Here is a 55,647-nt window from a genome sequence, read left to right on the forward strand (position 1 = left end):
CAGACGACGGCAAGTCCACCTTCTGCGTGCCGATGGCATCCGTCATCCACGGCTTCATCTACAACAAGGACGCCTTCGACCAGCTGAAGATCGCAGTGCCGAAGACGAACGAAGAATTCTACGCCGCGCTCGACAAGATCAAGGCTGACGGTACGTTCATCCCGCTTGCCATGGGCACCAAGGATCTCTGGGAAGCCGCAACGATGGGCTACCAGAACATCGGCCCGAACTACTGGAAGGGCGAGGAAGGCCGCAAGGCGCTGATCGAAGGCAAGCAGAAGCTGACCGATCCGGAATGGGTCAAGCCCTACGAAGAACTGGCCAAGTGGAAGCCTTATCTCGGCGACGGTTTCGAAGCCCAGACCTACGCCGATAGCCAGAACCTCTTCACGCTCGGCCGCGCGGCGATCTTCCCTGCCGGTTCATGGGAAATTGCGCTGTTCACCAGCCAGGCCCAGTTCAAGATGGGCGCTTTCCCGCCGCCGGTGCTGAAGGCTGGCGAAACCGGCTACATCTCCGACCATCCGGATATCGGCGTTGGCTTGAACACCAAGAGCAAGCATCCGGAAGAAGCCAAGAAGTTCCTCACCTGGGTTGCTTCGCCGGAATTCGCCGAGATCTACGCCAATTCTCTTCCGGGCTTCTTCAGCCTAAATTCGTCGCCGGTGAAGATGGCAGATCCGATGGCGCAGGAATTCGTTTCCTGGCGTGAAAAATACAAGCCGACGGTCCGCTCGACCTATCAGATCCTGTCGCGCGGCACCCCGAACCTCGAAAACGAGACCTGGGTCGAATCGGCCAACGTCATCAACGGCACCGATACCCCGGCCGTTGCCGCCGAAAAGCTCCAGAAGGGCCTCGACAGCTGGTACAAGCCAGGTAAGTGACAAGCTTACCCTCCCCTTGATGGGGAGGGTCGGCGCGACGGGCCGGGGTGGGGTGATCCTTGTGCGTGTGGTGTCACCCCCACCTGCAGCTTCGCTGCGACCTCCCCCTTCAAGGGGGAGGTATCGTGATCATGCTGCGCCAGCGCAAGCACCGAGAAAACAGGCAAAGCCATGAGCGACATCCACCCTTCATCTGCCCTGCAGCCGGCATCGATCAAGCGCCCGTTCCGCTGGCATATCGTCGTCTTCATGGCGCCGGCGCTGCTGGTCTACACGGCGATCATGATCCTTCCGCTGATCGAGACGCTGCGGCTTTCGTTCTACAACACTGTCGATGGTGCCCAGTCCTTCGTCGGCTTTGCAAACTACCAGGTCCTGTTCGGCGACGTGCGCTGGGCGCGCGATTTCTGGAATGCGCTCACCAACAACCTGATCTTCTTCGCCATCCACATGTGCGTGCAGAACCCGATCGGCATTGCGCTCGCAGCACTCCTGTCGCTGCCGAAACTGCGTTTCGCCGCCTTTTACCGCACCGCGATCTTCCTCCCGACGCTTCTCTCCTTCGTCATCGTCGGCTTTATCTGGAAGCTCATCCTCTCACCGATCTGGGGCGTTGCGCCCTGGCTGATGAGCCTTGCCGGTGCCAAATGGCTGTTTGCGCCCTGGCTCGGTCAGTCCGGGCCGGCGCTGATCGCGGTTTCCCTGATTTCGGTCTGGCAATATGTCGGCATACCCATGATGCTGATCTATGCGGCGTTGCTCAGCATCCCGGAAGAGGTGGTCGAAGCTGCCGAATGCGATGGCATTACCGGCTGGAGCCAGTTCTGGAAGATCAAGCTGCCGCTCATTCTGCCGGCGATCGGCATCATCTCGATCCTGACCTTCGTCGGAAATTTCAACGCCTTCGATCTGGTCTACACGGTGCAGGGCGCGCTTGCGGGCCCTGATATGTCGACGGATATTCTCGGCACGCTTCTCTACCGCACCTTCTTCGGTTTCCAGCTGCAACTCGGAGATCGCTCCATGGGGGCAACGATCGCAGCGGTGATGTTCGTCATCATTCTCGCCGGCGTCTCGTTTTACCTTTTTGCCATCCAGCGGCGCATGCGCCGCTACCAGTTCTAGAGGGCGTCCAGACATGTCCAACAAGGCACGCTCTTCACCGATCCGCTCAAGCCTCGTGCATCTGGCTTTGATCGCCTACACGCTGATTGCGCTGTTTCCGGTCTTTCTCACCATCATCAACTCGTTCAAGGATCGCAATTCGATCTTCCGCAATCCGATGCAGGTTCCCACACCGTCGAGCTTCAGCCTGATCGGCTACCAGACGGTTCTCGGCCAGGCGGATTTCATCGGCTATTTCCAAAACAGCATGATCGTCACGGTCGTCTCGATCGCTCTCGTGCTGCTGTTCGGCGCGATGGCGGCCTTTGCGCTGTCCGAGTATCGCTTCCGCGGCAATACGCTTCTTGGGCTCTATATGGCGATCGGCATCATGATCCCGATCAGGCTCGGCACGGTCGCGATCCTGCAGGGCATGGTCGCGTCGGGCCTCGTCAACACGCTCACCGCGTTGATCCTCGTCTACACGGCGCAAGGCATCCCGCTTGCGATCTTCATCCTGTCCGAATTCATGCGCTCGGTCTCCGACGACCTCAAGAATGCCGGGCGCATCGATGGTCTATCGGAATATGCGATCTTCTTTCGCCTGGTCCTGCCGCTGATCAGGCCGGCCATGGCAACGGTTGCCGTCTTCACCATGATCCCGATCTGGAACGATCTCTGGTTCCCGCTGATCCTTGCACCCTCTGAGGCCACCAAGACGGTGACGCTCGGATCGCAGATCTTCATCGGCCAGTTCGTCACCAACTGGAACGCGGTGCTGGCAGCCCTGTCGCTCGCCATCCTGCCGATCCTCGTCCTTTACGTCATCTTCTCGCGGCAACTGATCCGCGGCATCACGTCTGGAGCCGTCAAGTGAGTTCAACCGAAAAGCCGATCCGCGTTCTTGTCGCAGGCCTCGGCAATATGGGCCGCAGCCATGCGCTGGCCTATCACAACAACCCGGGCTTCGAGATCGTCGGTCTCGTCAACCGCTCGAAGCCGACGCTCGATCCGGCCCTTGCCGGTTACGAGATCCACGCCGATTTCCTGACAGCCCTTGCCGAGTTGAAACCGGACCTCTGCGCCATCTGCACCTATTCGGATAGCCATGCGGACTATGCAGTTGCCGCCTTCGAAGCCGGTTGTGACGTGTTCGTCGAAAAGCCGCTGGCAACCACGGTTGCCGATGCCGAGCGCGTCGTTTCCGCCGCCAAGGCCGCGGGCAAGAAACTGGTGATCGGCTATATCCTGCGCCACCATCCGTCCTGGATCCGCCTGATTGCCGAAGCCCGCAAGCTCGGCCCGCCCTATGTGTTCCGCATGAACCTCAACCAGCAATCGTCAGGCCCCACCTGGGATGTCCACAAGGCGCTGATGCAGACGACGCCGCCGATCGTTGATTGCGGCGTTCATTATGTCGATGTCATGTGCCAGATCACCGATGCCAAGCCGGTGGAAGTGCGCGGCATGGGTCTGCGCCTTTCCGATGAAATTGCGCCCGACATGTATAATTACGGCCACCTTCAGGTGATCTTCGATGACAAGTCGGTCGGCTGGTACGAGGCGGGCTGGGGGCCGATGATCTCCGAAACTGCGTTCTTCGTGAAGGACGTGATGTCGCCGAAAGGCTCGGTCTCCATCGTAATGGACCCCAATGCCAAGTCCGACGATATCGACACGCATACCAAAACCTCCGTCATCCGCCTTCACAGCGCCGAGACGGGCCCGGACGGCAGGTTCATCAGGCCCGACGAGGATATGACGATGGCGGGCGAGCCCGGCCATCAGGAGCTTTGCGATTTTGAGCAGGCCTATATGCTGAAGGCGATCCGCGAGGATATCGATCTGACCAGGCACATGGATGATGCGGTCCAGTCGCTGCGCATCTGCCTTGCGGCGGATGAAAGCGCAAGGACCGGCAAGCCAATCTATCTCTGAAAGCAACGCAAGCAAGACAGCCGGGCGGACAAACGTCCGCGATTGCACCAAACGACAGAAGTGGGAATACGCTCGTGGGTTCGCTGCAACTGAAATCCATCCGAAAGGCCTTCGGCGATCATGAAGTGCTGAAGGGCATCGACCTCGAGGTTCAGGATGGCGAGTTCGTCATCTTCGTGGGTCCATCCGGCTGCGGCAAGTCCACGCTGCTGCGGGTCATTGCAGGCCTTGAAGATGCGTCATCGGGCTCGATCCGGATCGACGACCAAGAAATGGCAACCACCCCGCCCGCCAAGCGCGGCATCGCCATGGTCTTCCAGTCCTACGCGCTCTACCCGCATCTGACGGTGAAGGACAATATGGGCCTCGGACTGAAACAGGCAGGAACGGACAAGGCCGAGATCGAGACGCGGGTGTCGAATGCCTCGTCGCTCCTATCGCTCGATCCCTATCTCGCCCGTCGTCCGGCGGAACTGTCCGGCGGCCAGCGCCAGCGCGTCGCGATCGGCCGTGCCATCGTGCGTGAACCGAAACTCTTCCTGTTTGACGAGCCGCTGTCCAACCTCGACGCGGCGCTGCGCGTGCAGACCCGGCTCGAGATCGCCCGCCTGCACCGGCGCCTCAAGGCAACGATGATCTACGTCACCCACGACCAGGTCGAGGCGATGACGCTCGCCGACAAGATCGTCGTCCTCAGCGCCGGCGCGATCGAGCAGGTGGGGTCTCCGATGGAGCTCTACAACAAGCCCGCCAACGTCTTCGTCGCCGGTTTCATCGGCTCGCCGCAGATGAACTTTATCCCGGGCGAGACGCTTTCCGAAAGCGGCATCAAGACCATCGGCATCCGGCCGGAGCATATCGCTCTGTCGCGAGAAAGCGGCGACTGGAAGGCCAAGGTAGTCCATGCCGAGCACCTCGGCGCCGATACCATCCTCTATCTCGAAACCGAGACGGCGGGCCTCATCACGGTCCGTCTGTTCGGCGAGCATCGCTATGGTCCAGACGACATCGTCTTTGCCACACCGGATAAGGCCTCGCTGCACCGGTTCGACGAAAACGACAAGGCGATCGGTTAACCTTTAAATCGGCCGTAACCAGTTCCGTGTTCCACTACCTCCAATGCGGGAAAGCGAACCTTTGCGCTCCTTCCGCGTTATGGGGATGGAGGAAACGGCAATGACGGTAATTTTAATTCTGATTGCAGCGATCGCCACTCTCGCAGGGACCGGCGCCCTGGTGGTTCGCCAGATCGCGGATGCTCGCCGCCAGCAGTACCAGGACGAGGTTCTGGCCTCAGATCTCGGCTATCTGCGCGAAGTCGAGCGCACCAAGAAGCGCTTCCGGCACGCGGCCCACAAAACCCGCAAACTCGCCGCCCGCCGCACCCGGATCCATCAGACGAAAGCTGCGCACAGCACAGCCGCGTACTTCGCGAATTAAGCCTTGGTGTCACAAGGTAGGCTTTGCGATGGAGGTCGCTAGCTGACAGTACGTGCAAACTGGCTCGCGAACTTGACGTTGTATGCGTGGAGATCGCCTTCGGGCGTGATCACCAACTCGGTGATGTTGGCGCGCTGGAAGGTGTCGTCAGCGGTTCGATCGTTGATCTTCAGACTTACGGTCAGCGCGCCGTCGATTGTATCGATCAGCTTGTAATCGTAAGCGATTTTTTCGCCGAAGCAGATGATCTTGCTGCCCTCGACTATCAACACCGAATTTGAGTCTTCCACGTCCGTCCACCGGCCCTGCATTTCTGCAGGAAATGGTGCATCACGTTCGAGCCGATCCATCACTGACCTTTCGATGCAAGTTGGTGCCGTCGTTTCACTCGACGATGGGTGCAGCAATCGTGAAGAGACCGAGTGTGTAAGCGCACCGGGGTATCAAAAACCTTCGGCGGCTTTCAATACTTCATTCTGAGATTGTTCAATCAAAGGAAAAGATTTGGTGGAGCTAAGCGGGATCGAACCGCTGACCTCTTGCATGCCATGCAAGCGCTCTCCCAGCTGAGCTATAGCCCCATCAGGGTGGTCCGGGTTTTTCCGGTCCTTGGGAACTCCGAAGCAGCGATGCTGACCGGAGTGGCGGCTTATTACGTCCGGTTTTCGGAGAGTGCAAGCCTGTTTTTCAAAGCCCGGCAATTTTTCTTCAAATTACCGGGCTTTAGTTCAATAAATCAATTCTCGTCGTCGTCGCCGCCGACGCCCACGATGCCGGTCACGTCGTCGTCTTCATCGTCTTCGTCGGCTTCGAGGAACGTGTTGTCGTCATCGTCGCCGATATCGACGTCATCGTCGTCGCCCAGATCCGGGATGTCGTCGCCGGTTGCCGCATCGTCGGTGTCGTCGGCTGCGACGGGCTCGACAGTTGGGTTCTCGACATCGACTTCCTCGACGTCTTCTTCTTCCGCCTGCTCCAGCTTTGCAGCGGCGCTGTTTTCGGCGAAGAACGACAACGGCCAGGATTTGCCGCTATAGGGGGAAACGACGGGATCGCGGTTCAGATCGTAAAACTTCTTGCCGGTATCCGGGTCGGTGCGCTTGGTTCCGAGTTCCGCTTTAGCCACTATCAAAGCCTCATGAGATGGCCGAACAGGTCGGCGAAGCCGCATAAAGCGGCAATCAATGGGTGAAAAATCTAAGCCGGTCCCCATAAGGCCTGACGGGCTCCATGTCAAAGACTAACTTTTCCTGAATTCCTTGGCAGGCAGGCTAATGACCCGCCTTTTGCTTTGTGATAACGACGGCGGAAATCAAAGGCATACGAGCAAGGACCGATCATGTCGCATGGGATTGCCCTCAAACCGGCAAAGTCGAGAAGATCGACAAACCTCACCGGGACCGTCCGCATCCCGGGCGACAAGTCCATCTCTCATCGTTCCTTCATGTTCGGTGGGCTGGCTGCCGGCGAGACGCGGATCACCGGCCTGTTGGAAGGCGAAGACGTCATCAATACCGGCAGGGCCATGCGTGCCATGGGTGCGAAGATCGAAAAGGTCGGCGCTGAGTGGATCATCCAGGGCACCGGCAACGGCGCGCTGCTGGCACCACAGGCGCCTCTCGATTTCGGCAATGCCGGCACCGGCTGCCGCCTGACGATGGGTCTGGTCGGCGTCTACGATTTCGAGTCCACCTTTATCGGCGATGCCTCGCTGTCCAAGCGGCCGATGGGCCGGGTGCTCGATCCATTGCGCGAGATGGGGGTTCAGGTGACCTCGATGGACGGCGACAGGCTGCCCGTCACGCTGCGCGGCCCACGCACGCCCAACCCCATCGTCTACCGCGTGCCGATGGCCTCGGCGCAGGTCAAGTCCGCAGTACTGCTTGCCGGCCTCAACACGCCTGGCGTCACCACCGTGATCGAACCGGTGATGACGCGCGACCACACCGAAAAGATGCTGCAGGGTTTTGGCGCTGATCTGACCGTCGAAACCGATGCGCACGGCGTCCGCACGATCCGGCTGGAAGGTCGCGGCGCTCTCAAGGGGCAGGTGATCGACGTTCCCGGCGATCCGTCCTCGACCGCGTTCCCGCTTGTGGCTGCGATCCTGGTGCCGGGATCGGACGTGACCATCATGAACGTCCTGATGAACCCCACCCGCACCGGTCTTATCCTGACGCTGCAGGAAATGGGCGCGGATATCGAGGTGATGAATGCCCGCAGCGCCGGTGGCGAGGATGTGGCCGACCTGCGCGTCCGCGGCTCCGACCTCAAGGGCGTCACTGTTCCCGCCGATCGTGCACCATCGATGATCGACGAATATCCCGTCCTCGCGGTCGCCGCAGCCTTTGCCGAGGGAACGACGACGATGCTCGGTCTCGAGGAGCTGCGCGTCAAGGAGTCCGACCGTCTCTCGGCCGTTGCCGAAGGTTTGAAGTTGAACGGCGTCGATTGCGATGAAGGCAAGGAAACGCTTGTGGTGCGCGGGCGTCCAGGCGGCAAGGGCTACGGCAATGCGTCCGGCGCTGCTGTCGTCACCTATCTCGATCACCGCATCGCCATGAGCTTCCTCGTTCTCGGTCTCGCATCGGAGCATGAGGTCACGGTCGACGACGCCTCGATCATCGCCACCAGCTTTCCGGAGTTCATGGATCTGATGACCGGTCTCGGCGCGCAGATCGAGAACCACATCGACGGAAAGATCTGAGGCCCACGCCAATGTACCAGCCGCCGCATTTCCGCGAAGACGATCTCGGCACCCAGCATGCGCTGATCCGCGCCTATCCGCTGGGCATGCTGATCACATCTGGAAATTCCGGCCTGCTGGCCAATCCGGTGCCGTTCCACCTCGATGGAGAAGCGGCAGAAAAAGGCGTGCTGCGGCTGCATCTTGCCCGGGCGAACAGCCAGTGGAAAGACATCCGCGATGGCGCGAGCGTTCTTGCTGTATTCCAGGGTGCTGACAGCTACGTGACACCGTCCTGGTACAAGACCAAGCAGGAGACAGGTAAGGTCGTGCCCACCTGGAACTACGCCATCGTTCAGGCCCGCGGTCCGGCCCGCATCGTCGAAGATGCCGGCTGGCTGCTTGCCCAGATCGAGGCAATCACCAGCCAGCATGAGAACAGCCGGCCCATGCCCTGGTCCGTCAACGATGCGCCAGACGATTTCATTTCCGCCCAGTTGAAGGGTATCGTCGGTGTCGAGATCGAGATCTCGGCGATCGAAGGAAAGTGGAAGGTCAGTCAGAACCGCCCGGTCGGCGATCGTGAAGGCGTTGCCTCTGGCCTTGATGATATGCCCGGTCAGAACGCAATGGCCGATCTTGTACGCCGCTACGGAGCTTCCCGCCTGACATGAATCCTGCAGACAACACTACGCCACTGGTGATCGCAATCGATGGCCCTGCCGCAGCCGGCAAGGGAACCCTGTCGCGCCAGATCGCCGAAACCTACGGCTTCCAGCATCTCGATACGGGCCTCACCTACCGCGCAGCGGCCAAGGCGCTGCTCGACCGGGGTCTGCCCCTCAACGACGAGGCCGTTGCCGAGACGATGGCGCGCGACGTTGAACTTGCAGGTCTCGACCGCGAAATTCTCTCGGCCCATGCGATTGGCGAAGCGGCCTCGAAGATCGCCGTCATGCCCGCCGTGCGCCGGGCGCTGGTGGAAGCGCAGCAGGCGTTTTCGAAGCGCAAGCCCGGAACGGTGCTCGATGGTCGCGATATCGGCACCGTCGTCTGCCCCGATGCACCGGTGAAACTATACGTCACCGCATCGCCTGAAGTGCGCGCCAGACGCCGTTACGACGAGATCGTTGGCCGCGGCGATGCCGCAGATTTCGACGAGATTTTTGCCGATGTGCGAAAGCGCGACGAGCGCGACATGGGGCGTGCCGACAGCCCTTTGAAGCCTGCGCAAGACGCGCACTTGCTTGATACGTCAGAAATGGGTATAGAGGCCGCGTTTCAGGCCGCGAAGGCGATTATCGACGCCGCCCTGAAAGGATGATGACCGACCGGATAACCGGCGTCGCATTCGAGCCCGATATCTTAGTCCTTGCGCCGGATTGCCTCTGAACATGACGAGGCGGGCTTGGATTTCGGGTGTGATCAACACGAACCCACGGCGCAATGTGTCCTTGATTGGACACGACCAGGAGATTTCATGGCAGTAACTAACCCGTCGCGGGAGGACTTCGCAGCCCTTCTCGAAGAATCCTTCGCAACCAATGATCTGGCCGAGGGCTACGTTACCAAAGGTCTGGTAACGGCGATCGAAAAGGACATGGCCGTTGTTGACGTCGGCCTCAAGGTCGAAGGTCGCATCGCGCTGAAGGAATTCGGCGTCAAGGGCAAAGACGGTTCGCTGAAGGTCGGCGACGAAGTCGAAGTCTATGTCGAGCGCATCGAAAACGCGCTTGGCGAAGCAGTTCTGTCGCGCGAGAAGGCTCGCCGCGAAGAGAGCTGGGTCAAGCTCGAAGTCAAGTTCGAAGCTGGCGAACGCGTTGAAGGCGTTATCTTCAACCAGGTCAAGGGCGGCTTCACGGTCGATCTCGACGGCGCTGTTGCCTTCCTTCCGCGCAGCCAGGTCGACATCCGTCCGATCCGCGACGTGACCCCGCTGATGCACAACCCGCAGCCCTTCGAAATCCTCAAGATGGACAAGCGTCGCGGCAACATCGTTGTTTCGCGTCGTACGGTTCTCGAAGAGTCCCGTGCAGAACAGCGCTCGGAAATCGTTCAGAACCTTGAAGAAGGTCAGGTTGTTGACGGCGTCGTCAAGAACATCACCGATTACGGTGCGTTCGTTGACCTCGGCGGCATCGATGGCCTGCTGCACGTGACCGACATGGCATGGCGCCGCGTCAACCATCCGTCGGAAATCCTGTCCATTGGCCAGCAGGTCAAGGTTCAGATCATCCGCATCAACCAGGAAACCCACCGCATCTCGCTCGGCATGAAGCAGCTCGAGTCGGATCCGTGGGATGGCATCGCTGCCAAGTACCCGGTTGGCAAGAAGATCTCCGGTACCGTCACGAACATCACGGACTACGGCGCATTCGTCGAGCTGGAGCCAGGCATTGAAGGCCTGATCCACATCTCGGAAATGTCCTGGACCAAGAAGAACGTACATCCCGGCAAGATCCTTTCGACCACGCAGGACGTCGACGTTGTCGTTCTCGAAGTCGATCCGTCGAAGCGCCGCATCTCGCTCGGTCTCAAGCAGACCCTCGAGAACCCATGGCAGGCATTTGCGTTCAGCCATCCGGCCGGCACTGAAGTCGAAGGCGAAGTCAAGAACAAGACCGAATTCGGCCTGTTCATCGGCCTCGACGGCGACGTTGACGGCATGGTTCACCTCTCCGACCTCGACTGGAACCGTCCAGGCGAACAGGTCATCGAGGAGTTCAACAAGGGCGACGTCGTCAAGGCTGTCGTTCTGGATGTGGACGTCGAGAAGGAGCGTATCTCGCTCGGCATCAAGCAGCTTGGCAAGGATGCTGTCGGCGAAGCCGCAACATCCGGCGAACTGCGCAAGAACGCTGTCGTTTCGTGCGAAGTCATCGCCGTCAACGACGGTGGTGTTGAAGTGAAGCTTGTTGCTCACGAAGACATCACGTCCTTCATCCGCCGCAACGACCTGGCACGCGATCGCGACGATCAGCGTCCGGAGCGTTTCTCGGTTGGTCAGGTTTTTGACGCCCGCGTCACGAACTTCTCCAAGAAGGATCGCAAGGTCATGCTGTCGATCAAGGCTCTCGAGATCGCTGAAGAAAAGGAAGCAGTTGCACAGTTCGGTTCGTCCGACAGCGGCGCTTCGCTCGGCGACATCCTCGGCGCGGCTCTGAAGAACCGCGGCAGCGAGTAATCGTTGTAGCTTGAAATGCGAAAGCCGCCGGATCGAAAGATCCGGCGGCTTTTTTCATGCCCGCTTTTTGGGGTCGCACCGTGGACTGTCGGCTCAGGCCCACCCTGCCATGCGCCAATAGAGTTCGTTCGGACGGCGATCGTCGGCGCTGGCATCCGGGGATGCGGCCTCCTCGCTGCCGGGATTGTCGTCGTCGGAAGGTTCGTTCCCGTCATCAGGGTGATCGAAAGCCTGGCCCTGGCTATGGTCGCCTTCGCCATCCTCGTCGATTGCCGTCACCGGCTGAGTCTTGCGGTTTTCGCGCCGCGGCTCGTCGTCCGCCATTGGGTAGGGGACAAACGGCAGGCCAATCGCCTCGCGCTGGACGAGCGGCAGCGGCACCGGCATCGGCTCGATGTCAGGCTCTGGCGCCGCCTCCGGGGCTCCGCTGGCTTTTGCGGCCGTGGTGTGACGTTCGTTTGCAATGCGCAGCAGATCGTCCTCGGCATGGGTTATCCCGGCCGTATGCATTGCGTCTATGTCCGGAGCACCCGCGGCAGGTTGACCCTGTCCGCCGGTATGTGCCACCGCCCCACTGCCGCCTCCGCCAAACAGGTTCTTGAAAAGCGCCGCTGTCGAATTGTCGACCGGAGCTCCTGTCGCCAGCAGCGCCGCCTGAAGCGCGCTTGGTGCTATCGCTGACACCAGTTGTGCCAGATTGCTTGGCCATTCCACAGCGGGTTTCGCTACCGGCGCCGGTTCGGCATCGCCGATCGGGATCTTCATGTCGGTGTCGAAGGCATCGATAACCGCTGCGACCAGAGCCCCGGTATTCGTCACGGTCGCGATGCCCGGCACGGCGGTTTGCGGCAGGGCTCCCGGCAAGACTTGCGGCATCGGCTTCGCATCTGCGGCTGCGATCGACACGCCTTGCGCAGGCACCGGGCTCGCGTCCGGCTTGACCGGAACGGCATTTGGGACGGCGGGAGACGGCATGGCGGTTTTGGATTGAAGGTCGGCGGTTGCTGTCGAGAGACCTTCTGTTCGCACAGGCATCGGCCGCGCAAGAATCGCCTCGCGGGTCGGCTCTTCCTGCAGATCAACGAGCGGCGGCAGCAGTTGGGGTTTCTGAAGCTCCGTACCGGGAACCTTTGTGTCAGGAGCCGCGCTGGCTGACCCGCTCGTGGGTGGCGAGAACGGAGCGATAGCTGGTGCCGCTGCACTGGGAGCCGGCGGCGCTGCACTGGGAGCCGGCGGCGTTGCACTGGGAGCCGGCGGCGTTGCACCGGGAGCCGGCGGCGTTGCACCGGGAGCTGGTGACGTCACCGACTGCGATTTTGCTCCGATATCAGGCAGAGCGGCGGGGGATGGCCTTGGGTTCTCTGTACTTGCTGTGTCCGGAGAAGAACCGGGCAGAGGAACTGCCGGCGATGCGGGGCTGGGCGTCGAGGGCTGGAGCGCTGAGGGAGCGGCCGATGATGGGCCGGGCAACGTAGGGCCGGGCAAGGAGGGGCCAGACTGGGCAACTGCCGGCGGGACGCCGGGCCGCGTCGCAGGGGAGGGTGTCGCGCCGTCTTTTGGAAGGCTGGCGATTTCATTCTGTCGATAGGAGCTGACCGCTGCATTCTCCGCCTGATCGCTATCCGCTACCAGCGCTGCTTCGAGCGACAGGATCAGTCGTGCTGCATCGAGACCTGCAGGGTTCTTGAGAATTTCAGCCAGCAGCGACACGGACATGCCCTTGACCAACTGGCTCAGCGTCTTCTCAAGCGCTGCAACCTCGTCCGCACTCATGGACTGCACGGCGACAGTCAGGCGCTCTGCATAGTCTGCCAGCAGCTCGCCGTCGTTGCGCGGTATCTGCAGGATTTGGCCGATCGTTTCGGCGAAGATGGATGACCCGTAGGCAAGCTGCAACTGTCCGGAAAGCGACAGAAGGTTCAGGCGACCACCTGCAATCAGTCCATCGTTCGCGGACATCTCAGGGTCTGGTCCTGCGGATGCAGCGATCGGACGCGTTGCCGCAACCGTACGGACCGGAGAGAGTGGGTCGGCCTGCATGCTTTGCGTAGCACTGACAGGAGTCAGCATGGCGCGCTTCCATCTGTCGCGTGTGAAAGGAAGGGACAACTCGGCCGCACACGACCGTACGCGCAAGGAGCACGCCGAAACTGCGCCGCCATCTCATGGCGCACGATTTGCCGATCAGCAATTTTAAGCGCGCTATGGTTAAATCATCGCTAATCGCCGGATTACACGGGCCGATGATCAGCTATGCGCAAAAATGTCGGTCTCACCCCAGCCGAGCAGATCGAGCTTGGCTCGGGTCGGCAGGAACTCGAAACACGCCGTCGCGTGTTCGATACGCTCGTCGCGGAGAAGGCGCTCGGTCAGCTTGTCGCGGAGCGTATGGAGGTGAAGCACGTCGGACGCCGCATATTCGAGCTGGGCCTGCGACAGGGTTTCGGCAGCCCAGTCGGTCTGCTGCTGCGCCTTCGAGATATCGACGTCCAGCAACTCTCTCAGATTGTCCTTGAGGCCGTGTCGATCCGTATAGGTCCGCACGAGCCGCGATGCGACCTTGGTGCAGAAGACAGACGTGGTCGTAACCCCGAACGTGTGAAACAGAACCGCAATATCGAAGCGTCCGTAGTGAAAGATTTTCTGTCGGGCGGGATCGGCAAGCAGTGCGACGAGATTGGGAGCTTGCTTCTGCCCGGCTGCGATCCGGATGACGTCCGCGGTTCCGTCGCCTGGTGAGAGCTGCACGACACAAAGCCTGTCGCGGCGCGGGACGAGGCCAAGCGTTTCCGTATCGATTGCGATCGCGCCTGTGTAGCGCGCAGCGTCAGAGGCTGGAATATCTTCTTGATGGTACCGTATCGACGTCTTCATGCGTGTCTCCGCTGTCAGGCTCTATGCGGGATAACCTAGAGGAAAGCTCCGGCGGAAGCACGCGGCCGCACCGTCTTATCCCGGACAATGGCTATCGCTTGGCGACGACTAAGCACGAACGCGTGAGCAATTGCCCAGCAATGCAGCAAACGCATTGCTGCATTGCAGCAGAGCCTCTTGGCGCACCGGAAAGATATGGCTAGAAGTTTGGTCATCGAACGACGCACCTCCTCCTCCCAGTGTCGTTCGATACGGATCAGCAACACCCTCCTCCTCCCAGTTGTTGATCAAGTTTAAAGCCTGGCGCATCCTCCTCCCGCGCCAGGCTTTTCTCGTTTTATGCCCCCCGAAAATCTTCTGCACGACTGACGCTGCCTCCGCAGAACGCCTTGCTGCAGAATAAGAAAAAGCCAGCGCATCGCTGCACTGGCTTTTCCGGCATCGCGTTCGATCGTGACGTCAGCCCAGAGCTTCTATCGCCTTCATCACGTCGTCGTCGATCTTGAGACCGTGCTGGATGCTTTCGGCGCGAAGACCGCGGCCGCGCCGGCCGGGCAGGCGGACACCGTCCTGCTTTGCCATTTCGCTCGCCAATGCCGCAAAGCGTTCTGCCGCGCCGCCACCCGTCGTGGCATCCGGATCGATGACGATCAGCGACTGGCCAAGCGCCGGCGGAGGCCCGGTCTCATCGAACAGCGAGCTTGCCTGGTAGGAGTAATGCGCCCCGCCGATGCCGGCCGCCATCACTTCGACCATGAGTGCAAGCGCTGCCCCCTTGGCGCCCCCGGATGGCGCCATCGTTCCCTTGATCGCGGCAAATGCGTCGGTTGTCGGATTGCCGTCGGTGTCGAACGCCCAGTCGTCGGGAATACTGGTGCCCTTCTGGGTCGCTTCCATCACCTTGCCGCGGGCAACCTTGGAAAGTGCTAGATCGATGACCAGCGGCTCGTCACCGGCTATAGGCGCCGCAAAAGCGATCGGATTGGTGCCGAACAGCGGCACCTTGCCACCCCAGGGGGCCATGGAGGCGGGCGCGTTGGCAAACATCATCGCAACCAGCCCCTGCTCGGCAAAGCGCTCCACGGTCAACGCCATGACGCCTGCATGGTGCGAACGGTTGATGGCGGCAAAGGTGATGCCCTGTTCGCGCGCAATCGCTGGAAGTTCCAAGACAGCGAGATCGAGCGCCGGATAGGCAAAGCCAAAGTTCGCGTCGATCGCAAGAACTGCGGGCCTTGGCCTGATCGCCTCAGGCCGAGCAGTGCCATCCACTTTGCCGGTTCGCACCTGTTTGACATAGGCCGGGATGCGGCGAAGCCCGTGACCGGACTGGCCGGCGGCTTCCGCCTGCACCAGGGCGCGGGCAACCGAGCGTGCGGTGCTATCAAGCACGCCGTTGGCTTCGAAAACGCCGCTCACCAGCGTTTCGGCTTCTTCAAGGGTAATCTGCATGGACAAGCTGTTCCGGGAGCGAGTGTTAAGGAGGGCAACCGAACCCGAAAGCACGGCTACTTGCACTCTACCGACTGAGTGACGAGGCTTGCAACACCTGCCGGTGCGATCGGAACAGGTGATGCGCGCCGAACGGCTGAGACGACGTAGTCGTCGATACGCGTATCTCCAGACGATCTGGCAACGGACACGCGCCCGATATTGCCAGCGCTATCGAAATTGAAGCTGATCGTCACGATCCCCTTCTGGTTGGACGGGCAGCGGCGGGCATTACGGGCTATCTTCGTGCGCACGCGGGTCATCCAGGTGGACGGTGACATCGTCGAGGCCACCGATCCGCTCGAGGTCTGCGCAGCGGCAGTGCGCTCCGACGGCTTTGCCTGAACCTTTGCCTGCGCCTTTTCCTTCTGCGCCTGCGGCTGACGCCGTGGCTTTTCTACCTTCTGGACCGGCTTCGGTGGTGGTGGACGAGTGACCGGCAGCGGGACTTCCACGTTCTCCAACGCTGCGGTGACCTTCTGCTCGATCGGATCGACAGGCTCGGGCGGCGGCGTTTCGACGATCTCCGGCGGCGGGGGCGTTTCCTCCGGCAGCGGCGTCTCGATCACGGGTTCCGGCGGCGGTTCGGGTGTCTCCTCAGCCACTTCCGGTGGCGGTTCGACCGGTGGCGGCTCCTCGATGGGTTCGACCTCTTCGACCGGCTCGGTCTGCTGGGTCTCGACCAGTTGCCGGTCTTCGGTGTCGGTAGCGATCTGCTCTTCTTCCGGGATCGCCGCCTCCGGCTCCGGCGCAAGCTCGATCATGATGGCGGCCTGCGGACCGTTGTCGGCAAGTTCCTCCGGCTCTTGCCTCATCAGAAGCGCTGCGGCGGCAATGTGGACCGTGAGCACAAGGATAGCGGCAGATCCCCACAGCGCGATCTCGCCGATCCTGCTCGCATATCCTCTGCGCTGCATGGCAAGGCTCATGGCGCGCCTCCGGTGGCCGGCGAAGCGGCTGGCGCAGGCGCTGCCGGTGCGGCGGGTGTAGACGCTGGCGCCTGTTGGGCACCCGACGCGGCCTCCAACCCGACCAGCGCAATCTTCAGGTAGCCGGAATCGCGCAGCAGGTTCATCACTTCCATGAACTGCCCGTAATCGACGGCCTTGTCGGCCCGCAGGAAGATCCGCGTATCCTTGTTGCCTTCGGTCTGACGGTCGAGATTTGCGGCAAACTGTTCGCGCGCGACCGGATCGTTGCCGATATTGAGCGACAGGTCGTCCTTGACCGTCACGTAGAGAGGCTCGTCCGGTCGTTCTGCGGGCTTGGCGCTGGAGGCGGGCAGATCGACATTGACGTCGACCGTCGACAGCGGCGCGGCCACCATGAAAATGATCAGGAGCACCAGCATGACGTCGATAAACGGCGTCACGTTGATCTCGTGATTTTCGGGAAGTTCATCGCCGTGATGTTCGCGAATTCCGCCTGCCATGGGTTTATTCCCCCGCGACCAGAGACATCGACGCAGGCCTGCGTCCGCCTGGCGGCACCTTGCGGAAATCGAGATCGCGGCTGACCAGTCGCTCGACACCGGCCGCGGCATCAGCCAGCAGCTGGCGATAGCCGGTGACCGAGCGGGCGAAGGCGTTGTAGATGATGACAGCAGGAATTGCCGCGACCAGACCAAGGGCGGTCGCAAGCAGCGCCTCGGCGATGCCGGGCGCCACGACCGCAAGGTTGGTCGTGTTAGACTGCGAAATGCCGATGAAGGAATTCATGATGCCCCAGACCGTGCCGAACAGTCCGACAAACGGACCAACCGAGCCGATCGAGGCGAGAATGCCCGTGCCGCGCGCCATGCGCCGTCCGGAATAGGCTTCGATGCGCGACAGAACCGAAGACACGCGCTCCTTGACGCCACCGGTTTCCGCGTAATCAAGAGCTGCTTCGGAAAGCTCCACCTCTTCCGTCGCGGCACGCAGCATCAGGGCCGCAGGCCCGCCGCGACGGCCCGTCGTCTCAAGCGCTTCCGGCAGCGTATGCGCGCCTTGGATGATTTTCAGGACACGCTTTGCGCGGGTACGGGCGCCCATCAGCTCCAGCGTCTTTGCGATCCAGATCGTCCATGTCAGTAGGGACGCGATGGCAAGGCCGATCATCACGGCCTTCACCACCCAGTCGGCCGCCATGAACATGCCCCAGGGCGAAAGATTGTGAGGAATATCGGCGCGTGCTTCGGGGGAAGGTGCACCCGTTGCAGCCGGAGCCTGCTCGATTGGCGTCACGGAGGGAGCAGCAGGTTCTGCCGGGGTTGCGTCTTGAACGGGTGGCGGGGTCTGCTGTGTCGTAGGAGCAGCGCTTGGAGGAGCAAGGGCCGGCGCCGTCTGTTGTGCCGGACCAGGCGCTTCCGGTGCAGGCGCCTCGACCTGCGCGACCGCATTTGTCGTCATCAGCATCAAGGCCGCAATCGTTGTCACGAGGGGACCGGGCCCGGCAACGCGCAACTGCTTCCTGTAGAGGTGAGACTTCGGGACAACGGACATGGCAGCGATACTCCGACTGGTCGCCGGAAGGCTCAGGTGGCCCAACGGCTCGATATCATTCAGCCGGTCCGAAAACTGAGGGCGGCGGCTTGCCGCTATGCGATAATAAACATGAGTGTGGTTGGCAACTATAATCGGGAGAGTATCGCTTAAATTTGACCGCTTCCGTCATGATTTTGTCCGCATGGCCATGCTGCCAGCTGCAGCCTGTCTCCCAAAGCTCCGCAAACGAAAAAACCGCCGGAGATTTCTCTCCGGCGGTTGATGGTTTCGGCAGCTCTAAACTTACAGCGTGCGCGTAATGTGCTCCACGCGGAAGCACTCGATCGTGTCGCCTGCGCGGATATCTTCGTAGTTTTCGAACGCCATACCGCATTCCTGACCCATCGGCACTTCGCCGACTTCGTCCTTGAAGCGCTTGAGCGTCTTGAGCTTGCCTTCGTGAATGACAACGTTGTCGCGCAGCAGTCGGACGCCTGCACCACGCTCGACCTTGCCTTCGACGACGCGGCAACCTGCAACCTTGCCTGTCTTCGTGATGTTGAACACCTCGAGGATCTCGGCATTGCCAAGGAAGGTCTCGCGACGTTCTGGCGAAAGCAGACCCGACATCGCTGCCTTCACGTCATCCACCAGATCGTAGATGATGTTGTAGTAGCGGATCTCGGTGCCGGCACGATCGGCCGCTATGCGCGCCTGTGCGTTGGCACGGACGTTGAAGCCGATGATCGCTGCTTCGGAGGATTCGGCAAGCGCCAGATCCGACTCGGTGATAGCACCTGCGCCCGAATGGACGATGCGGGCGCGGACTTCGTCGGTGCCAAGCTTGTCGAGAGCGCCGATGATGGCTTCGACAGAACCCTGAACGTCGCCCTTGATGAGCAGCGGGAATTCCTTGTAGCCGGTATTCTGCAGCTTGCTCATCATCTGTTCGAGCGAACCGCGCTGACCGGACTGGCGAGCAACCGCCTTGTCGCGGGCAAGCCGCTGGCGATATTCGGAAATCTCGCGGGCGCGGCTCTCGTTTTCAACGACGGCAAACTTGTCGCCGGCAGCAGGGGTGCTAGAAAGGCCGAGCACTTCGACCGGCATGGCCGGGCCGGCTTCCTTCACGTGAACACCCTTGTCGGTGACGAGCGCGCGGACGCGGCCCCACTGATCGCCGGCAACGATGATCTGGCCAGGCTTCAGCGTGCCCTTCTGGACGAGCACGGTTGCAACCGCACCGCGGCCACGGTCGAGCTGAGCTTCGATAACGATGCCTTCTGCCGTACGGACCGGATCTGCCTTGAGGTCGAGAATTTCGGCCTGCAGCAGAACTGCCTCGAGCAGCTTGTCGAGATTTGTCTTGTTCTTGGCCGAAACTTCGACGTCGAGAACTTCACCGCCCAGCGATTCCACGAACACTTCGTGCTGCAGCAGCTGCTGGCGCACCTTGTCCGGGTTGGCTTCGTGCTTGTCGATCTTGTTGATCGCCACGATGATCGGAACACCGGCAGCCTTTGCGTGGCTGATGGATTCGATCGTCTGCGGCATCACGCTGTCGTCGGCTGCAACCACGAGGATCGCGATGTCAGTCGCCTGGGCACCACGGGCACGCATGGCCGTAAAGGCGGCGTGGCCGGGGGTGTCGATGAAGGTGATCTTCTGGCCGTTCTGTTCGACCTGATAGGCACCGATATGCTGGGTGATGCCACCGGCTTCACCCGAAACTACGTTGGCCTGGCGGATCGCGTCGAGAAGCGAGGTCTTGCCGTGGTCGACGTGACCCATGATCGTCACGACCGGAGGACGCGACACCATTTCGCCGGCGTCGTCCATCTGGTTGAAGATACCTTCTTCAACGTCCGATTCCGAAACGCGCTTGACTGTGTGGCCGAATTCACCGGCAATGATTTCAGCGAGATCGGCGTCGATGACGTCGCCGGCCTTCATCATCTGGCCTTCCTTCATCAGGTACTTGATAACGTCGACGGCACGTTCTGACATGCGCTGCGACAGTTCCTGAATGGTGATGGTTTCAGGCAGGATGACCTCGCGCATAACCTTTTCGCGGGTTTCCTGCATTTGGCTGCGGCGGAACTTTTCCTGCCGGCGGCGCATGGCAGCCATCGAACGACCACGGCCGGTGCCGTCATCATCAGTGCTGGCAGCGGTGATCGTCAGCTTGCCCTGGCGACGGCCTTCTTCGACCTTCGGGCGTGTCGGTGGCTTGGCAGGAACGGGCGCTGCAACGCGGCCGCGACCTGGAATGGTCCGGGCAGGTGCGCGATCCTCTTCCTCGTCGTTGCGGCGACCACGTCCGATGACGGGGGCGGCAACAGGTGCGGCTCCCGGTGTCGGGCGAGCCGAGTTACGGTTGTCCTGGGTATTGGCGTTGCGATCTGCAGCGGCTGGCGCTGGCGCAACCGGTGCCGGACGCAGAGCTTCCTCGGCGGCGCGTGCCTTGGCTTCTTCGGCCAGACGTGCTGCTTCGGCTGCTTCTTCGACCTTGCGGCGCTCGTCTTCTACCTTACGGCGCGCATCATCCTCGACGCGCTGCTTGGCTTCGACCACATCGCGCGCCTGGGCTTCGACGAGTGCTCGACGGCGTGCATCCATCTCGCTTGCGGACAGGTCGTGCAGGACAGCACCACCCGAACGCTGCGGCTGGCGCTGCGGCTGTGACGGCTGCTGCGGACGCTGGCCCTGATGCGACGAGGGACGCTGACCCTGCGATGACGAAGGGCGCTGGCCCTGCGAAGAACCGGGGCGGTATCCCTGCGATGAAGGCTGCTGGACGCGCGGCTGCGGCGGGCTAGGCTGGCTGACGGGTGCAGCAGGGGCGGGGGTTGCAGGTGCGGCGGCGGCCACAGGGGCGGCTGGTGCCGGCGCTGCAGGGGTTGCCGGCTGCGGGCGTGGCGCTACAGGAGCGGCTGCCTCGACTGGCCGAGGGGCCGGTGCTGCGATCGGTGTAATTGGCTTTTCGTCGAGCGGACGGGTCGGACGGCGCTTGACCGTCTCGACGACGACCGCCTTGGTCCGGCCGCGACCCATGTCCTGGCGCACAGTACCCTGGGTCACACCCGATGGTTTCAGGGTAAGGGTCTTCTTCACGCCCAGTGTCTTGTCGTCGTTGTTATCAGTCATTCCGTTCCTGTTCCTTCGGACAGGAACAGATGGAAGCCATCAGTGCCTGTCGTTCAATTCGTACATATCGATGTGCGTCCGGCAAAAACCGGTAACCGCGTCATTGTTTCGGCATGTCAGCGACACCTTTTGTCTGGGACAGACCGCCCTTGCGGTACTGTTCAAGTAGGTTTGCGCGTTTCACTACACCTTCACCCGCCTGTCCCGCAAGCGCGCAGGCATGGATAAAAGCATTCTGGCCCATCACTTCGTCCAGTTCGGCCCCCGTGAAGAGCAAAAAGGATGGAATTTCTTCCTCGGCATTCGAGCCGAATTTGAAGGCCTTGCGGGCCTGATCGATCTTCCGGATACCGTCTGCCGCAGCGTCTGAGGCATGAAAGACGGCAATCGCGCCGCCGGAGCGAACTGCGGCATCGACCTTCGTCGCGCCCGAAATAAACTGGCTCGCCTTGCGGGCCATGTTCATCATGCCGATCAGATCGGCCGCGAGCAGTCTGTCGACCGTCGCACCCAGATCGGCATCCGCCTTTGCGTCGGTCTTCAACGCGCGGGCGAAGGATTTCTTCTGGACCGCCCGGTCGATCAACGCCCGTTCGGCCTTTACCCAGCAGCCCCGCCCGGGAAGGCGACGCTTGAGATCGGGAACAACCTGGCCATCAGGCCCGGCCACGAAGCGGATCAGCGTTTCCGGTGATCCGGCTTCACGGGTGACGATGCAGGTACGGTCATTCACGATAAGCTCGTCGTCTGCATCGTCGTCTGGTTCATTGCCAATCGGGATCATTCCCGCTCGGCGGCAGGCGCCTCCTCGGCGTCTTCGGCCTCTGGTGCTTCTTCGGTGGCAAGATCAGCCTCGGTGATCCAGCCAGCCAGCAGGCGGGCCTGCACGACCATGTTTTCAGCTTCGGTGCGCGAAACTTCGAACTTCGAAAACAGACCTTCGAACTTCTTGGTCTCGCCGTCCTTGCGCTCGCTCCAACCGACAAGATCATCGGCCGCGCAGCCGGCAAAATCCTCGATCGTCTTGATGCCGTCTTCGCCAAGCGCGACCAGCATCTGACCGGTCAGGCCTTCGATCTGCTTCAGCTCGTCGGCAACACCGAGTGCGACGCGCTTTGCATCGTTTTCAGACTCGATCCGCTCAAGATATTCGCGGGCACGGGTCTGGATCTCGGTCGCGGTATCTTCGTCGAAACCGTCGATGGAGGAGATTTCGTCGAGCTCGACATAGGCAAGCTCTTCAACCGCGGCAAAGCCTTCGGACGCCAGCACCTGGCCAACCATCTCGTCGACATCGAGCGCGTCCATAAACAGGTTGGTGCGCTCGTTGAATTCCTTCTGGCGGCGCTCCGATTCCTCGGCTTCCGTCATGATGTCGATATCCCAGCCGGTCAGCTGCGATGCAAGGCGCACGTTCTGGCCACGACGACCGATCGCCAGCGACAGCTGTTCGTCCGGAACCACGACTTCGATCCGCTCGCTGTCCTCGTCGAGAACAACCTTGGAGACCTCAGCCGGCTGCAGCGCGTTGACGATGAACGATGCCGGATCCTGGCTCCACGGAATGATGTCGATCTTTTCGCCCTGCAGTTCGCCGACGACGGCCTGAACGCGCGAACCGCGCATACCGACGCAGGCGCCGACCGGATCGATCGACGAGTCGTTGGAAACGACAGCGATCTTGGCGCGCGAGCCCGGATCGCGGGCAACGGACTTGATCTGGATGATGCCGTCGTAGATTTCAGGCACTTCCATGGTGAACAGCTTCACCATGAACTGCGGATGGGTACGCGACAGGAAAATCTGCGGGCCACGCTGTTCGCGGCGCACGTCGTAGACATAGGCTCGAACGCGGTCACCGTAGCGCATGTTTTCGCGCGGGATCATCTCGTCACGGCGAATGATGCCTTCGCCACGACCGAGGTCGACGATGACGTTGCCATATTCGACGCGCTTGACGGTGCCATTGACGATTTCGCCGACGCGGTCCTTGAACTCGTCGAACTGACGGTCACGTTCCGCTTCGCGCACCTTCTGGACGATAACCTGCTTGGCAGACTGGGCAGCGATACGACCGAAATCCATCGGCGGCAGCGGATCGGCGATGAAGTCGCCGATCTTGGCGTCAACGTTGCGATCGAGCGCCAGCGTCAGCGGGATCTGCGTGCCGTAATCCTCGGCGACGTCGACCACTTCCAGCAGACGCTGGAGACGGATCTCGCCGGTCTTGGAATTGATGTCGGCACGGATGTTGGTTTCCGAACCATAGCGCGAGCGGGCGGCCTTCTGGATGGCGTCGGCCATCGCAGCCAGCACGATTTCGCGGTCGATGACCTTTTCGCGGGCTACTGCATCTGCGATCTGCAGAAGTTCAAGCCGGTTTGCGCTCACTGCCATTGTCGTTGGTCTCCGTAAGTCGAGCTATGTGCGACCTTCTCAAAGGAAGGCGTGCTGTCGGTTATTCTTCGTCAGTGTCTTCGTCGGTTTCGTCGTTCTGATTGGCGGCCTGCTGCTTGGCCGCCTTGTCAGCCCGCAACGCGTCGCGGATCAGTTCGTCGGTGAGGACAAGCTTTCCTTCGGACAGCGCCGTAAACGGAATGAGCAAATGCTGTGTCTCGCCATCGGCGACCTGATCGCGGTCGATCGTGAAGCCCTCGGACGTGACGTCGGTGATCTTGCCGCGAAAACGCTTGCGATTGTCGACCAGGATCGACGTCTCGCATTTCACGATATGGCCGTTCCAGCGCTCGAAATCGGACTTGCGCACCATCGGGCGATCGATGCCGGGCGACGATACTTCGAGATGATACTCGCGATCGATCGGATCTTCCACATCGAGAACGGGCGAGATCGCCATCGAGACGGCTTCACAGCCCTCGACATCCATCGTGCCATCGTTGCGTTCGGCCATGATCTGCAGCGTCGCGCCATTCTGATTGAGCATCCGGACGCGCACGAGGCGGAAGTCCATGGATGTCAGAACGGGCTCGATGATCTCGGCCACTCTGAGTTCAAGCCCGGTCTCGACGATCAGGCGCGGTTCGCTGTCGGCTTGTGGCATGCGCCCTCCGAATTCGTGCTCCCTGTCCGGTTTCCGGACGAGGGGGAGAAAAGCGATCGCCTAACAAAAAAGAGCGGGTCCGGGAGGGCCCACTCTTCATCGGACGATCAAGAATATGGCCTGCATATACGCTTTCACACCGGCGATTGCAAGACCGCCGCAAGACTCGTCGCATTCGCTCCGGTCCGTGATGGGGTTGGTGACGGCAGATCTCCATCATCAGGCATTTTAGGACATGACGCGGGTGGAATTTGTGGTCTTCAGGTCTATAACCCTTTGGTGACAGTGCCATGATGGGAGGAAGAGACTTGCCCGATCGGATTTCGACGCTGGCGCCGTTTCGGCTGCCGACGTTCCGAATGATCTGGATTGCCAGCATCGCGTCGAATTTCGGTGGGTTGATCCAGGCCGTCGGTGCCGCCTGGATGATGACGGCGATCGCCAGTTCGCAGGACATGGTGGCGCTGGTGCAGGCGTCCAACGCGTTGCCGATCATGCTGTTTTCGCTTGTCGCCGGGGCATTGGCCGACAATTACAATCGCCGAAGCCTAATGCTGACGGCGCAGGTCTTCATGCTGACCGTGTCGATTGCGCTGACGGTGTTTGCCTATCTCGGCCTGCTGACGCCGTGGCTTCTTTTGATGTTCACCTTCCTGATTGGCTGCGGCACGGCGCTCAATAACCCGTCCTGGCAGGCCTCGGTCGGCGATATCGTACCACGCGAAATCCTGCCGACCGCAGTGACGCTGAACAGCGTCGGCTTCAACATCACCCGCAGCGTCGGCCCGGCGATCGGCGGCGCGATCGTCGCAGCAGCAGGGGCTGCCGCCGCCTTCGCGGTCAACGCGATGAGCTATTTCGCCATCATCTACGCACTGGTTCGCTGGAAACCGCAGCGTGCCGACGATTCGCTTCCGCGTGAAACTTTGCTGCGGGCGCTGTCTGCCGGCCTTGGCTACGTCGCGATGTCGCCGAACATTCTGAATGTGCTGCTGCGCGGCCTGCTGTTCGGTCTGACCGCAAGCGCTATTCTGGCCCTTCTGCCGATCGTCGCCCGCGATCTCGTGTCCGGTGGCCCGTTCACCTACGGCATCATGCTGGGCGCTTTCGGCATCGGCGCCGTCGCCGGTGCCATTGCCAATGCGAGGCTCAGGGAAAAGTTTTCGAGCGAGTGGATCGTCCGGTTCGCGTTCGTGGGCTTTGCCGCAAGCTCCGCCGTCATCGGCGCAAGCACGAATACGACGGTGACGGTGATCGCCCTCCTGTTCCCCGGCGCCTGCTGGGTTCTCGCGCTATCGCTGTTCAACACCACCGTCCAGCTCTCCACCCCGCGCTGGGTCGTGGGGCGGGCCCTGTCCTTCTACCAGACGGCAACCTTCGGCGGCATTGCTGCGGGCAGCTGGATGTGGGGTCTACTTTCCGAAAACTTTGGCGCATCGGTTGCACTGTCCATCGCGAGCTTGGCCATGCTCGTCGGCGCTCTCGTCGGATGGCGCATGCCGCTGCCACAGTTCGGCGATGTCAATCTCGATCCGCTCAACCGCTTCAACGCGCCACTTCTGAGCCTCGCGCTGCAGCCACGCAGCGGGCCGATCGTACTGCAGATCGACTACCTCATCGGCGAGGCCGATATCCCCGAATTCCTGACCCTGATGGCACGCCGCCGCCGGGTGCGCATCCGCGATGGTGCAAGGCAGTGGGCCTTGATGCGCGATCTCGAACATCCCGACGTCTGGACGGAGACCTATCATACCGCCACCTGGGCGGACTACGTGCGCCACAATCAGCGGCGCATGCAGATGGATGCGGAAATCTGGGACGCGATCCGCAAGCTGCATCAGGGTGAAGAAGAACCGAAGGTTCATCGCATGATCGAGCGTCAGACGATCCCGCCGCCCTCCGACATCATGCACAAGCCGCATATCGACCTTCACCACTAAGGCGAAGGCTGTGGTCCGTTACTTGAGCCAAGTTTTCAGCGATGCATCCGGATAGCAGGTCGGAGTCAGGCCATTCTTGGCCTGCCAGTCGCCAAGCGCCCGGCGGGTTTTGAAACCCGGCAGACCGTCCACGTTGCCGACATCATACCCCTTGGCCACCAACGCCTTCTGCATGGCAAGCACGTCGGAGCGAAGCATCTTGCCGACGTCACCCCATGAGCCCTCAAAGGCGCCGGCACCATGGGCGATACGATCGGCCAGATTGCCGATGAACAGCGCATAGAGGTCGGAGTTGTTGTATTCCTTCAGCACGTAGAAATTTGGCGTGACGACGAATTCCGGTCCGTTGCGGCCGGCAGGTACCAGCATCATGCCGGATGCCTTGAGATCGGCGGAAGGAAAAGGCTTGCCCGACACGCGGGTGATCCCGGTCGCCGCCCAGGCGGAGATCGGCTTGGCCAGATCCGGGCCTTCCTGGGCGCAGGAAACCTTGGCAGGAATGGAAACCTCGAAACCCCAGTCACGCCCGCGCTGCCAGCCTTCCTTCTGAAGATAGTGGGCGATCGATGCCAGCGCGTCGGGCACGGAATTCCAGATATCCGGATGCCCATCCTTGTCGAAATCGACGGCGTATTTCAGGTAGCTGGTCGGCATGAACTGCGGCTGGCCGAGAGCGCCCGCCCACGATCCCTTCATCGTCGCCGCATCCACGTCGCCGCGCTCGATCATCGTCAGCGCCGCGATCAGCTCCTCGCGGAACATCGGCTTGCGGGTGGACATGAAGGCCTTGGTCGCCAGAACCTCGATCGCTGAATAGGGAAGCCGCGCCTTGCCGAAACCGGACTCGCGACCCCAGATGGCGACGACGACTTCGCCTGGAACGCCATAGGCAGCCTCGATCCGCTTCAGCGTTGCGGCATGCGTCGACGCAAGGCCGCGGCCGGTCGCCGCCAGTCCCTGCAGCCGCTTTTCGGAGAAATAGGCGCCCGGAGAAGAGAACTCCGCCTGGCTCTGATCCTGGCTTTTCGGCGGCTTTGATCCCGGCGGCACCAGATCAGGCAGGCTCCAGTTGAGCGAGATCCCGCTGAATGCGGTCTTCAGCGTCCGCTCAGAAATGCCGGCCTTGCGGGCTTCCGGCCCAAGATCGCTGGCGATCCATCGCTGGAACTGCTTTTCCACATCGGGCTTGTTCTGGGCCATGACGGGTAGGGGGAGCAGGCAAAGGATGGCGCCAAAGGCGATGAGTGTCTTGCGCATGTTCTCTCCTCAGATCGCCGTTCGTGCCCGAAGTGCCGCCGTCAGCGTGCCTTCGTCGAGATAGTCGAGCTCGCCGCCGACAGGAACGCCATGCGCCAGCCGGGTGATCTTGACATCGATGCCGGCCAACTGGTCGGTTATATAGTGTGCTGTGGTTTGTCCCTCGACCGTGGCGTTGACGGCGATGATGATTTCCTTGACCACGCCTTCGCTGACCCGGTCGATCAGTCCGCGGATGTTGAGGTCATCGGGTCCGACGCCATCGAGCGGCGAAAGCGTGCCGCCCAGCACGTGATAGGCCGCGTTCATCGCGCCTGCGCGCTCCAGAGCCCAGAGATCGGAGACATCTTCGCAGACGATCAGCGTCGACTGGTCGCGGCGGATGTCGGTGCAGACGGTGCAAGGATCGGACGTATCGACATTGCCGCAGCGCGAACAGATCTTCACCTTGTCATAGGCCTCGCCCATCGCGTTCGACAGCGGACCGAGCAGCTGGTCTTTCTTCTTGATGAGATGCAACGCCGCCCGGCGGGCCGAACGGGGCCCGAGACCCGGTACTTTCGCCAGAAGCTGGATGAGTTTTTCGATTTCGGGGCCGGTGACTCGCTTTGCCATGGTTCTCCTTTAGCCCATATGCAGGGGAAACGGAATCGACGAAGGACCAGCCGAATGAAACTTCTTAGCCTCTGCCTTGGTCATCCGGAAAAGCTTCCGGGCAAGAGCTACAAGACCGGCATCAACAAGATGCCGATGAAATCTCCGGTCATGATCGACGTGGAAGGCCTGGTCGGCGATGCCGTCTGCAACACGAAATATCATGGTGGCCCGGAGCAGGCGATCCTGCTCGAAGGCAGTCTCACGCTCGACTGGTGGCAGTCGGAACTCGGCCGCGATCTGCCGGATGGCACGTTTGGCGAAAACCTCGTCATCGAAGGGCTCGACAACCGCGACGTGGCCGCCGGTGACTGTTTCCGCATCGGTGCCGAGCTTGTGCTGCAGGCGACATCCGCCCGCACGCCCTGTGCGACGCTTGCCGCCAAGATGGGCGACCCGACATTCGTCAAAGCCTACAGGACGGCTGCTCGCCCCGGCATCTACTGCCGGGTGCTGACGCCGGGTTTCGCATCGGCGGGCGATGCCGTCGAATACAGTGCGTACCAGGGAACGAGGGTTTCCATTCCGGAACTGCTGGCTAAATTCGGCAAGCGTCTGGGGGATGATGACCGGCAGCGGTTTTTATCCGCACCCATCCATGCCGATATGCGAGAGGCAATCGAAGCCGGAAAACCCGCCAAATTCTAGCGAAAAGGCGGGTCTTGCCGACAGGCGGTTCCTAGAGGGAACGCCGATCTCGTCTTAGAACGGCAGCTTCATGCCGGGCGGAATCGGCAGTCCGGCGGTCAGTTCCTTGGTCTTTTCAGCGGTGATTTCCTCGGCCCGGTCCTTGGCCAGCTTGTGGGCCGCAATGATCAGGTCTTCGAGGATCTCGGATTCGTCTTCCTTGAACAGGGACGGATCGATCTTAAGACCCAGCATGTCGCCTTTGCCGTTCATCCGGATGGTGACGAGGCCACCACCGGCCGTGCCTTCGACTTCCAGAGCGGCGATATCCGCCTGCATCTTTTCCATCTTGGCCTGCATTTCCTTGACCTTGCCCATCATGCCCATGATGTCGCGCATCGGGATCTCCTCTTCCTGATTTTTAAAGTTCGATGTCGTCGCCCGGCAGGATATCGCCCTCGGCGCTTTCCACCACGGCTGGCGGCGGCAATTCGTCTGCGTCGATTTCGTCCTCGCTCACGCGGATCCGGACGTCGGTGATCTTTGCGCCGGGAAACTGCGACAGGATCGCTGCGACATCCGGGTCGGAGCGCGCATCGGTCAGCCGCGCTTCGCGCGCCGTTCCCTCTGCCTCGACCAATGTCGGCGAACCGTCTTCCTTGCTGAGGGAGACGATCCAGTGGATGCCGGTCCATTCCTTCAGCTTGACGCCGAGTTCACCCGGCAGCGTCGTTGGTCCGCCGTCGGTCAGTCGCATATCGAGCCGGCCCGGTTCGATCTTCACCAGCCGCACGAAATTGCGCACGAGCGCCTTCAGCTTCGCGTCGCGATTCTTGGAGCAGAGATCGACGATGTCGGCCAGCGAGCGCACCGCAACGCTGGGCTCGGGCTTCTCCTCGACACGGCCGACCGGCATCTCGCGCGGGTTGTCGTTCGGCACGGCTTTCAGCATCGCGGTCGGTCCGCCTGACGGCATCCGCTGCGATTGCATATCGATCCCGCGGGCATTAAGCGGCGGCTGCGATGACGACGTCTGGCCTGCGCCATTGCCGCCGCCGTTCCCATTGGGCGCGCCGCGCTGGCCATCGCCACCGGAAAGGTCGGCAAGCCGCCGCGCCGCGTCTTCCGGCGAGGGAAGGTGGGCGGCATGAGTGAGGCGGATCAGCACCATTTCGGCGGCACCGGCGGGGCGGGAAGAGTTCTCCGCTTCCGGAATGCCCTTGAGCAGCATCTGCCAGATCCGCGACAGGGTGCTGACGGCGATCGTCTCGGAAAATTCGCGACCGCGCACACGCTCCACTTCGCTCAGCGAAGGATCGTCCGCCGCTTCCGGGATATATTTGAAGCGTGTGACGAGATGGGTGAAGTCTGCAAGGTCGGTCAGAACCACGACAGGGTTGGCGCCGGCCTCGTATTGGGCGGTAAATTCAGAAAGGGCAGCCGTCACGTCGCCCTGCACGATCTGTTCGAACAGATCGACGATGCGGGCGCGGTCGGCAAGCCCCAGCATGCCGCGCACGGTATCGGCCACCACATGGCCTGCGCCATGGGCAATCGCCTGGTCGAGAAGGGACAGTCCGTCGCGAGCCGAGCCTTCGGCCGCGCGCGCGATCATCGACAGCGCCTCGGTCTCGGCCGGAATACCTTCCTTTTCCAGGATGGTCGTGAACAGGCCGACCAGATCGGCAGCGCTGATCCGGCGGAGGTCAAAGCGCTGGCAGCGTGACAGGACGGTAATCGGCACCTTGCGGATTTCGGTCGTCGCGAAGATGAATTTCACATGCTCCGGCGGCTCTTCGAGCGTCTTCAGCAGGCCGTTAAAAGCCTGCGTGGAGAGCATGTGCACTTCGTCGATGATGTAGACTTTGTAGCGCGCCGAGACAGGACGATAGCGCACCTGCTCGATGATCTCTCTGATGTCATCGATGCCGGTATGCGAGGCCGCGTCCATCTCGATCACGTCGACATGCCGGCCTTCCATGATCGCCTGGCAGTGCTCGCCGGGGATCCGCAGATCGATCGTCGGGCGGTCGATCTCGGCGGTCTTGTAATTGAGAGCGCGCGCCAGAATGCGGGCAGTCGTCGTTTTGCCGACACCGCGTACACCGGTCAGCATATAGGCCTGCGCAATGCGGCCAGTCTCGAAGGCGTTGGTGAGAGTTCTCACCATCGGCTCCTGGCCGACCATCAGGTCGGAAAAATCCTTGGGACGGTATTTGCGGGCGAGAACCCGGTAGCCACTGCCGGAAGGCGTGGGCGCAGTCGGGTTGCTGGAATATGTCGGCCCGTCGTCGCTCATGAAAATCCTGCCAGCCTGTACGGGCCATTCCGGCCGTCAGAGACTGAGCGCGCCGGATGCTGACCAAGATGAGAGGGTGGGAGGCTGGCACGGCGACCCGTGCCTGGCTCGTTAGGGCTGCTTCCTTCCGGACCTGACCCGGTTGGCGAGTGGCTCGTCCACCACCAACCTCCCACCGCTCATATCGTCAATAACGCTTCCAAATGCAAGCCAAGCCTGTAAAAAACTACGACCAGATAAAAACATTAGGAGGAATGCTTGAGCGAGTTCGAACTGGACGGGCGCATTGCGCGGGACTCCGATCTCATCGCCACCCTCGATCTCTGCCAGCTGCGGATCCAGAATGACAGCCGCTGGCCATGGCTTGTCATGGTACCGCAGCGGGCCGACATGACCGAGATCTTCGAGCTTTCAGAAGCCGATCAGGCGCACCTGTCGGCCGAGGTCAATCAGATCGCGGCGGCTTTGAAAGCCACAACGGGTGCGACCAAGATTAACGTCGGTGCGCTTGGCAACATCGTCCGGCAGCTCCATGTTCATGTGATTGCCCGCTTCGAAGGCGATGCGAACTGGCCGGGCCCGATCTGGGGATACGGATCCGCAGAACCGTATGACAGCGAAAAGAGGCAGGCCCTCGTGAACACACTGATGGAAAAGCTTTCCCGATGAGCAGCATATTCGATACCGATACACCGCATCCCGATCCAAGCAGTCTCACGGCGTTCTCCGGCAACAAGCTCGACCGGCAGGCGGAAAACCGGGAAGACGACTGCATCGAGAAGGCGCTGTCCGTCGATGGCACCCATATCCTCGCCTTTTCCGGCAGCCGGGTCATACTGAAGCACGATGGCCAGATCCTCGATCCGCTGTTTGCCGCCTACGAGCTGGCGGAGCTGAAGCCGGATTTCGACCGGGCCGTGCTGCTCGGCCATCACGAGAACGGTGAGCCGCGCGTCGCTGTCCCGGTCACGATCGCCGATGAAGAACTCGCAAGCCATTACAAGCCGACCGAGGCACGCGCTCTCTTCCGGGAAGGCCTGCTCGATGACGAGCTTCAGGGGGAGGTCGCCCAGGCGGTGTCGCTGCTCAACTGGAATGCCGCCAATATCTTCTGCGGAAAATGCGGCTCGCCCACCGAAATGAAGATCGGCGGCTACAAGCGCGTCTGCACACAGTGTCAGCACATGATGTTTCCGCGCACCGACCCCGTCGTCATCATGATGACGATCGATGAGGAAAACGACCGCTGCCTTTTGGGACGCAGCCATCATTTCCAGGAGGGTATGTATTCCTGCCTGGCTGGCTTCGTCGAACCCGGCGAAACGATCGAACAGGCCGTCAGACGTGAAACCTTCGAGGAATCGGCGATCGAGATCGGACGCGTGCGCTATCACGCATCGCAGCCCTGGCCGATGCCGCATTCGCTGATGATCGGCTGTTTCGCCGAGGCGACGTCGACGGAGATCACCATCGATGCCCACGAAATGTCTGACGTTCGCTGGTTTTCGCGCGCCGAGGTGCAGGCGATGCTGGAGGCAGGCCCGGATGACAAGCCGTTCGGCCCCGCCAAGGGAGCGATTGCCTATCGGCTGATGCGCGACTGGATCGACTGGAAGCGCTGAAAGGAGCGCTTCCGCCCGTCAGCCTTTCTGCAGCGCGCCGCGCATCGGATGGCCCTTGTAGGTCCCGAGAATGCGGACCTTTTCGGAGAAGAAGCGCAGTTCTTCCAGCGCACGCCGCACGGGGGCATCGTCCGGATGCCCCTCGATATCCGCGTAGAACTGCGTCGCCACGAACTTGCCGCCCAGCTGATAGCTTTCGAGCTTCGTCATGTTGATGCCGTTGGTGGCAAATCCACCCATCGCCTTGTAAAGCGCAGCCGGTATGTTGCGCACGTTGAACACGAAGGTGGTGACGATCACGTCGTCCGCCTCGTTGCGCTGCACCCACTTCTCGTCGCGCGACAAAACCACGAAACGGGTGACGTTGTTTTCCGTGTCCTCGACATTTTCTGCGAGGATGTCGAGCCCGTAGAGACTGGCCGCAAGCCGTGGCGCAAGGGCCGCCATCGAGCGGTCGCCCTTTTCGGAAACGAGTTTCGCAGCACCCGCCGTGTCGCCGGCAACAACGGCCTTCCAGCCATTGGCGCGGATGATCTTGCGGCACTGGCCAAGCGCGTGGATATGGCTGTGGACGGTGCGGATTTCTTCGCGCTCCACACCCGGCAACACCATCAGCTGGAACCGGATCGGCATGAAATATTCGCCGACGATATGCAGACGCGATTCCGGCAGCAGGTAGTGAATGTCGGCCACACGTCCGGCGATGGTGTTTTCGATCGGAATCATTGCGAGATCCGAATCACCGTTCTCCAGCGCCTGGAACGCATCCTCGAAGGTCGGGCAGGGCAGGGGTTCCATGTCCGGAAACATGTCCCTGGACGCCATATCGGAATTGGCGCCGAATTCACCCTGGAAGGAAATGCGGTTGGTCGAGGCATTCATGAGGCTGATCCGTTACAAACCGCGGGAGGAAAGGATGGCACGCGCCTTTTCAAGGTCGGCCGGCGTGTCGACGCCCAGCGGCACCGATGCGACGATTTCGGCATCGATGCGCATGCCCGCTTCGAGTGCCCGCAACTGCTCGAGCGATTCGCGCTTTTCGAGCACGGAAGGGCCGAGCGCCACGAATTTCTCGAGTGCAGTGCGGCGGTAGGCGTAAAGTCCGATGTGATGGTAGAGCGGTCCGTTGCCGTAAGGGGCTGTGGCTCGGGTAAAGTAGAGCGCCTTCAACCGCGTGTCTGAGAGAGGCGAACCGACGATCTTGACCACGTTCGGATTGGTCTTCTCGTGCTCTTCGGTGATTTCGACGGTCAGCGTGGCGATATCCGTCTGCGGACTGTCCAGCAGCGGCTTGAGCGAGGCGCGCACGGCATCGGCGTCCACGGTCGGCAGGTCGCCCTGCACGTTGATCACGAATTCCACCTTGCCATCGGGGTCCGCCTTGGTCAGTGCTTCGAAGATGCGATCGGAACCCGACTGGTGGTCTTCACGGGTCATGACCACCTCGAACCCTGCGGCTTTCACCACATCAAAAACGTCCTGATGATCGACGGCAACGACGATGCGGCCGACATTGGCCTCCTCGGCGCGCTTTGCGACCTGCACGATCATGGGCAGGCCGGCGATGTCTGCGAGCGGCTTGCCGGGAAGGCGCGTCGACGCCATTCGTGCTGGAATGAGGACGAGCGTCCGGTCGAAAGCCGTGTAAGTCATCGTAAAACCTTCCAATCCAGCCTGTGCAGTGGCAAAAAGTCTCAAGCAGAACGAGCGTATCGTGTTGCAAGGCCTCTGCAAAAGACATAGCTTCCAAACAAATTCAAGGTGCCTGCTTTGGGACGGCGGGCCGGTGAGGAGAATTTGCTGATGAATCCCTATGTAAACATGTCGGTAGGCGCATTGCTTGCCACGGTTTTCGTGATGATGTCCGTATCGATCGCGTCGGAGGGGATTTTCCACTCGCCGTCGCCTGAGAAGGAAGGATTTGCAATCGCCGCGCTGGAAGAGCCAGCCGGCGGCGAAGCGGCTGCCGGTGGCGGTGCCGCGGAAGTTGTCCCTGTTGGTCAGCTGATGGCGGGTGCCGATGCCGCTGCCGGCGCAACGGTATTCAAGAAGTGTCAGAGCTGTCACTCCATTGAAAAGGGAGGCCCCAACAAGGTGGGTCCCGATCTATGGGGTGTTGTGAACCGTCCGATCGCCAGCCATGAGGGCTTTTCCTACTCTGCTGCCATGAAGGATTTCTCCAAGGGCGGTGCGGAGACCTGGACGTTCGATCACCTCAACCACTTCCTCGTTGCGCCCAAGGCCTACGTGAAGGGGACAGCGATGGGCTTTGCCGGATTGAAGAACGACAAGGAACGCGGCAACCTGCTTGCTTATATCCGCGAACAGTCTGATAGCCCTGCGCCACTGCCTGAACCCGGCGCTGCACCCGCTCCCGCCCCGACGAACTGATCCCACCCGGCGGCAGACATTCCGATCACGACAGCAGCCAACCCCAGAAGCTTACGGTGATAAGGCCGAACGCTGTCGTGATGCTGATGGTCGAGGCCGCAAGGCTTTGTCCGGACCTGAACCGCTGGGCAATCAGCCAGGCATTGATGCCCGTTGGAACAGACGAGGTCAAAACCAGAGCGGCCGCCCAGTCCCGCGGCAGCCCGATCGCATGGCTTGTGGCGAACACGATCGCCGGCATCAGGGTAAGCTTCAGGACTGCAACGGCCGTGGCGAGATTGATATCGCCACGGATCGGATAACGGGTGAGCGCCATGCCGATTGAAATCAGCGCCACCGGCCCGGCTGAGGCGGCGATCTGGTTGACGACAGGCAGCACGGACGTGGGGATCGAGAAGCCCAGAAGATTGAACGGTATCCCGATCGCGATCGCGATCACGAGCGGATTGCGGACCAGGTTGCTGGCGACCTGCCGCAGAACCACGGAAAGCGTGCGCTTCTGTGTGCCGTCGACCCGCGCAGTTGCCCCCTCCATCAGGATCGAGCCGGCGATCATCATGATCGGCAGATGGATGGCGAGCAGGATCGAGACGGCAAGAAGCCCTTCCTTGCCAACCATGTGATCGATCAACGGCAGGCCGATGAAGATGTTGTTGGCAAACGCACTCGACATGCCCGCGATGACGCCGACCTTGGCATCCCGTGCGAAGAACCGCGTGGCCATCAGATGCCCGGTCGTCCATGTGACGGCAACGGCAATGAAATAGGCGCTCCACAGCCCGAAGGGAGAGACGCCGCCAAAATGGGCGTCCGCAACCGTCCGGAAGATCAGCATCGGAACCGCGATCTTGAAGACGTATTCCCCCAGCGCGTCACCGGTTTCGGCCTTCAAAAGCCCGGTTTTGGCGGCGAGCCAGCCCATCAGGATCAGGATGAAGACGGGCAGCACATTGGCGAAGACTGACGACACGGAGGCGGCTTTCGGAGGAGACTGTTATCTGCGTCTAGCGCAGATCTGGCTGAACGACAAATGCGTCGGGCGCAAACCCGTTGCAGGCGAAAGCCGAAAACAGAAAAGCGGGGCTTGATCCCCGCTTCCTTCCCCGGTCCAGCCAGGGGTGTCCAAACGCTTCGTCGCCAGTTCATCCGTGGTCGACATCAGCAATCGGATGATCGTTATCTAGCGGCTCACCATGACGGGAGAATGACAGCTGCGGATTTTTGGAGCCTTAGTGCCGACAGCGTTTTTTGCTTCCCATCACGGCTAAAGGCGAATACCCGTTCTCTCATCCATTCATTCGAAAGAGGATCAGAGCCGGATGCCGAAATTCGACGTGCTAACCATCGGCAATGCCATCGTGGACATCCTCGCGCGCTGCGACGATCAATTCCTCGGCGACAACGCGATCATCAAGGGTGCGATGAACCTGATCAATGCCGAGCGCGCCGAACTTCTCTACTCGAAGATGGGTCCTGCGGTCGAAGCCTCAGGCGGTTCCGCCGGCAACACAGCGGCCGGCGTTGCCAGTCTCGGCGGCAGGGCTGCCTACTTCGGCAAGGTCGCCAACGATCAGCTCGGCACCATTTTCCAGCATGATATCCGTGCCCAGGGTGTCCACTACGAAACAAAGCCTGACGGTGTTCATCCACCGACCGCCCGTTCGATGATTTTCGTGACGCCGGATGGCGAGCGTTCGATGAACACCTATCTCGGCGCCTGCGTCGAACTCGGTCCTGAACATGTCGAGGAAGACGTGGTGGCCGAATCGAAGGTGACCTATTTCGAAGGTTACTTGTGGGATCCGCCGCGCGCCAAGGATGCGATCCGCGAAGCAGCCCGCATCGCCCATGCGCATGGTCGTGAAGTCTCGATGACGCTGTCGGATCCGTTCTGCGTCGGTCGCTACCGCGAGGAATTCCTGGAGCTGATGAAATCCGGCACCGTGGATATCGTCTTTGCCAACAAGCAGGAACTTCTGTCGCTCTACGAGACGGACGATTTCGAGCTCGCCCTCGGCAAGATCGCTCACGATTGCAAGCTGGCGGCTATCACGCTGAGCGAGGAAGGTGCGGTTCTCGTGCGTGGCAAGGAACGGATCGCGATCCCGGCCTATGCCATCGAGGAACTCGTCGATACGACCGGTGCCGGCGATCTGTTCGCCGCCGGCTTTCTCTACGGCTATACCGCAGATCGTTCGCTTGAGGATTGCGGCAAGCTTGGCTGCCTGGTCGCGGCCATCGTCATTCAGCAGATCGGGCCGCGGCCGATGGTCTCGCTCGCGCAGGCGGCGAAGGAAAGAGGCCTTATTTAAAGGCCTCTCCCGGGTAAGCGCCCCAGATTTCCGCCTGGGCGATCCAGCCCTCTGCACCATTCGCTTCTGCATGGCACCAGTCGCCATTGCATTCGCTGATCTTGATCATCACGCCGGGCTCGAGCTTTGCAGTGAGGCCGGCGGATTGCTGCGGTTCGTTGCGCATGTTGACATAGATGTCCTTGCCCTTGCCGCGCATCCACGGCGCTGCAACGGCCGTGCGCTCGCCTGATAGCAGGGCCTGGTTGACCCAGCCCTCCGTGCCCTCGGCATCGCGAACACGGCGCCAGTTGTCGTATTCCTGGATGATTTCCATCGGGGTTCCCGACTTCATGTACATCCATGACACCGCATAATCCGTGCTCGGACCGATGCGGATGTTCACCTTTCTCGATTTCAGGCTGACGAAACGGGGAAGCGGCAGACCGCTTGCGCCCTTGGCAACGCCCTGTGCAAGTGCGCCGTCGGCGCCGGAAAGGCAGGTGAGGAGCCCGATCGAGGCTGCAAGGAAGGATGTAAAGAATGTTCTGCGCATGAATCTCATTCCGGCTGAAATTCCACAAGCGTTCCTGTCCATGCGAGGTTTTGTTTGTCTTCGCCGACGGGTCTGTTAAGAAAACGCCCTGGATGCCTCCGACTATTGCGCACCTTGGTTAAGGACGTCCTAATGGCAGCTGATTGCAATGCGGCTTTGAAACCATGACAGCGAAGAAAAAACCCCAGGTTTACATCACTCGCAAACTTCCGGACGCCGTTGAAACGCGCATGCGCGAGCTTTTCGACGCAGAGCTCAATATCGACGATTGTCCCCGTTCGCGCGAAGAGCTTATCGCTGCTATGAAGACCGCCGATGTGCTGGTGCCGACGGTTACCGATAGGATCGACGCAGGGCTGATCGCGGAAGCAGGCCCGCAGCTGAAGCTGATCGCCAGTTTTTCCAACGGTACCGATCATATCGATGTGGATGCGGCCGCGAAGAAAGGAATCACGGTCACCAACACGCCGAACGTCCTGACCGAAGACACGGCCGACATGACCTTGGCGCTGATTCTTGCCGTCAACCGACGCCTGGCGGAAGGATCGCGGATCCTCACCGACAAGCCCGGAGACTGGGAAGGCTGGAGCCCGACCTGGATGCTCGGCCGGCGGATCTGGGGCAAGCGTATCGGCATCGTCGGCATGGGCCGCATCGGCAGTGCCGTGGCGCGCCGGGCCAAGGCCTTCGGCCTCGCCATCCATTATCACAATCGCAAACCGGTCAGTCCAGCCACCGAGGAAGAGCTGGAGGCGACCTATTGGGACAGCCTCGATCAGATGCTTGCGCGCGTCGATATCGTCTCGATCAACTGCCCGTCGACGCCGGCGACCTTCCACCTTCTCTCGGCCCGCCGGCTGGCCTTGCTGCAGCCCGGTTCGATCATCGTCAACACCGCCCGCGGCGATATCATCGACGAGGCAGCGATGGTGCAGCTACTGCGTGACGGAAAAATTGCCGGCGCAGGGCTCGACGTCTATCAGAACGAACCGGCCGTCAATCCGAAGCTGGTCAAGCTTGCGCGCGAAGGGCGTGTGGTTCTGCTGCCGCATATGGGCTCGGCAACGATCGAAGGTCGCATCGACATGGGCGACAAGGTGATCATCAATATCCGCACGTATTTCGATGGCCATCGCCCACCGAACCGGGTTCTGCCCGGCCGGAACTAGGTTGTCTGCGAAAGCCGCTTCCGCATCTCGATCGATGTCGTTCTGGCATAGCCCGCATGGGCATTCTCGGCCGTCTTCACGAAGCCCCACCTCGCGAAGGTCGTGTGATTGCCGGTAAGCTCGATGCGGGTCTCCAGCCTGAGCGCAGGCAGGCCGTGTTGCCGCGCGATATCCTCCGCCACCGAGAGCAGCCGCCGGCCGAGACCTCGGTTCTGGAACGCAGGCGATATCGCCAGCTTGCCCACATAGAGACATCCGGGTTCAGGCTTCAGAAACACGCAACCTGCAAGCTGTCCCTCTTCCACCGCGACGAACGCAATTTCGTCTCGCGCCTTTTGCGCGAGCGAGGCGGGCGTCAGCCGGTGAGCTGAGGAGGGCGGATCGATCACGCCGTCCATGTAGGCGAAGGATGACAGGATGAGCGTCAGCAGGTCTTCCCAGCCGGTGAAACTCTCGTCGATGCGAACGATCTCAGTCATTCGGTAGCCGTCCGTGTCGCACGGCGCTTGTACTTGATCACATCGAACCGGGTTGCCAGCGCATCGTAGAGCAACAGGCGTCTAACCAGCGGCTCGCCGATCCCTGTCACCAACTTGATCGCTTCCATCGCCATCAGCGTCCCGATCACGCCGGTGAGCGCACCGACGACGCCAGTCTCCGCGCAGGCGGGGATAAGGCCTTCCGGCGGCTGCTCGGGAAAGAGGTCGCGGTAGGTGGGGTTGAGCTCTCCGTCCTCGCCGGCCTCGTAAGGTTTCAGCACCGTCACCGATCCGTCGAAGCGCCCGACCGCACCCGTCACCAAGGGGATGCGGGCCGCTTCCGCCGCGTCCGCTGCTGCATAGCGCGTGTCGAAATTGTCCGAGCCGTCGATCAGCAGGCGGAAACGGGAGAGATGCATCTGAGCCCAGTCGGCGGAGAAGCGCTCCTCGAAATCCATCACCCGCGTATTCGGGTTCAACCGGGCGATCGCCTCTCGGGCACTCCGTGTCTTCATCTCGCCGATCGTGCCGGTATCGTGGATCACCTGTCGCTGCAGGTTGGAGAGCGAAACGCGGTCGTCGTCGACGATGCCGATCGTGCCAACGCCGGCCGCTGCGAGATATTCGAGAATGGGCGCCCCAAGACCGCCCGCACCGATCACCAGCACACGTGCGCTCTTGAGCTTCTGCTGGCCCTGACCGCCGATCTCCGGCAGCAGGATATGGCGGCGATAGCGCTCGATTTCATCTGGGCGGAGCGTGTCCGAATTCTGGTTTTCCATCATGGGATCATAGCACCGCAGAAATCGAGTGTAAGCAGGTTCAGCGGGTTATGCCGCCATGGGAAACTGTCAGGAACTGCGCCCGATCGGCAAGCGCTGTAAACATGTGGCGATCGGTGCCGGTCATGAAGGCTTGCCCGCCCAGTCCATGCACGAGATCGAACAATGTAGCGCGCCGTCCCTCGTCCAGATGTGCTGCAATCTCGTCCAGAAGCAGGATTGGCGCATGGCCGGTCATATCCGCCGTCAGGCGGGCATGGGCAAGCACGAGCCCGATCAGCAGGGCTTTCTGCTCCCCGGTCGAGCAGCGCGAAGCCTCAATGTCCTTCTCGCGGTGACGAACGGTTAGGTCGACACGGTGCGGACCATCCAGTGTTCGTCCCGCTGCAGCGTCGCGGCCACGCCCTGACGCGAGCATGGCGAGATATTCATCTTCGAGGTCCGCCGCGGGCCGATCCATGGCACCGTCCAGAAACCCTTCCAGCGAAAGCTCTGGCGTTGGAAACGGCGTGTCGCCGAGATTGGCAGACAGCGTCTTCAGCAGTCCCAGCATCTCGTGCCGGGCCGCCGCCATGGATATGCCGAGACCCGCCATCTGCGCCTCGATTGCGGAAAGCCACGCAGGGTCGAACCGTCCTTCGGACAGCAACCGGTTGCGGCTGCGCATGGCACGTTCGAAATCGCCCGCCCGCCGGCCGTGACCTGCATCGAGCGAGAGAACCAGTCGGTCGAGAAAGCGGCGGCGGTCGGCCGAGGGGCCGGTGAACAGGCCGTCCATCGCCGGCGTCAGCCACAGGGCACGAAGATGGTCGGAAAGTTCCTCCGTCGATTTTGCCGGCGTGCCGTTGATGCGGAGCTTACGGCTGACACCGTCGCCGTCATTCGCTTCGATGCCGGTGCCGATCGAAACCTCGCCTTCCATCCCGTCCACATCCGCAAAGACGCTGAAGCCTGCGGCAGCACCGACGCGCGTCACATCGCTCAGCACGGCGCGGCGCAGGCCACGGCCGGGAGACAGGAAGGACACGGCTTCGAGAAGGTTGGTCTTGCCTGCACCATTCTCGCCGGTCAGGACGACATGCCGGCCGTCGAGTTCGAGCGAAGCCTGGGTGTAATTGCGGAAGTCGGTCAGCTTCAGCCGGGAAAGGAAAGTCTTTTGCGCCATCTTGTATCGCGTTGTTTCCACGTAGGAGCTAAGGACTTCGCGCCAAGAAGGCAAGCGCAGGTCTGTAACTGACATCACCCTTAGCGAGTTGCAGGCCGTGCCCGCCGTTTTCTTCCCGTTCCAAACGCTGTAGTCTCGGAGAAAGCCTCAGCCGGAAGGATCCGGCGAATGCCCGAAATCGAGTGCGAGTGAATAGTGTGACCGATGACGATAGAATTTTGAAGCTGGAGGAATTGGCGGCGCATCAGGCCAAGGTCATCGAGGAATTGTCCGACCAGCTTGCCGAACAGTGGAAGGTCGTCGAGCAGACCCGCTCGAAGCTCGACCGGCTGACCGTACGCTTTCTGTCCCTCGAGGAAACCTCGCTGGAAGCACCGGCCAACACCAGGCCGCCACACTACTGACCGTCACGCGGCGGCGCGGGCAAAGCGCCTCAGGGCCACATATTCCCAGATTGCGACGGCCAGAAGCGAACCCGTCGCAAGCATCTGGATGTGAACGGTTGTCAGGCTCGCAACAAGCAGAAAGCAGGCAACAAGGACGGCAATGCCGGCACAATGCGACCATGGCACATGCTTTGTCGAATGCGTCTTTACCCAGATCATGCCGCTTAAGAACAGGATCGGACCGCCTAGAAGCGCGAAAGCCTGAGCAAGCGTTGCATGCTCGTGCGCATGCGACAGGGCGAAGTCTTCACCGACTGCGGTAAGGATGATGCCAGCGATAATCGGCAGATGACCGTAGGTGAAAAGATGATTCGCGGTCGCCTGTGGCTCTGAACTTTCTTCCGCCTTGTCGGCTGCCTTTTCCTGCCCGTCATGGAAGTAGATCCACCACATCAGCACGGTCGAAAGGAAGGCTACAAACAGCACGATTGGCGTCAAGCTGCTTTCCAGATGACTGGACGCATTCTTGCCCGTGGTGAGGATCGTTTCCCCAAGTGCGATGATGACGAACAGCGCGCAGCGTTCGGCCATATGCTCGCCGTTGATGTCAAGCGTTTCCGCAGGCGCGGCACCTAGCCCAGGCACCCGGTAACGTAGGATCGGTGCGATATATTCGATCGCCAGCGCAGCGATCCAGAAGTACACCCGGAGGGACTGTTCACTGAGGCCGCCGGCGATCCACAAAGCGCTTGAAACCGAAAGCCAGACGGTAATCCGCTGGAAGGTGACATAGGAGGCCCGATCGGCGCGTCGGAAGGCGTAGAGCGCAAACAGCGATCGAATGATCTGCATGGCCGAATAGGCGAGCGCGAAGGTCAGGCCCATGTCCTGAAACGCCCTCGGCAGGGCAATTGCCAGAATGACGCCGAGAAACATCAGGCCGAACAGCAGGATCCGCACCGGCTCTATTTCGGCATCGAGAAGATTGGTGACCCAGGTCGTGTGGATCCAGACCCACCAGAGCGCGAAGATGAAAATCAGCGCTTCGGCGGCGATCCCGAGCGAGAAATCCGCGGCCAGCGTTTCCGACAACTGGATGAAGGCGAAGACGAAGACCAGGTCGAAGAACAGTTCCGGGAAGTTGGCCTTGGTCGCCTGCTTGTCGTCTTTGCGAAGCCAGTAGTGTTTACCGTCCGTCATGTCTGGTCTCGATTGTTTCAGTCCCGCAACTACAGAGCGGGCTTGTTCAGCTCTATAATAATGGCCGGGCAGATTGCGGTGTCTATAAGGGTTTTAACGAAGAAAAACGCCGGCGCAGGGCCGGCGTTTTGCAATCTTCGTCTTTGCGACAGCCATCAGGTGTCGAAGAATTCCTTCATCCGGGCAAAGAAGCCCGTCGATTCCGGATTGTTCTCCTTGGACGAGATGTCCTCGAACTCCTGCAGCAGCTCGCGCTGACGCTTGGTCAGCTTCTGCGGAGTCTCGATCTGGATCTGGATGTAGAGGTCACCCGTCTGTGAAGATCGCAACACCGGCATTCCCTTGCCCTTGAGGCGGAACTGCTTGCCGGCCTGTGTGCCCTCAGGAACGGTCACACGTGACTTCGATCCATCCAGCGTCCCGACATCGAACGTGCCGCCAAGCGCTGCCGTCGTCATGGAGATCGGCACGGCGCAGTAGAGATCGGCGCCATCACGCTGGAAGAACTCGTGCGGTCGGACCGACAGGAAGATGTAGAGATCCCCGGTTGGGCCACCGCGCGCACCGGCTTCGCCTTCGCCCTGCAGGCGAATGCGCGTGCCGTCTTCGATGCCCGATGGAATGTTTACCGACAGCGAACGCTCTTCGGTGACGCGACCCTGGCCGTGGCACTTGGTGCACGGATCGGTGATGGTCTGTCCGCGGCCATGACAGGTCGGGCAGGTCCGCTCAACCGAGAAGAAGCCCTGGGATGCACGGACGCGCCCGGACCCTTGGCAGGTGCCGCAGGTCTTCGGCTGGGTGCCAGGCTTGGCGCCCGAACCCGAACAGACGTCACAGGTGATCGAGGACGGAACCCGGATCTGCGCCGTCTTGCCGGCATAGGCCTCGTCGAGGGTGATCTCCATATTGTAGCGAAGATCGGCGCCACGTTCGCGACCGCCGGAGGACCGGCGCGCACGGCCGCCGCCCATCATGTCGCCGAAAATGTCTTCGAAAATGTCGGAGAAGCCACCTGCTCCCGCGCCGCCGGAGAAGCCGCCACCGCCGCCGCCCATGCCACCCTGTTCGAAGGCAGCATGACCGAAGCGATCATAGGCCGCGCGCTTCTGGGGATCCTTCAGCGTCTCGTAAGCTTCGCCGATCTCCTTGAATTTCTTCTCAGCTTCCGCATCGCCGGGGTTCTTGTCGGGATGGTATTTCATCGCAAGCTTACGGAAGGCGCTTTTCAGCTCCTTCTCGTCAGCGGATTTGCCGACACCCAGCGTTTCGTAAAAATCTGCTTTAGCCATAAGCGGTAACCGGCTCCAGAAAGGGTTCCGGCTGCACGATGGCAGCCGGATATCTTAGTCGACTATCTAGCGGTATCCGTCAACGGAACCAGACTTAGGCCGACTTCTTGTCGTCCTTGATTTCCTCGTAGTCGGCATCGACGACACCGTCGTCCTTGCCGGCTTCGGCAGCGCCACCGTCAGCCTGCTGTGCCTCATAGATGGCCTGACCAAGCTTCATGGAAGTTTCCATGAGGGTCTGGGTCTTCGCCTGGATGTCATCTGCATCAGGCTCGGGAGCCTCGACAGAAGCCTTGAGCGCGGCAATGGCATCCTCGATCGCCTTGCGGTCGGTCTCGGTTACCTTGTCGCCATATTCAGCCAGCGACTTCTCGCTGGAGTGAATGAGGCTTTCGGCCTGGTTCTTGGCTTCCACACCGGCACGACGCTTCTTGTCGGTTTCGGCGTTCGCTTCGGCGTCCTTGACCATCTTCTCGATGTCGGCGTCGGACAGACCACCAGATGCCTGGATGCGGATCTGCTGTTCCTTGCCGGTACCCTTGTCCTTGGCCGAAACCTGTACAATGCCGTTGGCGTCGATGTCGAACGTGACTTCGATCTGCGGCATGCCGCGCGGAGCCGGCGGCAGACCGACGAGGTCGAACTGACCAAGCAGCTTGTTGTCCTGCGCCATTTCACGCTCGCCCTGCGAAACGCGGATCGTCACGGCCGACTGGTTATCGTCGGCGGTCGAGAAGGTCTGCGACTTCTTCGTCGGGATCGTCGTGTTGCGGTCGATCAGGCGGGTAAAGACGCCACCGAGCGTTTCGATGCCGAGCGACAGCGGGGTCACGTCGAGAAGGAGAACGTCCTTGACGTCGCCCTGCAGAACGCCGCCCTGGATCGCGGCGCCCATGGCAACCACTTCATCCGGGTTGACGCCCTTGTGCGGCTCCTTGCCGAACAGCTGCTTGACGACTTCCTGTACCTTCGGCATGCGGCTCATGCCGCCGACCAGAACGACTTCGTCGATTTCAGCGGCAGTCACGCCGGCATCCTTCAAGGCTGCCTTGCACGGTGCGACAGTGCGCTGGACGAGATCGTCGACCAGGCTTTCGAACTTCGAGCGGGTCAGCTTCAAGGTCAGGTGCTTCGGACCGGAAGCATCGGCCGTGATGAACGGCAGGTTGATTTCGGTCTGCTGCGACGACGACAGTTCGATCTTTGCCTTCTCGGATGCTTCCTTGAGGCGCTGCAGAGCGAGCTTGTCGTTCTTCAGGTCGATGCCGTTTTCCTTCTTGAACTCGTTTGCGAGATATTCGACGAGACGCATGTCGAAGTCTTCACCACCGAGGAAGGTGTCACCGTTGGTCGACTTCACTTCGAAGACGCCATCGCCGATTTCGAGAACCGAGATATCGAACGTGCCGCCGCCCAAGTCGTAAACGGCAATCGTCTTGCCTTCCTTCTTGTCGAGGCCGTAGGCAAGTGCTGCAGCCGTCGGCTCGTTGATAATGCGCAGAACTTCAAGACCCGAAATGCGGCCGGCATCCTTGGTTGCCTGGCGCTGGGCATCGTTGAAGTATGCGGGAACCGTGATGACGGCCTGCGTGACCTTCTCGCCGAGATAGGCTTCTGCGGTTTCCTTCATCTTCTGAAGGATCATCGCGGAGATCTGGGCAGGAGAGTAGGCCTTGTCCTGAGCCTTCACCCAAGCGTCGCCGTTGTCGCCCTTGACGATATCAAAGGGTACGAGGCCCTTGTCCTTCTCAACGGTCGGGTCTTCGTAGCGGCGGCCGATAAGGCGCTTCACTGCGAAGAGCGTATTGGTTGGGTTGGTTACAGCCTGGCGCTTGGCCGGCTGACCGACGAGACGTTCGCCGTCGTCAGAAAATGCGACCATGGACGGCGTCGTGCGCGCGCCTTCCGCATTCTCGATGACTTTGGAATCCTTGCCGTCCATGATGGCGACGCAGGAGTTGGTAGTGCCAAGGTCGATGCCAATTACTTTTGCCATATCTTCTCTCTCCTTTAAGCGAACTGTCGGAACCCCGTGAAAGGCATTCCTTTGACAGTTCCTCGACTGGGAATTTTCGCAGCACCGGCTGCTGTCATGCGGGGTATATAAGGACGGGTTTTTCGGACTGCAAGGCGGGAATTCGCCTGCATTCACGCAAAAAAATGCAATTTTCCTTCTGTCTTTCTAACGGGCTACTGGCCCATGAGGATATCGTACAGCGTCGTGCGACGCGTTTCCTGCGGCTGGTAGACTTGTCCGACGTCCGAAGGCGGCATCGGACGGCCGCCGACATCGCCGGGCGGCACCGGTGCCTGGCTATCGTAAGGGGCACGATATTCGCGGTAATCTCTGTATTCTCCGGGTTGCGCCCGGTTGGCAGAACCGCCTTCGCGATACTGTCGCGGCGGCGGTCTGTTGTCATAAACCGTCCCGGTGTTGCAGACCGCGTTGTCACCATAGGCGCAATCGGGCTGGCCCGGGGGGGCAGGCTGGACTTGCTGGCGCGTCGCGGGCGGAGGCCTGCGTGCCGGCTGTTCGAGAGAGGCTTCTCCACGAGGTGCCGCCTGCTGGACCGGCGCACGCGGAGCTGGCGGAAAATTATCCGGCGCTGGTGCTTCCCGCTGATCGCTCGCTCCCGGTATAATGCCGGAAATGATGTCGCCAATCGATGTCGATGGCGATTGTTCTTCCTCGACGGGCGGTGGCAGCTGAAGGCCGCTGTTGAAACCGAACAGTGGCGTCGGGGTATAGCCCTTCATTGCCACCGTCATGTATTCCTTCCAGGCTTTTGCCGGCAGGCCGCCACCCGTCACCTTTTTCATGAAGGCGCCGTCGTCGTTGCCGAACCAGATCCCTGTCGTCATGATGCTGGTATAACCGACGAACAGCGCATCGCGGAACGACTGGGTCGTCCCGGACTTGCCGGCAACCTGCCAGCCATCGAGGCGCGCGGCCCGGCCGGTGCCGTCACGGACGACGCCCGACATCATGCTGTTCATGGCAGCGGCAACCGGCGCGCTGAGAACACGCGGCGGGTTGGTGTAGTCGGCCTCATAGAGAACCTTGCCGTCCGTATCCGCGATCCGCTTCACGATATAAGGTGTCGCCTTGTAGCCGCCGTTCATGAAGGCCGCATAGGATGAGGTGAGTTCCGTCAGCGAGACTTCCGATGTCCCGAGCGCGATCGAGGCGTTCGGCTGGATGTCGGAATCGACGCCGAGCCGATGCGCCATCGACACGACCTTTTCAGGCCCCACCGCCATCACCAGTTGGGCGGCGACGGTGTTGAGCGAATGGGCCATCGCATAGGAAAGCGGAACCGGCCCCTTGTATTCCTTTTCGTAATTCTCCGGCGTCCAGTTGCCGATGCGGACAGGCGCGTCGTTGACGATCGTGTCCGGATTGTAGCCCGCTTCGAGAGCCGAGGCATAGACGAACGGCTTGAACGCCGAGCCCGGCTGGCGCTTGGCCTTGACGGCCCGGTTGAACTGGCTTTGGGCGTAATCGCGGCCGCCCACCATTGCGCGGATGGCGCCGGTCGCATCGACGGAAACAAGCGCCGCCTGCGAGGCGTTCAGCTTGCCGCCTTCCTTGTTGAGCACGTCTTTCAAAGCCTTTTCGGCGGCTTCCTCAAGACGCAGATCGACGGTGGTCTCGACGACGACATCGACCTTCGGCTCCCCGATCAGACGCTTGACCTCATCGACCACCATGTCTGCGGCGTAGTGCTGGGCGCCGTTCCAGGAGCTCTTGGCGTTGGAAGGCGGCTGCGCCATCGCGGTCTTGAGGTCGCTGTCAGTGATGTAGCCTTCTTCCCGCATCGTCCCGAGAACGACCTGTGCCCGCTCTTCGGCCGCTTTCGGATCTCTGGCAGGCGAAAGCCGCGAGGGTGCCTTCAAGAGACCCGCAAGCGTTGCCGCCTCGCCGAGGTTGACGTCCCGTGCCGACTTGTTGAAGTAGCGACGCGAAGCGGCCTCGACACCATAGGCGTTCGCGCCGAAGTACACCCGGTTGAGGTACATCGCCAGGATCTGGTCCTTGGTGAATTTCGTCTCCAGCCAGAAGGACAAGAGCACTTCCTGGATCTTGCGCTCGAACGTGCGATCCGGGGAGAGGAACAGGTTCTTGGCAAGCTGCTGGGTGATCGTCGAACCGCCCTGGATCGGCTGGCCTGTCAGGTTGTTGACGAAGGCGCGCGCCAGACCCAGCGGATCGACGCCGAAATGGGAATAGAAGCGCCGGTCCTCGATCGACATGACGGCCTGGGGCAGGTAGGGCGACATGTCTTCCAGCGCCAGCGCCTCGCCACCAGTCGTGCCGCGGTTGGCGATGACCGACCCATCGGTCGCGGTGATCTTCATGTTTGGCGGACGGTCTGGAATGGTCCAGCTGCTGGCAGACGGCATCTGCGCGCCGTAGTAGAGAACAAGTCCACCGATGCCGATCGCTGCCCAGATCGACAGGACGACGCACCAGTAAACCAGTCGTTTCAGGGGCGCGAAGAAGCCACCATTGTCGCCACCGCGATTTGACGATGCCTTGCGCGAAGACCTGTCGCGGTCGTTGGACGGGTCGGACTGCTTGCGTTTCTTGCGGGGCGGGAGATCGTCGTAGTCGTCTTCGGCCTTCTGCGCACGCCGGGTGGAGCGTCCATTGCCAATGATGCGGTCGTCCGCGTCGAGACGGAAGTCATCTTTGTCCTGCGATCCGCCAAAAGACGGTTCGACGCGTTTGTCCGATTTTCTGGCTGCCATGATGAGCCGGCATATCCCCGTTACGCGCATCCTGAATGCGCTGTTCTCACAAATTGTCGCCCGAGTTATCTCGCTGCAGTGTAAATGCGGCGATTTAAGGAGATGTAAAATCCGATCGGACGCTATTTAATATGAGTGCCGCCTAAAAAAGGCTGGATTTCTACGTAAAACAGTTGCTTTCTATATACGGTAATTTGCCTGTCGGATCGGTTTGAGTTCCACCTTGGAGGAGGGGAGTGCATGAACAGGATCGTTGAGGCTGTGGTCATCAATGGCGACCGGCGTGTTCCGGTCGGTCTCGTTAGCGTCAAGCAGGCGCTCGAGATGCCACATAACGGTGTCTTTTCCAGCGGCATGTTTGAATTCAGTCATCCGGCCTATGAGGCTGGAAAGACCGATGTGTTTCTGACGCGAGAGGCGCTGTCGAAGTTGCAGCTCATGTAGAAGCTCGGTGGCCTTGCCCGCAAACCCGCTACGGCGGCGCTGCATGCCCAGTCGCGTCTTGCGGACGGAACTTCATTCCGGCCCGTGGATTGTCTTCAAAAGGAGATGACCATGGCGAGAAAACCACTCAATGTCGGCTTCACCGGTGATATCGACCCTGAAACGGGCGTCGTTGAAAAAGCAAAATCCACAGCCGCGAAGGTGAAGGACGAAGCGGGAATGGTCGCAGCGCACGCTGTGGATCACCCGGCCGCTACTGCATCCGTTGCCGCATCCATCGGCGTGGCGGCATTTCTACTCGGTTATCTGCTGGGCGTTTCGTCCCGGCCCCACGACAGGCGACGCTGGCTTTGACCCGCGATCCGCGTCCAGCGCTAGCCCTGCCCGATGAGCGGATCGGAACAATCATTGGTTATAGCCGTTTCCTCTACACCTACCCTGAGACAAAGGAGGCATTCATGCCGAATCGTGACCCATTGCCAACTCCCGGCGTCGAGACTCCCCGTGGTCCCGTGGGGACTGGCGGAGTGCCCGACCGCACGCAGGAAAAGCCGCCGCTGACCCCGACGCAGGATCCGGGGGATACGAAAAACCCGCAGGATCCCACATTGGAGCCGGCTCTGATGCCGACGGGAGACCCGGCAGGCGCTGCCTGATTCGTGGTCCGAAGAAATTGATGATCTACGCCGTCCGGTGACAAGCGCGCCGGGCGGCGGGGCTCGCGATAAGGGTGTGGCTATTGTCAATAACCCCCTAAATTGTACCCGTGCGATCTTGTTATTGCTATTCAATTAGTCAGATCTCACACTGCCGGCTGCATCCACTCGTTTCCTTCTCTGAGGTTTGGAGGCTGCAAGCGGATAAGTCTTTTAGCCTGATCGCGGCTCCCAGGGGTATGGGGAGGAGCCTCGCCATTCGCACGTGAGGGGCAAATGCCAAGTCAGCTTATCCGCAAGCCGGTCAGTTCCGGCCAGCTCAACCTATTGCAGCAAGTCTTCGACGAGACCTGCTCCGAGCACCACATCGATAAAAGCAGTCCAGATGCAGAAGCACTGGCGCTCATTCTCGTCAACTCGCTTCAAAAGGGCGCCGACGAAAAAGAGAAACTGGCTGCATTGGCGGAAACTCTCGCCAAGGCGCGGTAGATTCCGGGTCGAACAGACATTCGGGCCATTCAAGGAACATATCCTGTCTTCGAAAGTTGACCGTGCTCTCGATCAACAACAGACAGGAGGCCAAAATGGCAGAATCCGTAAAGAGCCTGAAGCCAACCGAATCCCAGTCGCCATCCTTCGATCATGTGCCGAGCGAAAATTCGGCATTCAATTCCGAGATCGCCAGCCTCAAGTCCGAGATCGCCAATTTGCGTGATCTGTTGGCAGAAAAAGGCAGCGTTGCTTATGACCGCGTTGCAAGCCGCGCGTCCGATGCCGCAAGCTACGTTTCGGAAGAAGCAAATTCCGTGGCCGCCACTGTCCGCGAGCATCCTGCAGCAACCACGACCCTGATCACCCTGATTGGCGGTATCGGCTTTGCGATCGGCTATCTCGTCGCCAACGCGTCCGTCGACAGCAAGCAGGCCTGGTATCAGCGTTACATCAACGACCGCTTCTAAGAATACCTTATCCGTCTAGCCGGCCGAACTATCCGTTCGGCTGGCGCAGTCGATCCAGATGGTCTTGGTGAGTTCTGCAAGTCGGTCCGGATCTATCTTGATCGCAGCATTCGTTGCTCCAGCCGCGGGCACGACCTCAGGGTAATCCTTTAGCGAAAGGTCGCAATAGACCTGGAGCTCAGTCGCAAGACCAAACGGGCACACCCCTCCGATCGGATGGCCAGTTGCCGCCATGACCTCATCGCTGGCCAGCATCCGCGGTTTGGCGCTGAAGACCGACCTGAACTTCTTATTGTCGATGCGACTGTTTCCCGACATTACGACCAACAGCATGACGTCGCCCGCTCGCAGGCAGATTGTCTTCGCGATCTGGTCAGGATCGACGCCATGCGCGAGTGCTGCAAGCGGAACGGTCGCCGAACTCTGTTCGGTCTCGATGATCTCGATGTCAGGCGCGTGGGTCGCGAAAAAGCTGCGTACGGATTCAAGGCTCATGGGCGCAGCATGACGGAAGCGCATCCAGCGGGCAAGTCTCGCGAGGCATGCGATTCTTGCAATGCTGCGGTGCGAAATTACGTCTGTTTTTTGTGCGTTTCCGCTGTATGTTTAAATCATCGACGGACGCACTCCTCCTCCCAGCGTCCCCGATGGGGCCGGCAACACTCCTCCTCCCAGTTGTTGGCCAGTTTCAGAAGCCCGACGCACCTCCTCCCGCGTCGGGCTTTTCTGTTTTCTGAGGGGCTGGAGCGATGAGATATCTTAAGCGCCTGAAGCTCTCGAAAAGGCCCGCAACTCCAAGAACTTGCGTCGATGTAGCGGATGCAGGGCACCACGATCGCGTCTGGATCGATCGATTTGCGCCCGGTCCTGCAGGCTTGACGCCAAAACGGCCAGACCTTAAATCCTCTGCATCGATATTTGTTTGACAAGCCAGCACGTGGCTAAACTGCCCCGCCTGCGACGATCTTTCTTCAAATACGAAACACAAACGCCCCGGGAAATTCCGAACGGGGCAGTCGGTCATTTGCAAGAGAAAGGCATCGTTATGGCGACTGGTACTGTAAAATGGTTCAACGCAACCAAGGGCTACGGCTTCATCACCCCTGACGACGGTGGCAAGGACGTTTTCGTTCACGTCACCGCAGTCGAGCGCGCAGGCCTCGGCCAGCTGCAGGACGGTCAGAAGATCGGCTTCGAACTGACGACCGACCGCCGTTCCGGCAAGGAATCTGCTGACAGCCTCCGCGCCGTCTAAGATACCCGTTTCATTTATTTATAAAGGCCGGTCATCGACCGGCCTTTTTGCGTTCCGACGATGCCTTTCGAGCAAGGCACAGCGCGCTGTTAACCAAATATTAACCAATTGGCGAGACGATGAACATTAGAGCCAATGTCGTCGACGGCGGCTGTTTCGCATTGCATGCCCATAAGAGTGACCACGGATGTACTGGCACTTGTGATTGGGATCAGAAAGGTCGGGCTAGCCCGACCTTTTTCGTTTCGTATGAGTTGGACGTGTATCGGCAAAGGCGCTGTCTGCTGCGCCCCGCCGATGCCCTTACTTTGCGAGGGCCGTGATGATCCGGACCCAGGACCTGATCCCCTTGTGGTAGGACTTCAGGTCATACTTCTCGTTCGGCGAGTGGATCCGGTCGTCATTGAGTCCGAAGCCGACCAGCAGACTATCCATTCCGAGCATCTTCTGGAAATCGCCAACGATCGGAATGGAGCCGCCCATGCCGATGATGACGGCTGGATTTGCCCATTCGTCCGAAAGTGCACTCTTGGCCTTGGTCAAGGCCGGTGAGTCGTAGGAAAGCTGGATCGCAGGCGAGCCACCATGCGGGTGGAACTCGACGTTGCAGTCCGCCGGGATCTTGGATGTCCCATAGGCGCGGAACGCGTCGCGGATCTTGTCGGGGTCCTGCGTGCCGACGAGGCGGAACGAGATCTTTGCCGAAGCCTTGGCCGCAATGACGGTCTTGAAGCCGTCGCCAGTGTAACCGCCCCAGATCCCGTTGACCTCGCAGGTCGGTCGGGCCCAGGTCATTTCCAGAACCGAACGGCCCTTTTCGCCGGCCGGCTCTGAGAGCCCGATTTCGCCGAGGAACTTTTCGGCCGAGCGACCAAGCGTCTCCCAGCTTGCCTTGATGTTTTCAGGCGTTTCCTCGACGCCGTCGTAGAAACCCTCAAGGGTGATGCGGCCTGTGTCGTCGCGAAGGCCGGCGATGATGCCGGTGAGAATGTGGATCGGGTTTGCGGCAGCACCGCCGTAAAGGCCGGAATGCAGGTCGCGGTCGGCAGCGGTGACAGTGATCTCTTCGCCGACCAGTCCGCGAAGGGCGGCAGCGATTGCCGGTGTGTCAGTGTCCCACATGCCCGTATCGCAGACCAGGGCGAAGTCGGCCTTGAGCTCTTCGGCATTTGCTTCGAGGAAAGGCTTCAGCGACGGCGAACCGGATTCTTCCTCGCCCTCAAACAGGATGGTGATGCGGATCGGCAGCGCGCCATGCACGTCCTTGTAGGCGCGGCAGGCTTCGACGAAGGTCAGCAACTGGCCCTTGTCGTCGGATGTCCCGCGTCCGGTCATGATCTTGCGGCCACCCGGGAGCTCCTTCAGCTTCGGATCGAAAGGATCATGTTCCCAGAGCTCGATCGGATCGACCGGCTGCACGTCGTAGTGACCGTAGAACAGAACGTGCGGCGCATCCGGCGTTGCTCCCGCGTGATGACCGACCACCATCGGATGACCGGGGGTGTCGCGCAAGGATGCTTCAAAGCCCAGCGTCGTTAATTCCTGGACAAGCCACTCAGCAGCTTTGCGGCAATCGTCCTTGAAGGCCGGATCAGTCGAAATCGACTTGATGCGCACGAGATCGAACATCCGATCGATGCTGGCGCTGAGGTTCTGATCGGCACGGTCAAGAACGGGGGAAAGTTCGGTCATAACAATATCCTGTGTGTGGATGCTCGGCGCCGCTGTAGACGTGGCTTGCGACGCTCGTTCCGGAAACTAGCAAGCCTTTATGTCACCGTACAATGGAAAAGGCTGATTGGTGCAGGACAACTAGCGGGCAGTAACGTCGACTGCAACCTTGCACTGACAAGTCTCTGGCGCCCCCTAGAGCTTGCGGGCGTTCTCCAGAATCATCCGCATGTATTCGATCATCAGATCACGCTCGAACCGCTTGAACCCGGAAAACAGGGCCGCGTCGGCTTCCGCGGCCGCCTCCACCGCACGGGCCTCCAGGCTGCGGCCAAGCGCCGTCAGGGTAATGATCTTTGCCCGCTTGTCGTCAGGATGGGGGATGCGCTCGATGAGACCGTCGCGCTGCATCCGCGCGAGCGTATTGGCGACCGTCGCCTGCTCCACCTCGAGCTTGTCCAGGAGTTGCTTCTGGGTAAGGCCATCCTGCTGCCAGAGTTCCAGGAGAACGGGAAACTGGCCCGGGGAAAAGCCGAGGCTGCTTGAGCGCTGTTGCAGGGATCGCGCAAAACCCTTCGCAAGCTGGTTGGCGAGATAGGTTGCGGAATGAGAGCGATCGAATGCCATGGCTTCGGTATCTTGCTTCCCGGTTGAAAGTCCAAACAGACCTTGCCCGGAAGGATATATCGCACGCCGTGCTTTCGCCAACCCTGCAACGCTTCGCTAGATGCTGTGAGCCGCAAACAAAAACCGCCACGACCGGGAGGGGAGCGGTCGTGGCGGCATGATAGAAGAACAAAGGCCCGGAGAGGGGGGTGAGCCTTTGTCCGGTCTGACGCGGCAGGGGGCAAGCCGGGTGCCAGACTGCGGCGTGATCAATCGCCGGTAAGCTTGAAATGTGCGGCGGAATGCGGCTTTTCAAGGGATTGGTCTATTACAAATCGGTAACGTTGCGGTGAGCGTTCGGTGGCGCTGCCGGCGAACTTTTCGTGGACGCCGAAGATGCCTCGGGGTATTCCATCCCCATGAAAAAAGGCGATCATCTCTTCCTCATCGACGGCTCCGGTTTCATCTTCCGGGCGTTTCATGCATTGCCCCCGCTCACCCGCAAATCAGACGGGCTGCCGGTGGGCGCCGTGTCGGGGTTCTGCAACATGTTGTGGAAGCTTCTGACCGATGCGCGCGATACGTCTGTCGGCGTCACGCCGACGCATTTCGCCGTCATTTTCGACTATTCCTCGAAGACCTTCCGCAAGGAGATCTACGATGCGTACAAGGCCAACCGGTCCGCGCCGCCGGAAGAGCTCGTTCCGCAGTTCGGTCTGATCCGCCAGGCGACCCGCGCCTTCAACCTCCCCTGCATCGAGACGGAGGGGTTCGAGGCGGATGACATCATTGCCACCTATGCCCGCCAGGCCGAAGCGACGGGCGCCGACGTCACCATCGTGTCCTCCGACAAGGACCTGATGCAGCTGGTGACGCCGATGGTCCACATGTACGACAGCATGAAGGACAAGCAGATC

The 55,647-nt window shown here is 60.8% G+C and carries 56 protein-coding genes, 1 tRNA gene and 1 other RNA gene (2 of these 58 only partly in view); 25 read left to right on the forward strand and 33 right to left on the reverse strand.

From position 1 onward, the window contains the following. The 6 genes from G6K99_RS00280 to G6K99_RS00305 form a co-directional block, all read left to right on the forward strand. On the forward strand, nt 1-887 hold the 3' portion of the coding sequence (locus G6K99_RS00280; protein ID WP_062454219.1) for an ABC transporter substrate-binding protein. The gene continues 370 nt to the left of window position 1, outside the view; the window shows 887 of its 1,257 coding nt (coding positions 371-1,257); the start codon falls outside the window, past its left edge; its stop codon occupies nt 885-887. A gap of 171 nt (nt 888-1,058) precedes the next feature. Continuing rightward, complete coding sequence (locus tag G6K99_RS00285) at nt 1,059-2,012, forward strand: carbohydrate ABC transporter permease (protein ID WP_174195390.1); 954 nt, start codon at nt 1,059-1,061, stop codon at nt 2,010-2,012. 13 nt (nt 2,013-2,025) lie between these two features. Beyond that, nucleotides 2,026-2,868: a carbohydrate ABC transporter permease gene (locus G6K99_RS00290; protein ID WP_062578546.1), complete on the forward strand. Its 843-nt coding sequence runs from the start codon at nt 2,026-2,028 to the stop codon at nt 2,866-2,868. Then, nucleotides 2,865-3,929 (forward strand): Gfo/Idh/MocA family oxidoreductase, encoded by a 1,065-nt coding sequence (locus G6K99_RS00295; protein WP_174195391.1) that lies wholly within the window; start codon nt 2,865-2,867, stop codon nt 3,927-3,929. The genes G6K99_RS00290 and G6K99_RS00295 overlap by 4 nt, the downstream gene beginning before the upstream one ends. A 74-nt stretch (nt 3,930-4,003) precedes the next feature. Further along, nucleotides 4,004-5,005: an ABC transporter ATP-binding protein gene (locus G6K99_RS00300; RefSeq protein ID WP_062454216.1), complete on the forward strand. Its 1,002-nt coding sequence runs from the start codon at nt 4,004-4,006 to the stop codon at nt 5,003-5,005. A gap of 100 nt (nt 5,006-5,105) precedes the next feature. Further along, nucleotides 5,106-5,369 (forward strand): hypothetical protein, encoded by a 264-nt coding sequence (locus G6K99_RS00305; protein ID WP_174195392.1) that lies wholly within the window; start codon nt 5,106-5,108, stop codon nt 5,367-5,369. Nucleotides 5,370-5,407: 38 nt separating this feature from the next. On the opposite strand, the gene G6K99_RS00310 is transcribed toward G6K99_RS00305, so the two are convergent. The 3 genes from G6K99_RS00310 to G6K99_RS00320 all read right to left on the reverse strand — a co-directional run bounded on the left by G6K99_RS00310 (nt 5,408) and on the right by G6K99_RS00320 (nt 6,495). Continuing rightward, nucleotides 5,408-5,719: a hypothetical protein gene (locus G6K99_RS00310; protein ID WP_174195393.1), complete on the reverse strand. Its 312-nt coding sequence runs from the start codon at nt 5,717-5,719 to the stop codon at nt 5,408-5,410. A 155-nt stretch (nt 5,720-5,874) separates the two neighbouring features. Continuing rightward, nucleotides 5,875-5,950 (reverse strand) — tRNA-Ala (locus G6K99_RS00315). Nucleotides 5,951-6,105: 155 nt separating this feature from the next. Next, the gene (locus G6K99_RS00320; protein WP_174195394.1) at nt 6,106-6,495 is read right to left on the reverse strand and encodes a TIGR02300 family protein; all 390 of its coding nucleotides are present in this window, start codon (nt 6,493-6,495) and stop codon (nt 6,106-6,108) included. Nucleotides 6,496-6,708: 213 nt separating this feature from the next. Here G6K99_RS00320 and aroA point away from each other — a divergent pair, with 213 nt between their 5' ends. From aroA to rpsA, 4 genes are all read left to right on the forward strand, one after another. Beyond that, entirely contained in the window at nt 6,709-8,076 is a 1,368-nt protein-coding gene (aroA, locus tag G6K99_RS00325) for a 3-phosphoshikimate 1-carboxyvinyltransferase (RefSeq protein ID WP_174195395.1), read from the forward strand. Nucleotides 8,077-8,087: 11 nt separating this feature from the next. Then, entirely contained in the window at nt 8,088-8,729 is a 642-nt protein-coding gene (locus G6K99_RS00330) for an FMN-binding negative transcriptional regulator (protein ID WP_174195396.1), read from the forward strand. Then, nucleotides 8,726-9,379 (forward strand): (d)CMP kinase, encoded by a 654-nt coding sequence (cmk, locus tag G6K99_RS00335; RefSeq protein ID WP_174195397.1) that lies wholly within the window; start codon nt 8,726-8,728, stop codon nt 9,377-9,379. The genes G6K99_RS00330 and cmk overlap by 4 nt, the downstream gene beginning before the upstream one ends. A 156-nt stretch (nt 9,380-9,535) precedes the next feature. Continuing rightward, the gene (gene rpsA, locus G6K99_RS00340) at nt 9,536-11,239 is read left to right on the forward strand and encodes a 30S ribosomal protein S1 (RefSeq protein WP_062454210.1); all 1,704 of its coding nucleotides are present in this window, start codon (nt 9,536-9,538) and stop codon (nt 11,237-11,239) included. 93 nt (nt 11,240-11,332) lie between these two features. Here rpsA and G6K99_RS00345 read toward each other — a convergent pair whose 3' ends face one another. The 10 genes from G6K99_RS00345 to rimP form a co-directional block, all read right to left on the reverse strand. Next, complete coding sequence (locus tag G6K99_RS00345) at nt 11,333-13,198, reverse strand: hypothetical protein (protein WP_174195398.1); 1,866 nt, start codon at nt 13,196-13,198, stop codon at nt 11,333-11,335. Between the two features lie 288 nt (nt 13,199-13,486). Continuing rightward, nucleotides 13,487-14,113 (reverse strand): ribonuclease D, encoded by a 627-nt coding sequence (locus tag G6K99_RS00350; protein WP_174195399.1) that lies wholly within the window; start codon nt 14,111-14,113, stop codon nt 13,487-13,489. 459 nt (nt 14,114-14,572) lie between these two features. Continuing rightward, nucleotides 14,573-15,565 carry an Ldh family oxidoreductase gene (locus tag G6K99_RS00355; protein ID WP_174195400.1) on the reverse strand — a complete coding sequence of 331 codons (993 nt, stop codon included), beginning with the start codon at nt 15,563-15,565 and terminating at the stop codon, nt 14,573-14,575. A gap of 56 nt (nt 15,566-15,621) precedes the next feature. Then, nucleotides 15,622-16,533, reverse strand: a complete 912-nt coding sequence (locus G6K99_RS00360) for an energy transducer TonB (RefSeq protein WP_174195401.1) — start codon at nt 16,531-16,533, stop codon at nt 15,622-15,624. Then, nucleotides 16,530-17,036 carry a TonB system transport protein ExbD gene (exbD, locus tag G6K99_RS00365; RefSeq protein WP_062454205.1) on the reverse strand — a complete coding sequence of 169 codons (507 nt, stop codon included), beginning with the start codon at nt 17,034-17,036 and terminating at the stop codon, nt 16,530-16,532. Before exbD ends, G6K99_RS00360 begins: the two co-directional genes overlap by 4 nt. Before the next feature lie 4 nt (nt 17,037-17,040). Further along, the gene (exbB, locus tag G6K99_RS00370) at nt 17,041-18,000 is read right to left on the reverse strand and encodes a tonB-system energizer ExbB (protein ID WP_244631363.1); all 960 of its coding nucleotides are present in this window, start codon (nt 17,998-18,000) and stop codon (nt 17,041-17,043) included. 372 nt (nt 18,001-18,372) lie between these two features. Next, nucleotides 18,373-21,216 (reverse strand): translation initiation factor IF-2, encoded by a 2,844-nt coding sequence (infB, locus tag G6K99_RS00375; RefSeq protein WP_062578571.1) that lies wholly within the window; start codon nt 21,214-21,216, stop codon nt 18,373-18,375. A gap of 100 nt (nt 21,217-21,316) precedes the next feature. After that, nucleotides 21,317-22,000, reverse strand: coding sequence for an RNA-binding protein (locus G6K99_RS00380; protein WP_062578573.1), 684 nt, complete (start codon nt 21,998-22,000; stop codon nt 21,317-21,319). Then, nucleotides 21,997-23,613 carry a transcription termination factor NusA gene (nusA, locus tag G6K99_RS00385; RefSeq protein ID WP_062578575.1) on the reverse strand — a complete coding sequence of 539 codons (1,617 nt, stop codon included), beginning with the start codon at nt 23,611-23,613 and terminating at the stop codon, nt 21,997-21,999. The genes G6K99_RS00380 and nusA overlap by 4 nt, the downstream gene beginning before the upstream one ends. Nucleotides 23,614-23,674: 61 nt before the next feature. Further along, nucleotides 23,675-24,277, reverse strand: a complete 603-nt coding sequence (gene rimP, locus G6K99_RS00390; RefSeq protein ID WP_174195403.1) for a ribosome maturation factor RimP — start codon at nt 24,275-24,277, stop codon at nt 23,675-23,677. A 290-nt stretch (nt 24,278-24,567) separates the two neighbouring features. Between rimP and G6K99_RS00395 the strand changes: the two genes are divergently transcribed. Next, nucleotides 24,568-26,217: an MFS transporter gene (locus tag G6K99_RS00395; protein ID WP_174195404.1), complete on the forward strand. Its 1,650-nt coding sequence runs from the start codon at nt 24,568-24,570 to the stop codon at nt 26,215-26,217. An 18-nt stretch (nt 26,218-26,235) separates the two neighbouring features. On the opposite strand, the gene G6K99_RS00400 is transcribed toward G6K99_RS00395, so the two are convergent. Continuing rightward, entirely contained in the window at nt 26,236-27,417 is a 1,182-nt protein-coding gene (locus G6K99_RS00400) for a lytic murein transglycosylase (RefSeq protein ID WP_244631364.1), read from the reverse strand. A 66-nt stretch (nt 27,418-27,483) separates the two neighbouring features. Then, nucleotides 27,484-28,089, reverse strand: a complete 606-nt coding sequence (gene recR, locus G6K99_RS00405; RefSeq protein WP_174195406.1) for a recombination mediator RecR — start codon at nt 28,087-28,089, stop codon at nt 27,484-27,486. A 54-nt stretch (nt 28,090-28,143) separates the two neighbouring features. On the opposite strand from recR, the gene G6K99_RS00410 reads away from it, so the two are divergent. Continuing rightward, entirely contained in the window at nt 28,144-28,776 is a 633-nt protein-coding gene (locus tag G6K99_RS00410; protein ID WP_174195407.1) for an MOSC domain-containing protein, read from the forward strand. 54 nt (nt 28,777-28,830) lie between these two features. Here G6K99_RS00410 and G6K99_RS00415 read toward each other — a convergent pair whose 3' ends face one another. From G6K99_RS00415 to ffs, 3 genes are all read right to left on the reverse strand, one after another. Continuing rightward, complete coding sequence (locus G6K99_RS00415; RefSeq protein WP_062454196.1) at nt 28,831-29,154, reverse strand: YbaB/EbfC family nucleoid-associated protein; 324 nt, start codon at nt 29,152-29,154, stop codon at nt 28,831-28,833. A gap of 22 nt (nt 29,155-29,176) precedes the next feature. After that, nucleotides 29,177-31,054: a DNA polymerase III subunit gamma/tau gene (locus G6K99_RS00420; protein WP_174195408.1), complete on the reverse strand. Its 1,878-nt coding sequence runs from the start codon at nt 31,052-31,054 to the stop codon at nt 29,177-29,179. A gap of 76 nt (nt 31,055-31,130) precedes the next feature. After that, nucleotides 31,131-31,227, reverse strand: an RNA gene (gene ffs, locus G6K99_RS00425) — signal recognition particle sRNA small type. 85 nt (nt 31,228-31,312) lie between these two features. Here ffs and G6K99_RS00430 point away from each other — a divergent pair. Further along, nucleotides 31,313-31,723 carry an HIT domain-containing protein gene (locus tag G6K99_RS00430; RefSeq protein ID WP_174195409.1) on the forward strand — a complete coding sequence of 137 codons (411 nt, stop codon included), beginning with the start codon at nt 31,313-31,315 and terminating at the stop codon, nt 31,721-31,723. Further along, complete coding sequence (gene nudC, locus G6K99_RS00435) at nt 31,720-32,676, forward strand: NAD(+) diphosphatase (RefSeq protein ID WP_174195410.1); 957 nt, start codon at nt 31,720-31,722, stop codon at nt 32,674-32,676. The genes G6K99_RS00430 and nudC overlap by 4 nt, the downstream gene beginning before the upstream one ends. Nucleotides 32,677-32,694: 18 nt before the next feature. Here the strand turns inward: nudC and G6K99_RS00440 are convergent, their stop codons facing one another. Both G6K99_RS00440 and G6K99_RS00445 read right to left on the reverse strand, forming a co-directional pair. Continuing rightward, nucleotides 32,695-33,558 carry a prephenate dehydratase gene (locus G6K99_RS00440; RefSeq protein ID WP_062454192.1) on the reverse strand — a complete coding sequence of 288 codons (864 nt, stop codon included), beginning with the start codon at nt 33,556-33,558 and terminating at the stop codon, nt 32,695-32,697. 12 nt (nt 33,559-33,570) lie between these two features. Continuing rightward, entirely contained in the window at nt 33,571-34,329 is a 759-nt protein-coding gene (locus G6K99_RS00445) for a 3-deoxy-manno-octulosonate cytidylyltransferase (protein ID WP_174195411.1), read from the reverse strand. Nucleotides 34,330-34,479: 150 nt separating this feature from the next. On the opposite strand from G6K99_RS00445, the gene G6K99_RS00450 reads away from it, so the two are divergent. Next, nucleotides 34,480-35,067, forward strand: coding sequence for a cytochrome c family protein (locus G6K99_RS00450; RefSeq protein WP_062454190.1), 588 nt, complete (start codon nt 34,480-34,482; stop codon nt 35,065-35,067). Nucleotides 35,068-35,092: 25 nt separating this feature from the next. Here G6K99_RS00450 and G6K99_RS00455 read toward each other — a convergent pair whose 3' ends face one another. After that, nucleotides 35,093-36,037 carry an AEC family transporter gene (locus G6K99_RS00455; protein ID WP_062454189.1) on the reverse strand — a complete coding sequence of 315 codons (945 nt, stop codon included), beginning with the start codon at nt 36,035-36,037 and terminating at the stop codon, nt 35,093-35,095. 349 nt (nt 36,038-36,386) lie between these two features. On the opposite strand from G6K99_RS00455, the gene G6K99_RS00460 reads away from it, so the two are divergent. Continuing rightward, nucleotides 36,387-37,379: an adenosine kinase gene (locus G6K99_RS00460; protein WP_062578597.1), complete on the forward strand. Its 993-nt coding sequence runs from the start codon at nt 36,387-36,389 to the stop codon at nt 37,377-37,379. On the opposite strand, the gene G6K99_RS00465 is transcribed toward G6K99_RS00460, so the two are convergent. After that, the gene (locus G6K99_RS00465; RefSeq protein ID WP_062454187.1) at nt 37,372-37,914 is read right to left on the reverse strand and encodes an SH3 domain-containing protein; all 543 of its coding nucleotides are present in this window, start codon (nt 37,912-37,914) and stop codon (nt 37,372-37,374) included. The two genes, G6K99_RS00460 and G6K99_RS00465, sit on opposite strands and share 8 nt — an antisense overlap. A gap of 164 nt (nt 37,915-38,078) precedes the next feature. Between G6K99_RS00465 and G6K99_RS00470 the strand changes: the two genes are divergently transcribed. Next, nucleotides 38,079-39,083 (forward strand): D-glycerate dehydrogenase, encoded by a 1,005-nt coding sequence (locus G6K99_RS00470; protein WP_092663971.1) that lies wholly within the window; start codon nt 38,079-38,081, stop codon nt 39,081-39,083. Here G6K99_RS00470 and G6K99_RS00475 read toward each other — a convergent pair. Genes G6K99_RS00475 through recF form a run of 3 tightly spaced genes read right to left on the reverse strand, consistent with a single transcriptional unit; the run spans nt 39,080 to nt 41,509 of the window. Continuing rightward, nucleotides 39,080-39,562 carry a GNAT family N-acetyltransferase gene (locus tag G6K99_RS00475; protein WP_174195412.1) on the reverse strand — a complete coding sequence of 161 codons (483 nt, stop codon included), beginning with the start codon at nt 39,560-39,562 and terminating at the stop codon, nt 39,080-39,082. The two genes, G6K99_RS00470 and G6K99_RS00475, sit on opposite strands and share 4 nt — an antisense overlap. Then, nucleotides 39,559-40,347, reverse strand: a complete 789-nt coding sequence (moeB, locus tag G6K99_RS00480) for a molybdopterin-synthase adenylyltransferase MoeB (protein ID WP_174195413.1) — start codon at nt 40,345-40,347, stop codon at nt 39,559-39,561. Before moeB ends, G6K99_RS00475 begins: the two co-directional genes overlap by 4 nt. A 37-nt stretch (nt 40,348-40,384) precedes the next feature. Continuing rightward, nucleotides 40,385-41,509 (reverse strand): DNA replication/repair protein RecF, encoded by a 1,125-nt coding sequence (gene recF / locus G6K99_RS00485; protein ID WP_174195414.1) that lies wholly within the window; start codon nt 41,507-41,509, stop codon nt 40,385-40,387. 197 nt (nt 41,510-41,706) lie between these two features. Here recF and G6K99_RS00490 point away from each other — a divergent pair, with 197 nt between their 5' ends. Further along, complete coding sequence (locus tag G6K99_RS00490; RefSeq protein ID WP_062454183.1) at nt 41,707-41,913, forward strand: SlyX family protein; 207 nt, start codon at nt 41,707-41,709, stop codon at nt 41,911-41,913. Between the two features lie 3 nt (nt 41,914-41,916). On the opposite strand, the gene G6K99_RS00495 is transcribed toward G6K99_RS00490, so the two are convergent. The 4 genes from G6K99_RS00495 to G6K99_RS00510 form a co-directional block, all read right to left on the reverse strand. Further along, nucleotides 41,917-43,095 (reverse strand): low temperature requirement protein A, encoded by a 1,179-nt coding sequence (locus tag G6K99_RS00495; protein ID WP_174195415.1) that lies wholly within the window; start codon nt 43,093-43,095, stop codon nt 41,917-41,919. A gap of 155 nt (nt 43,096-43,250) precedes the next feature. Continuing rightward, on the reverse strand, nt 43,251-44,387 hold the full coding sequence (dnaJ, locus tag G6K99_RS00500) for a molecular chaperone DnaJ (RefSeq protein ID WP_062454181.1): 1,137 nt from the start codon (nt 44,385-44,387) through the stop codon (nt 43,251-43,253). Between the two features lie 94 nt (nt 44,388-44,481). Next, nucleotides 44,482-46,383: a molecular chaperone DnaK gene (dnaK, locus tag G6K99_RS00505; RefSeq protein WP_062578609.1), complete on the reverse strand. Its 1,902-nt coding sequence runs from the start codon at nt 46,381-46,383 to the stop codon at nt 44,482-44,484. 194 nt (nt 46,384-46,577) lie between these two features. After that, on the reverse strand, nt 46,578-49,139 hold the full coding sequence (locus G6K99_RS00510; protein ID WP_174195416.1) for a transglycosylase domain-containing protein: 2,562 nt from the start codon (nt 49,137-49,139) through the stop codon (nt 46,578-46,580). 240 nt (nt 49,140-49,379) lie between these two features. On the opposite strand from G6K99_RS00510, the gene G6K99_RS00515 reads away from it, so the two are divergent. From G6K99_RS00515 to G6K99_RS00535, 5 genes are all read left to right on the forward strand, one after another. After that, a complete protein-coding gene (locus tag G6K99_RS00515) occupies nt 49,380-49,583 on the forward strand; it encodes a hypothetical protein (RefSeq protein ID WP_062454178.1) in 204 nt (67 codons plus the stop codon). Nucleotides 49,584-49,694: 111 nt separating this feature from the next. Continuing rightward, nucleotides 49,695-49,937, forward strand: a complete 243-nt coding sequence (locus G6K99_RS00520; protein ID WP_174195417.1) for a hypothetical protein — start codon at nt 49,695-49,697, stop codon at nt 49,935-49,937. 104 nt (nt 49,938-50,041) lie between these two features. After that, on the forward strand, nt 50,042-50,239 hold the full coding sequence (locus G6K99_RS00525; protein ID WP_062454176.1) for a hypothetical protein: 198 nt from the start codon (nt 50,042-50,044) through the stop codon (nt 50,237-50,239). A gap of 276 nt (nt 50,240-50,515) precedes the next feature. Continuing rightward, a complete protein-coding gene (locus G6K99_RS00530; RefSeq protein WP_062454175.1) occupies nt 50,516-50,728 on the forward strand; it encodes a hypothetical protein in 213 nt (70 codons plus the stop codon). Between the two features lie 95 nt (nt 50,729-50,823). Beyond that, nucleotides 50,824-51,198 (forward strand): hypothetical protein, encoded by a 375-nt coding sequence (locus G6K99_RS00535; RefSeq protein ID WP_139283901.1) that lies wholly within the window; start codon nt 50,824-50,826, stop codon nt 51,196-51,198. 15 nt (nt 51,199-51,213) lie between these two features. On the opposite strand, the gene G6K99_RS00540 is transcribed toward G6K99_RS00535, so the two are convergent. Next, nucleotides 51,214-51,693, reverse strand: a complete 480-nt coding sequence (locus G6K99_RS00540; protein WP_174195418.1) for a YbaK/EbsC family protein — start codon at nt 51,691-51,693, stop codon at nt 51,214-51,216. A 550-nt stretch (nt 51,694-52,243) separates the two neighbouring features. Here G6K99_RS00540 and G6K99_RS00545 point away from each other — a divergent pair. After that, nucleotides 52,244-52,453 (forward strand): cold-shock protein, encoded by a 210-nt coding sequence (locus G6K99_RS00545; protein ID WP_062454173.1) that lies wholly within the window; start codon nt 52,244-52,246, stop codon nt 52,451-52,453. Between the two features lie 303 nt (nt 52,454-52,756). Here the strand turns inward: G6K99_RS00545 and G6K99_RS00550 are convergent, their stop codons facing one another. From G6K99_RS00550 to G6K99_RS00560, 3 genes are all read right to left on the reverse strand, one after another. Continuing rightward, nucleotides 52,757-54,145 carry a dipeptidase gene (locus tag G6K99_RS00550; RefSeq protein ID WP_174195419.1) on the reverse strand — a complete coding sequence of 463 codons (1,389 nt, stop codon included), beginning with the start codon at nt 54,143-54,145 and terminating at the stop codon, nt 52,757-52,759. Nucleotides 54,146-54,319: 174 nt separating this feature from the next. Next, nucleotides 54,320-54,751, reverse strand: coding sequence for a MarR family winged helix-turn-helix transcriptional regulator (locus G6K99_RS00555; protein ID WP_062454171.1), 432 nt, complete (start codon nt 54,749-54,751; stop codon nt 54,320-54,322). Between the two features lie 248 nt (nt 54,752-54,999). Next, nucleotides 55,000-55,212, reverse strand: a complete 213-nt coding sequence (locus G6K99_RS00560; protein ID WP_162238110.1) for a hypothetical protein — start codon at nt 55,210-55,212, stop codon at nt 55,000-55,002. Between G6K99_RS00560 and polA the strand changes: the two genes are divergently transcribed. Continuing rightward, nucleotides 55,150-55,647, forward strand: the start of a protein-coding gene (gene polA / locus G6K99_RS00565) for a DNA polymerase I (RefSeq protein ID WP_174195420.1). 2,493 nt of this gene lie beyond the right edge of the window; the window shows 498 of its 2,991 coding nt (coding positions 1-498); its start codon is at nt 55,150-55,152; its stop codon lies beyond the right edge, outside the window. The genes G6K99_RS00560 and polA overlap by 63 nt on opposite strands.

Source organism: Neorhizobium sp. AL 9.2.2, from assembly GCF_013317225.1.
In the GTDB taxonomy this organism is placed as follows: Bacteria; Pseudomonadota; Alphaproteobacteria; order Rhizobiales; family Rhizobiaceae; genus Neorhizobium; species Neorhizobium soli.

Excerpts from the sequence above, each read along its gene's own strand:
- G6K99_RS00555 (WP_062454171.1), bottom strand. The coding sequence starts at position 54,751 with ATGGCATTCGATCGCTCTCATTCCGCAACCTATCTCGCCAACCAGCTT.
- G6K99_RS00510 (WP_174195416.1), bottom strand. The coding sequence starts at position 49,139 with ATGGCAGCCAGAAAATCGGACAAACGCGTCGAACCGTCTTTTGGCGGA.
- G6K99_RS00545 (WP_062454173.1), top strand. The coding sequence starts at position 52,244 with ATGGCGACTGGTACTGTAAAATGGTTCAACGCAACCAAGGGCTACGGC.
- G6K99_RS00355 (WP_174195400.1), bottom strand. The coding sequence starts at position 15,565 with ATGCAGATTACCCTTGAAGAAGCCGAAACGCTGGTGAGCGGCGTTTTC.
- recF (WP_174195414.1), bottom strand. The coding sequence starts at position 41,509 with ATGGCGCAAAAGACTTTCCTTTCCCGGCTGAAGCTGACCGACTTCCGC.
- G6K99_RS00530 (WP_062454175.1), top strand. The coding sequence starts at position 50,516 with ATGCCAAGTCAGCTTATCCGCAAGCCGGTCAGTTCCGGCCAGCTCAAC.
- G6K99_RS00400 (WP_244631364.1), bottom strand. The coding sequence starts at position 27,417 with ATGGCCCAGAACAAGCCCGATGTGGAAAAGCAGTTCCAGCGATGGATC.
- G6K99_RS00420 (WP_174195408.1), bottom strand. The coding sequence starts at position 31,054 with ATGAGCGACGACGGGCCGACATATTCCAGCAACCCGACTGCGCCCACG.
- cmk (WP_174195397.1), top strand. The coding sequence starts at position 8,726 with ATGAATCCTGCAGACAACACTACGCCACTGGTGATCGCAATCGATGGC.
- G6K99_RS00330 (WP_174195396.1), top strand. The coding sequence starts at position 8,088 with ATGTACCAGCCGCCGCATTTCCGCGAAGACGATCTCGGCACCCAGCAT.
- rimP (WP_174195403.1), bottom strand. The coding sequence starts at position 24,277 with ATGCCACAAGCCGACAGCGAACCGCGCCTGATCGTCGAGACCGGGCTT.
- G6K99_RS00380 (WP_062578573.1), bottom strand. The coding sequence starts at position 22,000 with ATGATCCCGATTGGCAATGAACCAGACGACGATGCAGACGACGAGCTT.
- nudC (WP_174195410.1), top strand. The coding sequence starts at position 31,720 with ATGAGCAGCATATTCGATACCGATACACCGCATCCCGATCCAAGCAGT.
- G6K99_RS00395 (WP_174195404.1), top strand. The coding sequence starts at position 24,568 with ATGATGGGAGGAAGAGACTTGCCCGATCGGATTTCGACGCTGGCGCCG.
- G6K99_RS00470 (WP_092663971.1), top strand. The coding sequence starts at position 38,079 with ATGACAGCGAAGAAAAAACCCCAGGTTTACATCACTCGCAAACTTCCG.
- G6K99_RS00540 (WP_174195418.1), bottom strand. The coding sequence starts at position 51,693 with ATGAGCCTTGAATCCGTACGCAGCTTTTTCGCGACCCACGCGCCTGAC.
- recR (WP_174195406.1), bottom strand. The coding sequence starts at position 28,089 with ATGGCAAAGCGAGTCACCGGCCCCGAAATCGAAAAACTCATCCAGCTT.
- G6K99_RS00415 (WP_062454196.1), bottom strand. The coding sequence starts at position 29,154 with ATGCGCGACATCATGGGCATGATGGGCAAGGTCAAGGAAATGCAGGCC.
- exbD (WP_062454205.1), bottom strand. The coding sequence starts at position 17,036 with ATGGCAGGCGGAATTCGCGAACATCACGGCGATGAACTTCCCGAAAAT.
- G6K99_RS00535 (WP_139283901.1), top strand. The coding sequence starts at position 50,824 with ATGGCAGAATCCGTAAAGAGCCTGAAGCCAACCGAATCCCAGTCGCCA.
- G6K99_RS00550 (WP_174195419.1), bottom strand. The coding sequence starts at position 54,145 with ATGACCGAACTTTCCCCCGTTCTTGACCGTGCCGATCAGAACCTCAGC.
- G6K99_RS00465 (WP_062454187.1), bottom strand. The coding sequence starts at position 37,914 with ATGCGCAGAACATTCTTTACATCCTTCCTTGCAGCCTCGATCGGGCTC.
- G6K99_RS00360 (WP_174195401.1), bottom strand. The coding sequence starts at position 16,533 with ATGAGCCTTGCCATGCAGCGCAGAGGATATGCGAGCAGGATCGGCGAG.
- dnaK (WP_062578609.1), bottom strand. The coding sequence starts at position 46,383 with ATGGCAAAAGTAATTGGCATCGACCTTGGCACTACCAACTCCTGCGTC.
- G6K99_RS00560 (WP_162238110.1), bottom strand. The coding sequence starts at position 55,212 with ATGAAACGCCCGGAAGATGAAACCGGAGCCGTCGATGAGGAAGAGATG.
- G6K99_RS00305 (WP_174195392.1), top strand. The coding sequence starts at position 5,106 with ATGACGGTAATTTTAATTCTGATTGCAGCGATCGCCACTCTCGCAGGG.
- G6K99_RS00310 (WP_174195393.1), bottom strand. The coding sequence starts at position 5,719 with ATGGATCGGCTCGAACGTGATGCACCATTTCCTGCAGAAATGCAGGGC.
- G6K99_RS00285 (WP_174195390.1), top strand. The coding sequence starts at position 1,059 with ATGAGCGACATCCACCCTTCATCTGCCCTGCAGCCGGCATCGATCAAG.
- rpsA (WP_062454210.1), top strand. The coding sequence starts at position 9,536 with ATGGCAGTAACTAACCCGTCGCGGGAGGACTTCGCAGCCCTTCTCGAA.
- G6K99_RS00350 (WP_174195399.1), bottom strand. The coding sequence starts at position 14,113 with ATGAAGACGTCGATACGGTACCATCAAGAAGATATTCCAGCCTCTGAC.
- G6K99_RS00410 (WP_174195407.1), top strand. The coding sequence starts at position 28,144 with ATGAAACTTCTTAGCCTCTGCCTTGGTCATCCGGAAAAGCTTCCGGGC.
- G6K99_RS00515 (WP_062454178.1), top strand. The coding sequence starts at position 49,380 with ATGAACAGGATCGTTGAGGCTGTGGTCATCAATGGCGACCGGCGTGTT.
- G6K99_RS00440 (WP_062454192.1), bottom strand. The coding sequence starts at position 33,558 with ATGAATGCCTCGACCAACCGCATTTCCTTCCAGGGTGAATTCGGCGCC.
- G6K99_RS00345 (WP_174195398.1), bottom strand. The coding sequence starts at position 13,198 with ATGTCCGCGAACGATGGACTGATTGCAGGTGGTCGCCTGAACCTTCTG.
- dnaJ (WP_062454181.1), bottom strand. The coding sequence starts at position 44,387 with ATGGCTAAAGCAGATTTTTACGAAACGCTGGGTGTCGGCAAATCCGCT.
- G6K99_RS00290 (WP_062578546.1), top strand. The coding sequence starts at position 2,026 with ATGTCCAACAAGGCACGCTCTTCACCGATCCGCTCAAGCCTCGTGCAT.
- G6K99_RS00495 (WP_174195415.1), bottom strand. The coding sequence starts at position 43,095 with ATGACGGACGGTAAACACTACTGGCTTCGCAAAGACGACAAGCAGGCG.
- G6K99_RS00450 (WP_062454190.1), top strand. The coding sequence starts at position 34,480 with ATGAATCCCTATGTAAACATGTCGGTAGGCGCATTGCTTGCCACGGTT.
- moeB (WP_174195413.1), bottom strand. The coding sequence starts at position 40,347 with ATGATGGAAAACCAGAATTCGGACACGCTCCGCCCAGATGAAATCGAG.
- nusA (WP_062578575.1), bottom strand. The coding sequence starts at position 23,613 with ATGGCAGTGAGCGCAAACCGGCTTGAACTTCTGCAGATCGCAGATGCA.
- aroA (WP_174195395.1), top strand. The coding sequence starts at position 6,709 with ATGTCGCATGGGATTGCCCTCAAACCGGCAAAGTCGAGAAGATCGACA.
- exbB (WP_244631363.1), bottom strand. The coding sequence starts at position 18,000 with ATGCTGATGACGACAAATGCGGTCGCGCAGGTCGAGGCGCCTGCACCG.
- infB (WP_062578571.1), bottom strand. The coding sequence starts at position 21,216 with ATGACTGATAACAACGACGACAAGACACTGGGCGTGAAGAAGACCCTT.
- G6K99_RS00445 (WP_174195411.1), bottom strand. The coding sequence starts at position 34,329 with ATGACTTACACGGCTTTCGACCGGACGCTCGTCCTCATTCCAGCACGA.
- G6K99_RS00475 (WP_174195412.1), bottom strand. The coding sequence starts at position 39,562 with ATGACTGAGATCGTTCGCATCGACGAGAGTTTCACCGGCTGGGAAGAC.
- G6K99_RS00520 (WP_174195417.1), top strand. The coding sequence starts at position 49,695 with ATGGCGAGAAAACCACTCAATGTCGGCTTCACCGGTGATATCGACCCT.
- G6K99_RS00460 (WP_062578597.1), top strand. The coding sequence starts at position 36,387 with ATGCCGAAATTCGACGTGCTAACCATCGGCAATGCCATCGTGGACATC.
- G6K99_RS00525 (WP_062454176.1), top strand. The coding sequence starts at position 50,042 with ATGCCGAATCGTGACCCATTGCCAACTCCCGGCGTCGAGACTCCCCGT.